Annotated in this window: 57 protein-coding genes and 1 tRNA gene (2 of these 58 cut by a window edge); 33 read left to right on the forward strand and 25 right to left on the reverse strand. The window is 68.7% G+C overall.

Going from position 1 to position 55,485, the window contains the following annotated elements; genetic code table 11:
- Positions 1-406, reverse strand: partial view of an Hsp20/alpha crystallin family protein gene (locus E5F05_RS16805; protein WP_164973520.1) — the 5' portion only. 158 nt of this gene lie to the left of the window's left edge; only the first 406 of its 564 coding nucleotides appear in the window; its start codon is at positions 404-406; its stop codon lies off the left edge, out of view.
- 351 nt (positions 407-757) lie between these two features.
- Here E5F05_RS16805 and pyrR point away from each other — a divergent pair, with 351 nt between their 5' ends.
- A complete protein-coding gene (pyrR, locus tag E5F05_RS16810) occupies positions 758-1,318 on the forward strand; it encodes a bifunctional pyr operon transcriptional regulator/uracil phosphoribosyltransferase PyrR (protein ID WP_129119783.1) in 561 nt (186 codons plus the stop codon).
- Positions 1,315-2,253, forward strand: coding sequence for an aspartate carbamoyltransferase catalytic subunit (locus E5F05_RS16815; protein WP_129119784.1), 939 nt, complete (start codon positions 1,315-1,317; stop codon positions 2,251-2,253). The genes pyrR and E5F05_RS16815 overlap by 4 nt, the downstream gene beginning before the upstream one ends.
- Before the next feature lie 12 nt (positions 2,254-2,265).
- On the opposite strand, the gene E5F05_RS16820 is transcribed toward E5F05_RS16815, so the two are convergent.
- Entirely contained in the window at positions 2,266-2,880 is a 615-nt protein-coding gene (locus tag E5F05_RS16820; protein ID WP_129119785.1) for a hypothetical protein, read from the reverse strand.
- 38 nt (positions 2,881-2,918) lie between these two features.
- On the opposite strand from E5F05_RS16820, the gene E5F05_RS16825 reads away from it, so the two are divergent.
- Positions 2,919-4,169, forward strand: a complete 1,251-nt coding sequence (locus E5F05_RS16825) for a dihydroorotase (RefSeq protein ID WP_129119786.1) — start codon at positions 2,919-2,921, stop codon at positions 4,167-4,169.
- A 55-nt stretch (positions 4,170-4,224) separates the two neighbouring features.
- Here E5F05_RS16825 and E5F05_RS16830 read toward each other — a convergent pair whose 3' ends face one another.
- The 3 genes from E5F05_RS16830 to E5F05_RS16840 form a co-directional block, all read right to left on the reverse strand.
- On the reverse strand, positions 4,225-4,788 hold the full coding sequence (locus E5F05_RS16830) for a dioxygenase family protein (protein ID WP_129119787.1): 564 nt from the start codon (positions 4,786-4,788) through the stop codon (positions 4,225-4,227).
- Positions 4,789-4,877: 89 nt separating this feature from the next.
- Positions 4,878-5,963, reverse strand: coding sequence for a quinone-dependent dihydroorotate dehydrogenase (locus E5F05_RS16835; RefSeq protein WP_129119788.1), 1,086 nt, complete (start codon positions 5,961-5,963; stop codon positions 4,878-4,880).
- Between the two features lie 213 nt (positions 5,964-6,176).
- Positions 6,177-6,638, reverse strand: coding sequence for an RrF2 family transcriptional regulator (locus tag E5F05_RS16840; RefSeq protein WP_129119789.1), 462 nt, complete (start codon positions 6,636-6,638; stop codon positions 6,177-6,179).
- 104 nt (positions 6,639-6,742) lie between these two features.
- Between E5F05_RS16840 and E5F05_RS16845 the strand changes: the two genes are divergently transcribed.
- Positions 6,743-8,692: a chorismate-binding protein gene (locus E5F05_RS16845; protein ID WP_241687206.1), complete on the forward strand. Its 1,950-nt coding sequence runs from the start codon at positions 6,743-6,745 to the stop codon at positions 8,690-8,692.
- A complete protein-coding gene (locus tag E5F05_RS16850) occupies positions 8,689-9,393 on the forward strand; it encodes an aminotransferase class IV (RefSeq protein WP_129119790.1) in 705 nt (234 codons plus the stop codon). Before E5F05_RS16845 ends, E5F05_RS16850 begins: the two co-directional genes overlap by 4 nt.
- A gap of 49 nt (positions 9,394-9,442) precedes the next feature.
- Here the strand turns inward: E5F05_RS16850 and E5F05_RS16855 are convergent, their stop codons facing one another.
- The gene (locus E5F05_RS16855) at positions 9,443-10,042 is read right to left on the reverse strand and encodes a hypothetical protein (RefSeq protein WP_129119791.1); all 600 of its coding nucleotides are present in this window, start codon (positions 10,040-10,042) and stop codon (positions 9,443-9,445) included.
- 126 nt (positions 10,043-10,168) lie between these two features.
- Here E5F05_RS16855 and E5F05_RS16860 point away from each other — a divergent pair, with 126 nt between their 5' ends.
- The 6 genes from E5F05_RS16860 (at position 10,169) to E5F05_RS16885 (ending at position 16,691) form a co-directional block, all read left to right on the forward strand.
- Positions 10,169-11,143, forward strand: a complete 975-nt coding sequence (locus E5F05_RS16860; RefSeq protein WP_129119792.1) for a polyprenyl synthetase family protein — start codon at positions 10,169-10,171, stop codon at positions 11,141-11,143.
- Between the two features lie 422 nt (positions 11,144-11,565).
- Complete coding sequence (locus E5F05_RS16865; RefSeq protein ID WP_129119793.1) at positions 11,566-12,810, forward strand: Glu/Leu/Phe/Val family dehydrogenase; 1,245 nt, start codon at positions 11,566-11,568, stop codon at positions 12,808-12,810.
- Between the two features lie 98 nt (positions 12,811-12,908).
- Positions 12,909-14,237 (forward strand): Glu/Leu/Phe/Val family dehydrogenase, encoded by a 1,329-nt coding sequence (locus tag E5F05_RS16870; protein ID WP_129119794.1) that lies wholly within the window; start codon positions 12,909-12,911, stop codon positions 14,235-14,237.
- A 121-nt stretch (positions 14,238-14,358) separates the two neighbouring features.
- Complete coding sequence (locus tag E5F05_RS16875; protein ID WP_164973521.1) at positions 14,359-15,294, forward strand: quinate 5-dehydrogenase; 936 nt, start codon at positions 14,359-14,361, stop codon at positions 15,292-15,294.
- A gap of 113 nt (positions 15,295-15,407) precedes the next feature.
- The gene (gene xpt, locus E5F05_RS16880) at positions 15,408-15,989 is read left to right on the forward strand and encodes a xanthine phosphoribosyltransferase (RefSeq protein WP_129119795.1); all 582 of its coding nucleotides are present in this window, start codon (positions 15,408-15,410) and stop codon (positions 15,987-15,989) included.
- Positions 15,990-16,202: 213 nt separating this feature from the next.
- Positions 16,203-16,691 carry a YflT domain-containing protein gene (locus E5F05_RS16885; protein WP_206733025.1) on the forward strand — a complete coding sequence of 163 codons (489 nt, stop codon included), beginning with the start codon at positions 16,203-16,205 and terminating at the stop codon, positions 16,689-16,691.
- A gap of 191 nt (positions 16,692-16,882) precedes the next feature.
- Here the strand turns inward: E5F05_RS16885 and E5F05_RS16890 are convergent, their stop codons facing one another.
- The 4 genes from E5F05_RS16890 to E5F05_RS21395 form a co-directional block, all read right to left on the reverse strand.
- Positions 16,883-17,458 (reverse strand): RES family NAD+ phosphorylase, encoded by a 576-nt coding sequence (locus E5F05_RS16890; RefSeq protein WP_164973522.1) that lies wholly within the window; start codon positions 17,456-17,458, stop codon positions 16,883-16,885.
- Positions 17,455-17,832 carry an antitoxin Xre/MbcA/ParS toxin-binding domain-containing protein gene (locus E5F05_RS16895; protein WP_129119797.1) on the reverse strand — a complete coding sequence of 126 codons (378 nt, stop codon included), beginning with the start codon at positions 17,830-17,832 and terminating at the stop codon, positions 17,455-17,457. Before E5F05_RS16895 ends, E5F05_RS16890 begins: the two co-directional genes overlap by 4 nt.
- 237 nt (positions 17,833-18,069) lie before the next feature.
- A complete protein-coding gene (locus tag E5F05_RS16900) occupies positions 18,070-18,372 on the reverse strand; it encodes a hypothetical protein (protein WP_129119798.1) in 303 nt (100 codons plus the stop codon).
- Positions 18,373-18,380: 8 nt separating this feature from the next.
- The gene (locus tag E5F05_RS21395; protein ID WP_184117634.1) at positions 18,381-19,136 is read right to left on the reverse strand and encodes a sunset domain-containing protein; all 756 of its coding nucleotides are present in this window, start codon (positions 19,134-19,136) and stop codon (positions 18,381-18,383) included.
- Positions 19,137-19,266: 130 nt separating this feature from the next.
- Here E5F05_RS21395 and E5F05_RS16910 point away from each other — a divergent pair, with 130 nt between their 5' ends.
- Genes E5F05_RS16910 through E5F05_RS16920 form a run of 3 tightly spaced genes read left to right on the forward strand, consistent with a single transcriptional unit; the run spans position 19,267 to position 21,547 of the window.
- Positions 19,267-20,829 (forward strand): acyl-CoA carboxylase subunit beta, encoded by a 1,563-nt coding sequence (locus E5F05_RS16910; protein ID WP_129119799.1) that lies wholly within the window; start codon positions 19,267-19,269, stop codon positions 20,827-20,829.
- A gap of 59 nt (positions 20,830-20,888) precedes the next feature.
- Positions 20,889-21,128: a type II toxin-antitoxin system MazE family antitoxin gene (gene mazE / locus E5F05_RS16915; RefSeq protein ID WP_129119800.1), complete on the forward strand. Its 240-nt coding sequence runs from the start codon at positions 20,889-20,891 to the stop codon at positions 21,126-21,128.
- The gene (locus tag E5F05_RS16920) at positions 21,125-21,547 is read left to right on the forward strand and encodes a type II toxin-antitoxin system VapC family toxin (protein ID WP_129119801.1); all 423 of its coding nucleotides are present in this window, start codon (positions 21,125-21,127) and stop codon (positions 21,545-21,547) included. The genes mazE and E5F05_RS16920 overlap by 4 nt, the downstream gene beginning before the upstream one ends.
- 22 nt (positions 21,548-21,569) lie before the next feature.
- Here E5F05_RS16920 and E5F05_RS16925 read toward each other — a convergent pair whose 3' ends face one another.
- From E5F05_RS16925 to E5F05_RS16950, 6 genes are all read right to left on the reverse strand, one after another.
- On the reverse strand, positions 21,570-22,250 hold the full coding sequence (locus E5F05_RS16925; protein ID WP_129119802.1) for a hypothetical protein: 681 nt from the start codon (positions 22,248-22,250) through the stop codon (positions 21,570-21,572).
- 59 nt (positions 22,251-22,309) lie between these two features.
- Positions 22,310-22,384, reverse strand: a tRNA-Glu gene (locus E5F05_RS16930).
- Between the two features lie 82 nt (positions 22,385-22,466).
- Positions 22,467-22,979, reverse strand: a complete 513-nt coding sequence (locus E5F05_RS16935) for an HD domain-containing protein (RefSeq protein ID WP_129119803.1) — start codon at positions 22,977-22,979, stop codon at positions 22,467-22,469.
- Between the two features lie 55 nt (positions 22,980-23,034).
- Positions 23,035-24,024 (reverse strand): thioredoxin-disulfide reductase, encoded by a 990-nt coding sequence (trxB, locus tag E5F05_RS16940; RefSeq protein WP_129119804.1) that lies wholly within the window; start codon positions 24,022-24,024, stop codon positions 23,035-23,037.
- Between the two features lie 289 nt (positions 24,025-24,313).
- The gene (locus E5F05_RS16945) at positions 24,314-24,886 is read right to left on the reverse strand and encodes a winged helix-turn-helix domain-containing protein (protein ID WP_164973523.1); all 573 of its coding nucleotides are present in this window, start codon (positions 24,884-24,886) and stop codon (positions 24,314-24,316) included.
- A gap of 106 nt (positions 24,887-24,992) precedes the next feature.
- Complete coding sequence (locus E5F05_RS16950; protein WP_164973524.1) at positions 24,993-27,296, reverse strand: putative bifunctional diguanylate cyclase/phosphodiesterase; 2,304 nt, start codon at positions 27,294-27,296, stop codon at positions 24,993-24,995.
- Between the two features lie 784 nt (positions 27,297-28,080).
- Between E5F05_RS16950 and E5F05_RS16955 the strand changes: the two genes are divergently transcribed.
- Positions 28,081-30,078, forward strand: a complete 1,998-nt coding sequence (locus E5F05_RS16955) for an ABC transporter permease (RefSeq protein ID WP_164973525.1) — start codon at positions 28,081-28,083, stop codon at positions 30,076-30,078.
- Positions 30,079-30,993, forward strand: coding sequence for an ABC transporter permease (locus E5F05_RS16960; protein WP_129119808.1), 915 nt, complete (start codon positions 30,079-30,081; stop codon positions 30,991-30,993).
- 192 nt (positions 30,994-31,185) lie between these two features.
- Here the strand turns inward: E5F05_RS16960 and E5F05_RS16965 are convergent, their stop codons facing one another.
- The gene (locus E5F05_RS16965; protein ID WP_129119809.1) at positions 31,186-32,166 is read right to left on the reverse strand and encodes a LysR family transcriptional regulator; all 981 of its coding nucleotides are present in this window, start codon (positions 32,164-32,166) and stop codon (positions 31,186-31,188) included.
- 130 nt (positions 32,167-32,296) lie between these two features.
- Between E5F05_RS16965 and E5F05_RS16970 the strand changes: the two genes are divergently transcribed.
- From E5F05_RS16970 to E5F05_RS17025, 12 genes are all read left to right on the forward strand, one after another.
- Positions 32,297-32,590 carry a hypothetical protein gene (locus E5F05_RS16970; RefSeq protein ID WP_129119810.1) on the forward strand — a complete coding sequence of 98 codons (294 nt, stop codon included), beginning with the start codon at positions 32,297-32,299 and terminating at the stop codon, positions 32,588-32,590.
- A 77-nt stretch (positions 32,591-32,667) separates the two neighbouring features.
- Positions 32,668-34,023 carry a LysM peptidoglycan-binding domain-containing protein gene (locus tag E5F05_RS16975; protein ID WP_129119811.1) on the forward strand — a complete coding sequence of 452 codons (1,356 nt, stop codon included), beginning with the start codon at positions 32,668-32,670 and terminating at the stop codon, positions 34,021-34,023.
- 80 nt (positions 34,024-34,103) lie between these two features.
- Positions 34,104-34,394: a ribosome-binding factor A gene (locus tag E5F05_RS16980; RefSeq protein WP_164973526.1), complete on the forward strand. Its 291-nt coding sequence runs from the start codon at positions 34,104-34,106 to the stop codon at positions 34,392-34,394.
- A gap of 56 nt (positions 34,395-34,450) precedes the next feature.
- Positions 34,451-34,807, forward strand: coding sequence for an acyl-CoA thioesterase (locus tag E5F05_RS16985; RefSeq protein ID WP_425322073.1), 357 nt, complete (start codon positions 34,451-34,453; stop codon positions 34,805-34,807).
- Positions 34,808-34,852: 45 nt separating this feature from the next.
- Positions 34,853-35,329, forward strand: coding sequence for an NUDIX hydrolase (locus tag E5F05_RS16990; RefSeq protein WP_129119814.1), 477 nt, complete (start codon positions 34,853-34,855; stop codon positions 35,327-35,329).
- Between the two features lie 136 nt (positions 35,330-35,465).
- Positions 35,466-36,923, forward strand: a complete 1,458-nt coding sequence (locus E5F05_RS16995; protein ID WP_241687207.1) for a M1 family metallopeptidase — start codon at positions 35,466-35,468, stop codon at positions 36,921-36,923.
- An 81-nt stretch (positions 36,924-37,004) separates the two neighbouring features.
- Positions 37,005-37,322, forward strand: coding sequence for a PadR family transcriptional regulator (locus E5F05_RS17000; RefSeq protein ID WP_129119815.1), 318 nt, complete (start codon positions 37,005-37,007; stop codon positions 37,320-37,322).
- Complete coding sequence (locus E5F05_RS17005; protein ID WP_129119816.1) at positions 37,319-37,657, forward strand: hypothetical protein; 339 nt, start codon at positions 37,319-37,321, stop codon at positions 37,655-37,657. Before E5F05_RS17000 ends, E5F05_RS17005 begins: the two co-directional genes overlap by 4 nt.
- On the forward strand, positions 37,654-38,400 hold the full coding sequence (gene lepB, locus E5F05_RS17010) for a signal peptidase I (protein WP_129119817.1): 747 nt from the start codon (positions 37,654-37,656) through the stop codon (positions 38,398-38,400). The genes E5F05_RS17005 and lepB overlap by 4 nt, the downstream gene beginning before the upstream one ends.
- Positions 38,401-38,458: 58 nt before the next feature.
- Positions 38,459-40,159: a sensor histidine kinase gene (locus E5F05_RS17015; RefSeq protein ID WP_129119818.1), complete on the forward strand. Its 1,701-nt coding sequence runs from the start codon at positions 38,459-38,461 to the stop codon at positions 40,157-40,159.
- The gene (locus E5F05_RS17020) at positions 40,156-41,211 is read left to right on the forward strand and encodes a DUF4097 family beta strand repeat-containing protein (protein ID WP_129119819.1); all 1,056 of its coding nucleotides are present in this window, start codon (positions 40,156-40,158) and stop codon (positions 41,209-41,211) included. The genes E5F05_RS17015 and E5F05_RS17020 overlap by 4 nt, the downstream gene beginning before the upstream one ends.
- Positions 41,208-41,864, forward strand: coding sequence for a response regulator (locus E5F05_RS17025; RefSeq protein ID WP_129119820.1), 657 nt, complete (start codon positions 41,208-41,210; stop codon positions 41,862-41,864). Before E5F05_RS17020 ends, E5F05_RS17025 begins: the two co-directional genes overlap by 4 nt.
- A gap of 40 nt (positions 41,865-41,904) precedes the next feature.
- On the opposite strand, the gene E5F05_RS17030 is transcribed toward E5F05_RS17025, so the two are convergent.
- The 4 genes from E5F05_RS17030 to E5F05_RS17045 all read right to left on the reverse strand — a co-directional run bounded on the left by E5F05_RS17030 (position 41,905) and on the right by E5F05_RS17045 (position 46,678).
- Positions 41,905-43,641, reverse strand: coding sequence for an ABC transporter ATP-binding protein (locus tag E5F05_RS17030; RefSeq protein ID WP_129119821.1), 1,737 nt, complete (start codon positions 43,639-43,641; stop codon positions 41,905-41,907).
- 359 nt (positions 43,642-44,000) lie between these two features.
- Entirely contained in the window at positions 44,001-44,747 is a 747-nt protein-coding gene (locus tag E5F05_RS17035; RefSeq protein ID WP_129119893.1) for a chlorite dismutase family protein, read from the reverse strand.
- A 77-nt stretch (positions 44,748-44,824) separates the two neighbouring features.
- Positions 44,825-45,844, reverse strand: coding sequence for an aldo/keto reductase (locus E5F05_RS17040; protein WP_129119822.1), 1,020 nt, complete (start codon positions 45,842-45,844; stop codon positions 44,825-44,827).
- Between the two features lie 249 nt (positions 45,845-46,093).
- A complete protein-coding gene (locus tag E5F05_RS17045; protein ID WP_241687208.1) occupies positions 46,094-46,678 on the reverse strand; it encodes a hypothetical protein in 585 nt (194 codons plus the stop codon).
- Between the two features lie 30 nt (positions 46,679-46,708).
- Here E5F05_RS17045 and E5F05_RS17050 point away from each other — a divergent pair, with 30 nt between their 5' ends.
- Complete coding sequence (locus tag E5F05_RS17050; RefSeq protein ID WP_129119823.1) at positions 46,709-47,092, forward strand: VOC family protein; 384 nt, start codon at positions 46,709-46,711, stop codon at positions 47,090-47,092.
- A 62-nt stretch (positions 47,093-47,154) separates the two neighbouring features.
- Here the strand turns inward: E5F05_RS17050 and E5F05_RS17055 are convergent, their stop codons facing one another.
- Positions 47,155-48,270: an AI-2E family transporter gene (locus E5F05_RS17055; protein ID WP_129119824.1), complete on the reverse strand. Its 1,116-nt coding sequence runs from the start codon at positions 48,268-48,270 to the stop codon at positions 47,155-47,157.
- Positions 48,271-48,922: 652 nt separating this feature from the next.
- Here E5F05_RS17055 and cysS point away from each other — a divergent pair.
- From cysS to E5F05_RS17075, 4 genes are all read left to right on the forward strand, one after another.
- Positions 48,923-50,401: a cysteine--tRNA ligase gene (gene cysS, locus E5F05_RS17060; protein ID WP_129119825.1), complete on the forward strand. Its 1,479-nt coding sequence runs from the start codon at positions 48,923-48,925 to the stop codon at positions 50,399-50,401.
- Between the two features lie 245 nt (positions 50,402-50,646).
- Complete coding sequence (locus tag E5F05_RS17065) at positions 50,647-51,225, forward strand: YcjF family protein (RefSeq protein WP_129119826.1); 579 nt, start codon at positions 50,647-50,649, stop codon at positions 51,223-51,225.
- A gap of 295 nt (positions 51,226-51,520) precedes the next feature.
- Positions 51,521-53,035, forward strand: a complete 1,515-nt coding sequence (locus E5F05_RS17070) for a glycine--tRNA ligase (RefSeq protein ID WP_129119827.1) — start codon at positions 51,521-51,523, stop codon at positions 53,033-53,035.
- Between the two features lie 254 nt (positions 53,036-53,289).
- The gene (locus tag E5F05_RS17075; RefSeq protein ID WP_129119828.1) at positions 53,290-53,508 is read left to right on the forward strand and encodes a DUF1272 domain-containing protein; all 219 of its coding nucleotides are present in this window, start codon (positions 53,290-53,292) and stop codon (positions 53,506-53,508) included.
- A 58-nt stretch (positions 53,509-53,566) separates the two neighbouring features.
- Here E5F05_RS17075 and E5F05_RS17080 read toward each other — a convergent pair whose 3' ends face one another.
- The 3 genes in view from E5F05_RS17080 to E5F05_RS17090 are tightly spaced (at most 40 nt apart) and all read right to left on the reverse strand, a layout consistent with a single transcriptional unit that may run on beyond the window.
- Positions 53,567-54,337, reverse strand: coding sequence for a hypothetical protein (locus E5F05_RS17080; RefSeq protein WP_129119829.1), 771 nt, complete (start codon positions 54,335-54,337; stop codon positions 53,567-53,569).
- Positions 54,338-54,341: 4 nt separating this feature from the next.
- A complete protein-coding gene (locus E5F05_RS17085; protein ID WP_241687209.1) occupies positions 54,342-54,881 on the reverse strand; it encodes a mismatch-specific DNA-glycosylase in 540 nt (179 codons plus the stop codon).
- A 40-nt stretch (positions 54,882-54,921) separates the two neighbouring features.
- Positions 54,922-55,485, reverse strand: the 3' portion of a protein-coding gene (locus E5F05_RS17090) for a sulfite oxidase-like oxidoreductase (RefSeq protein WP_129119831.1). 33 nt of this gene lie beyond the right edge of the window; the window shows 564 of its 597 coding nt (coding positions 34-597); its start codon lies beyond the right edge, outside the window — the gene reads right to left on this strand; its stop codon occupies positions 54,922-54,924.

The following is a 55,485-nucleotide window of genomic DNA, read 5'->3' on the forward strand; positions in this document are numbered from 1 at the left end:
GGACCTGGATGTTGCGCTTCTGTGCGGCCTCGCTGCGTGGCACGCGGATGGTCAGGGTGCCGTGGTTGAAGTCGGCCTCGACCTTGCTGAGGTCGTACTTGGCGGGCACGCTGAAGGTGCGGACAAAGCTTCCGTAGGCCCGTTCGACGCGGTGGGCGGTGCGGCCCTCCTGGCGGTTGTACTTGCGCTGCGCCTGCACGGTCAGCGTCTGGTTCTCGGCCTCGATCTGGATGTCGTCGGGGTTCACGCCGGGCAGGTCCAGGGTGAGTTCGAGGCCCTGCTCGTCCTCGTGCACATCCACCGGGGGCGCGAGGCGGGACATCTGGTTGTTTACCGCGCCGCCGAAGGCCCGGTCCATGCGCTGGGTCAGTTCCTCGATTTCACGAAAAGGGTCAAATCGCATCATCTGAAAACCTCCTGAGGCTGGAAGCGCCGCACCCATCGCCCGAGTGCCCGGCGCTCAACTGCCCGAAGTCTAGAACTTGAGTGCGGTCATGTCAAGTTCATTGAGCGTTAAGAGAGGTGGGGGCAAATGGTCGTCCTCCCCTTCACGCCCCGGCCCCAGCAGGTGTACACTCCCCCAGGTCTGGGGCGAGTCGCCCCGCCCAAATCGGAGACACCCTCTCTCGGCGGTCCTGTGAGGCCGCACCCGCCCCGTGAGGCAGGAGAAGGAGCAGAAAATGCAACAGCAACATGTTTTGACGAGCCGACAGCGCGCGCTGGACGGCGTTTTTTATGGGCAGAAGGCGGAACGCCCGTGACGCCCAAAGCCACCATTCTGACCGCCGACGAACTGCGCCGCGCCCTCACGCGCATCGCGCACGAGATCATCGAGCGGAACAAGGGAGCGGAGCAGCTCGCCCTGATCGGGATTCACACGCGCGGGATTCCGCTGGCGCGGCGGCTGGCCGAAAAACTCAGCGAACTGGAAGGCGTGAACGTGCCGACCGGGATGCTCGACATCACCCTGTACCGCGACGATCTGTCGGAAGTCGCGCACCAGCCGATCATCCGGGAGACGCACGTCCCCTTCGACCTGGGGCGCCGCCGGGTGGTGCTGGTGGACGACGTGCTGTTTACCGGACGCACCGTGCGCGCGGCCCTCGACGCCCTGATCGACCTGGGCCGCCCGGCCAGCATCCAGCTCGCCGTGCTGGTGGACCGGGGGCACCGCGAGCTGCCGATCCGCGCCGATTACGTCGGTAAGAATCTGCCCACCGCCCGGACGGAGCTCGTGAAGGTGAAATTGCAGGAGACGGACGGCGTGGACGTGGTGGAACTGCACGATCTGCCGGTGAATGGGGAGGCGCTGAAATGACCGTCCTCACCCCCTCCCGCCCCCGCAGTCTGCTGGACTTTCAGGGCTGGACCCCCGAACGCCTGAACGCGCTGCTGGACAACGCCGACACCATGAATCAGGTGCTCGACCGCCCGGTGAAGAAGGTCCCGGCGCTGCAAGGGCTGACGGTCTGTACCGCCTTTTTCGAGAACAGCACCCGGACCCGCATCTCCTTTGAACTCGCCGCCCGGCGCATGAGTGCCGACGTGGTGAGCTTCGCGGCGGGCGCGAGCAGCCTCAGCAAGGGCGAGAGCCTGCGCGACACGGTGGAAGTCCTGACCGCCTACAAGGTGGACGCCTACATCGTGCGGCACCCGGCCAGCGGCGCGGCGCATCTGGTGGCCCGCTACAGCGGCAAGCCCGTCATCAACGCGGGCGACGGGCGGCGGGCGCATCCCACCCAGGCCCTCCTCGACGCCTACACCATCCGGCAGGAATACGGCAGTCTGGAAGGCAAGAAGGTCGCCATCATCGGTGATATCCGCCACTCGCGGGTGGCGCGCAGCAATGCGGAACTGTTGCCGAAACTGGGCGCCGAGGTCGTGCTGTCCGGCCCCGCCACCCTCCTGCCCGCCGACCTCGCGGCCATGCCCGGCGTGACCGTCACCACCGACCCCCAGGAAGCCGTGCGCGGAGCGAACGCGGTCATGGCCCTGCGGCTCCAGCAGGAACGCATGAACGGCGGCTACCTCGCCAGCTTTCAGGAATACGCCGAGCGGTATCAGGTCAATGAGGCTCTGTTGCAGGAAGCCGAGAGCGGCGCGATTGTCCTGCACCCCGGTCCGATGAACCGCGACCTCGAAATCAGCAGCGAGGTAGCGGACGGCCCGCGCAGCCGCATTCTGAAGCAGGTCGAGAACGGGCAGGCCGTGCGGATGAGCGTGCTGTATCACCTGCTGGTGGGGCGGGATTGAAAAGTCCCGCATTCAATCAGTCAGTTCGTCTGGAAGTCTCCATTCCCAACCAATAAATCCGGTATCAAAAAAACTAATTGACTCAGCACTAGCAGGCTCAATTAGCTTTGGCGATATAGCTATCGGCAGTAATACCAAATCGAATTTCATCTTATAAAGGTGTAGCAATACTACCTGTAAGGAGGCTACGGAATTCAATGCTCTGATTAAACTAGCCGCTTTAGGATTATCGATACGCCTGTGCTTTATCTTATTATAGCCTTGTCCCCACCAGTCCGGGCTTTGTGTTGCACTCCAATCAGCAAGTGGTTGGATTTCAATTGAGTATCTGGGCATTATAAATTTCATAGTTCCAAAGTTTGGATGTGAAGACGCCATAAGATTATAGTATTCTAAGATATTATCATTGCAAGTATAATCTTTGTAAGCCTTGATCTCTTTCAATACATTTTCAAACTCACTTGAAGCAACAAGGATAATTTTTGAGAATTCATCAGAGTAAACATCAAATTGGTCAATATTTGGGGACACGTATTTGAAGCATTTCTCCAGATCATCTTCCAGAGACTGATAGAAACGCCAGTGAGGAAGATTATGGCCAATCGTATAATCGTATAAGCTTGTCATGCGCTGATGGTATCACTACCACCAAATAGGAGGACACCATGTTCACCATCACCAACATCAAACGCCCCGGCAGTGACCGGCTCGAATCCGTCACAGTCGAGAACGGCGTCATCAAGGGCTGGAACCTGCCCGCCGAGGGCGAAATCATTGACGGCAAAGGCGGCACCGTCGCCCCCGCCCTCATCGAACTCCACGCGCACCTGCGCGAGCCGGGGCAGACGGAAAAGGAAGACCTCGCCTCGGGCCTGGCGGCGGCGGCGGCGGGCGGGTACGGCACCGTCGTCTCAATGCCGAACACGACGCCGGTGGTGGACGATCCGGCCACCGTGCGTTCTCTTATCGAAAAGGCGGAGGGGCTGGGCCTGGCTCGGCTGAAGCCTGCCGCCGCCCTCACCAAGGGGCAGAAGGGTGAGCAGCTCGCGGAACTCGCCTTCCTGAAGGACGCGGGCGCGGCCATGTTCACCGACGACGGGCGCACGAACGAGAATGCCCGCGTGCTGTGCCTGGGGCTGGAATACGCCCGCAGCCTGGGCATGGTCGTGAGCGTCCACGCCGAGGACGCCGCTCTGCGCGCCGACGGCGTGATGAACGAAGGGCTGGTGTCGGAGGAGTTGGGCCTGCCCGGCAATCCCTGGGCGGCGGAAGCGGCCCGGGTGGCCCGCGATATGGAGATCGTGGCGCTGACGGGCGCGCGGCTGCACGTGCAGCACCTCAGCACCGCCCGCGCGCTCGATCTGGTGCGCGAGGCGAAGAAACGCGGCCTCCCCGTCACCTGTGAAGTCTGTCCCCACCACCTCACCCTGACCGACGAGGCGCTGCGAACCTTCGACGCGCTCTACAAGGTCGCGCCGCCTCTGCGGACCCAGGCGGACGCCGAATACCTGCTGGAAGGGCTGCTCGACGGCACGGTGGACTGCCTCGCCACCGATCACGCGCCGCATACTCGGGCCGAGAAGGAACGCGACCTGCTGGACGCGCCTTTCGGCATCGCCTATATCGAGCTGGCCTTCCCGCTGATGTGGACGCGCTTCGGGGAGCAGCTCGGCCTGGAAAAACTGCTCGACCTGATGACGGCCGCCCCCGCCCGCGTGATGGGCTGGCCGGAGCCGACGCTGGAAGCGGGCGCCCCCGCCGACCTCGTGGTACTGGACCTGGCGACCGAGCGGGAAGTGAACCCCGCTGAGTTCAGGAGCAAGGCGAAGTTTTCCCCCTGGACGGGCGAGCGGCTGAAGGGCTGGCCGCTGCTGACGGTGGTGGACGGGAAGATAGCGTTCCAGCGCGAGGACTGAAGGCCGGGCACGCGGGGGCGAGAACGGCAACGCGCCACGCTCGCCCCCCTTCCTCTTACTTCTGCACCACGAAGGTGTAATTCGCCGTCGCCTTCCCGCCGTTCACCTTGTAGTTCTGGAGTTGCATCTGGGGTTGGTAGATGCCGTCCCGCGCGTTGCTCGCCAAACCCGGAACGTAGAGCTGGGTGGTCAGCGTCCGGCCGCCGGGAGCCGTGACCTTGACGTGGATGTGGGGCGTGCGGCCCGGATACTCGCCGGGCACGACGGTCTGGAAGGTGTAGCGGCCCTGGGCGTCGGTGGTGACCTTGCCGCGCAGGGTGTACCCGCTGTTGTCGTACCGGCCCTGCGCGTCGGCCTGCCACACGTCCACCGCCGCGCCCTTCACCGGCTGGCAGTTCTGATCGAGCACCTGCCCGGACACGGTGAGAGGCGTCCCCGTCTTCACATCGGCAGCGAGGTTGCTCTTGGCGGGGGCGCCCGGCGTGTAGTAGGGGCCTTCCGTCTCGGCGGGCGTGAGGGTGCAGGTTCGGGCCGGGGCGCTGGCGGGGCCCGTCTGGGCAAACGCGGCGGGCCACAGGGCGGTGGTCAGGATCAGGGCGGTCAGGGCCAGTCTACGCATGGGAGCCTCCGTGGAAGGTCTATTCCTCACCTGGGGGCAGTGTGCGGGGAGGCCGTTAGGAAGCTGTTAAGCGCCTGTTTGGACCCTGCTCAGGCCTCCACGCCCACCGCCTCCGTCACGTGGTGGAAGCCGTCGCGCGTCAGCAGGCGGGCCAGGCCCCGGTTCAGGCGGGCGGGCAACCCCGGCCCCTCGTAGATCAGGGCGGTGTACACCTCGGTGAGGCTGGCCCCGGCGCGAATCTTGGCGTAGGCGTCGTTGGCGGTGAAAATGCCGCCCACCCCGACGATGGGCACCCGACCGCGCGTGAGTCGGTAAGCGGCGCGGACCAGTTCGGTGCTGCGCGCGGTGAGAGGCCGTCCGCTGAGGCCGCCCGCCTCCTCCCGGTGCGCGTGGGTCAGGCCGTCCCGGCTGAGCGTGGTGTTGCTGACGATCAGGCCGTCCGCGCCCGCCTCCAGCACGGCATTCACGCTCGCCTCGAAGCCTGCGGGGGGCAGGTCGGGGGCCAGCTTGACCAGGACGGGCGGGCGGTTCAGCGTGCGGACGCGGCCCGCCTCCACCTCGTCCAGCACGGCGCGCACCAGGGCGGCGAGGTCGCCCGCCGCTTGCAGCGCGCGCAGGCCCGGCGTGTTGGGGCTGCTGACGTTCACCACGAAGGCGTCGGCCACGTCTTGCAGGGCACGGACACACTTCAGGTAATCCTGCACGGCCTCCTCGTTCGGCGTGACCTTGTTCTTGCCGATGTTGACCCAGACGGGGGCGGGGCGGGCCGGGAGCGCCGCGAGCCGGGCGTGCATGGCCTCCACCCCCACGTTGTTGAAGCCCATGCGGTTGATCAGCGCCTCGTCGGGCGGGAGGCGGAACAGGCGCGGACGTTCGTTGCCGGGCTGGGCCAGCGGCGTGACGGTCCCGACCTCCACGAAGCCGAAGCCCAGCGCGCTGAAGGCCGGGACAGCCTCGGCGTTCTTGTCCAGGCCCGCCGCCAGGCCCACCGGAGAGGCGAAGGCCCGCCCCCACAGCGTTTGCGAGAGGCGCGGATCGGCGGGCGCCGTCAGGGTGCGTGCGAGGCTCGGCCAGGCAGGCAGATGTGAGGCCGCCGCCAGCGCGCGCAGGGTCAGGTGGTGGGCCTCCTCCGGGTCCAGACGGAACAGGGCGGGCTTGAGCAAGCGGCGGTACATCACCTCAGGATACGTGCCTCAAGTGCGTCCCCTCAGCCAGAGCCCCCATCTCTTCAAACTGGGTCAGCCAGCGGCCTCGGCCCGTCTCCCCTGTTTCAGGCCGCGAGAACTGTTCGGCCCACCCGTGCCGGGACTTGCCGACCGGACAAAGGCCCAGGTCGAGGCCGGAACTCCAACAGAGCGGCTGGCCCCTCCAGCAGGCCTCAAGGTCCCTCAGATGCTGAGCGCGGGAACGTTCGGTTCCAGTTGCATCAGCCGCGCGTGGTCCTGCCGCTCACTGTCCGCGATCAGGTCGGCCAGGGTGGTGCTGCCCAGCACGTCGCGCAGCGCCGCGTCCACCCGGTGCCACAGGTCCAGCGTGCCGCAGACGTTGCCCTTGTCGCACACGTGGTCTTCCTCCACGCAGGAAACCGGCGCGATGCTGCCCTCCATCGCCGTGACAACTTCATAGGCGTTGATGGCGGACGCGGGCCGGGCCAGGCGGTACCCGCCGTGCGCGCCCCGCACGCTCCTGATGAAGCCCGCCCGGCGCAGGTTGCTGGCGATCTGCTCCAGGTAATGCTGGCTGATGCCCTGCCGCTCGGACACGTCCTTGAGCGGGACTGCGTCCCCACCCCGCCGCCCGATCTCGATCAAGGCGCGCAGGCCGTACTGTGCTTTGGTCGAAACCCACATGCTCCCAGTCTACTCCCCAAATCCGGGTAAAGAGTAGGGATTTGGGCGGGATTGAGAGGAATGGACCACGCTCCCTGCCCGGCCCCTCCCCTAGAATCCGGCGCGTGACGGCTGTCTCTCCCCTGCCCCCACCTCTGGCCCAGCTCTCCCCGGCCGACGTGCTCCTGCGGCTGCGGGCGGCGGGAGCGCCGGGCGTGGTGCTGCTGGAATCGCTGGGGCCGGTCGTGGCCTACGGACGCTTCAGCTTCCTGAGTGCCTGGCCGGTGCGGGTGCAGGCAGAGGTCCCCGCCAGGCCGGAGGGCGAGGCCCTCTTTCCCGCCTGGCTGGGCGGCCTGAAGTACGAGGCGGCGCGTACCCTCGACGAAAGGACAGGTGGTCTGGACACGCACGCCCCGGACGGCCCGGCGGGCTGGTGGGGCCTCTATCCCAGCGGGCTGGTCTGGGACCGGGAGGCGGGCACGCTGGAGAGCGTGGGCGAGGCGGGGCACGTGGACTGGCAGGAGGTGCTGTCGGGTCCTCCGGCCCCCACTCCCACGCTTCAGGTGGGCGAGTTCGGCGCGGATGACGTGGACTACCCGGCGGGCGTGGGGGCCGTGCAGGAACTGATCCGGGCGGGCGAGGTCTATCAGGTGAACCTCTCGCGCGGCGTGCGGGCGCGGGCGACGGGCGATCCCCTGGCCGCCTATCTGCGGCTGCGCGAGGTGAACCCCAGCCCCTTCATGGCCTTTCTCGATCTGCCAATAGCCGGGAGGGAGGAGGTCGTCGTGTCGTGCAGCCCGGAGCGGCTGGTGCTCTGGCAGGGGGACACCCTCGCGGCCCGCCCCATCGCGGGCACCCGGCGGCGCGGGGACACCCCGCAGGAGGACGCGGCGCTGGAGGCCGAACTGCGCGTGAGTCCCAAGGAGGTCAGCGAACACACCATGCTGGTGGACCTGGTGCGGCACGACCTGGGTCAGGTGGCGGCGGCAGGGACGGTGACGGTGCCGGACCTCGGTCTGGTCGAGCGCTACAGCCACGTGATGCACCTCGTCTCGGAGGTCACGGCGAGGGCCAGACCCGGCCTGACGGTGCGTGACCTGCTGGCCGCCACCTTCCCCGGCGGCACGATCACGGGGGCGCCCAAGGCGCGCGTGATGACCGCCATCCGCGACCTGGAACCGGGGCCGCGCGGCTGGTACACGGGCGGCGTGGGGATCGTGAGCGGCGCGCGGGTGGACGTGAATATCCTGATCCGCACGGCGGGATTCCGGCGCAGCGGGGCAGAGTGGACCGTCCAGGTCCGCGCCGGGGGCGGCACGGTCATCGACGCCGACCCGCTCCGCGAGGCGCAGGAGACGGTCCACAAGGCCCAGGCCCTGCTGGCCGTGCTGTCGGGCAGGCCGGGGAGGCCCGCGCGGCCCCCCGCGCCCCCGGTGCCGGGCCGGGCGTGGTCACCGCCACCCGCGCCTTCACGGACGGGCCTGCGGGTGCTGCTGCTGGACAACCGGGATTCGTTCACCATGAACCTCGCGCATGACCTGCTGAGCCTCGGGGCGGCGGTGGACCTCCGTTCGCAGGACGAGGACGCGGCGGACCTGCTGGCCTCCCATCCGGACGCCGTGCTGGTCGGGCCGGGGCCGGGGACGCCGGGCACCAGCGGCTCCACGCTCGCGCTCACGCGGGCCTGTCTGAAGCGGGGCGTGCCGCTGCTGGGCGTGTGCCTGGGGCATCAGGCGCTGGGGGAGGTGCTGGGGGGCCGGGTGGAGCGGGCCGCACCCGTTCACGGTCGCCCGGAAGCCGTGCGGCACGGCGGGGAGGGCCTGTTCGCGGGTATCGTGGACGGCACGCCGTTCGGGCGTTACCACTCGCTGGTCGTGCGCGGCCTGCCGGAGGGGCTGGTCACGGCCCGCAGCGCGGACGGCGAGGTGATGGCCCTGCATGTGCCGGGGCGGCCCGCCTGGGGCGTGCAGTTCCACCCCGAAAGCGTGCTGAGTCCGGCGGGGCGGGTCCTGCTGGGCAACTGGCTGAGGTTGAGCCTTCAGCCTTCAGCGCTCAGCGGTCAGGAAAGAACGTGAAGCCCCTGCCTGCCGGATTGAATCAGAGCGCCTGGCTGCACGGCGAGGCGGCCTTCACCACCCTCCGCACGCGCCGGGGCGTGCCCCTGCTCTGGGAAATGCACCTTGCGCGGCTGGCGGGCACCTGTGCGTTCCTCGGGCTGCCCGCGCCGGAAGGCGAACCGCCCGCCCTCGATCCCCTCCCCTGGGGCCTGCTGCGCCTGACCGCCACCACGGACGGCCTGTTCTGGTCGCACCGCCCCCTTCAGCCCGGTCCCCGTCCGGCAGACGGCGTGAGCGTGCGTGTCACGGGCGTGCAGCTTCACCCACAGCTCGCGGCGCACAAGACCGGCAACCACCTCCCTTCCCTGCTCGCGGGGCGGGAGGCCGCGCGGGCGGGCGCTTTCGAGGGCTGGCTGACGGACGGCGCCGGGAACGTGGTGGACGGGGCACGCACCTCGCCGCTGCTGGAGCTGGACGGTCGGCTGGTGGTCCCGGCGGGCGGACTGCCCGGCCTCACCCGCGCCGCCTTTCTGCGTGGGAAAGCCTTTGAGGAGCGGCCCGTCCGCGCAGAGGAACTCCCGCACGTCGCCCGGGCCTGGCTCTGCGGGAGTGGCGTGGGGGTCGTGCCGGTGCGCGAGATCGTGGCGGACGGCTGGCGCGTCACCCTGCCTGCCGTGTGGCCCGACCTCAGCGACCCGGCGCTGATCTGGCCGGGATAAAGGAAGGGGCGGCGAGGTTTCCCCCGCCGCCTCTTCGGCACTCAGCCGTTCAATGCCCGCCCTGGCCCCTGCGCTCACTGTCCAGGCGACCACCACCCGACGCCCCTTCCAGACTCAGGGCGCCGTACTGCCGCATCACGCGGAGGGCCTCGTCCGCCTTCACGCTGTCGGGGTCGCGGGCGATCACCAGGATGTTCCCGGCCTTGATGCCGTCGTAAAAGCGTTCGGCCTGGGCAGCGGGTACGCCCATCCGGCGCAGCAGCTTCACGTAGTCGCCCAGATCACTGCCGGTCAGGGCGCCGAAGAGGCCCCCCAGGCCCGCCCCGCCCAGCGCGCCGAACAGCATGGCGAGCAGGCCCCCTTCCTGGTAGATACGGGTGCTGGGGATGATCAGGAGCAGCAACCAGACCGGCACGGTCAACGCGAGGCCCGCCAGCCCGCCCGCCAGCAGGCCGCGAATCACGTTGCCGGAGCCGCCGGGTGCGCCCATTTCCGGGCTGATGCCCGTCGCCTGCGCGAGGGTATCCTCGGCCACCACGTCGGTCATGGCAAACGCCAAGTGGTCACGGGCAAACCCGCGATTCTGGAGGGCGACCAGGACAGCCTGGGCCTGCTGGGCTTCGCGGAAAAGGGCAACGACGCTTTCCATTGCCCCGGTTTTACCATGCCCGCCAAGGGTGAGGCGAGGGACAAAGCGGGCGCGCGGGGCGGGTCCGGAACGCCCACCCCCACCAGCAGGTACGTTCCGCCCACCGGTCTTTTCTATACTGACGGCATGACTGGTGTGGCGGCCCTGACCCTTCCCGGCGCAGCCTTCGAGGCGCGGCTGCGTGAGGTGCTGCGCTCCAAGGTGGAATTCATCGAGCTGATCGGGGAAGACCTCGTCGCGGCGGGCGGCAAGCGGGCGCGGCCCACCGTGACCTTTCTGGCGGCGCAGGCCCTCGGCCTGGGCACCCAGGACCCGCGCTGGCCAGCCGTCACCGACCTCGCCGCCTGCGTCGAGCTGCTGCACTCGGCCTCCCTGCTGCACGACGACCTGATCGACGACGCCGACACCCGCCGGGGCCAGCAGGCCGCCTTCCGGCGCTTCGGCAACGTGGTCAGCGTGATGAGCGGCGACTTCATGCTCTCGCGGCTGCTGACGCTGCTGGCGGGTATGCCCCAGGGGGCCGCCCTCACGCGGGCCTTTGGCGAGACGGCCTCGCTGATCTGTGAGGGCGAGGTGCTGCAATTCCAGGTGGCGGCCTACGCGGAATACAGCCTTCAGCCGTATCTGGCCGTCATTCACGGCAAGACCGCCGCGCTGCTGGAACTCGCCGCCAGCGCCCCCGCCCTCCTGCTGGACGCCCCCGAGACGCAGCGAGAAGCCCTGGTCACCTTCGGACGGGAGTACGGCCTGGCTTTTCAGATGCAGGACGACCTGCTGGACCTCGCGGGCGACGAGGCGGCGCTGGGCAAGCCGGTGGGCGGCGACCTGCGCGAAGGCAAGGCGACCCTGCCCGTCCTGTACCTGCTCGAAGGCCCCCACGCTGCCGAGGTCCGCGAGGTGCTGGAGCGCCGCGCCGCCGCGCCCAGGGACGTTGGGCGGGTGCGCGAACTGGCGCTGACCCAGGGGGCCGCCGAACGTACCCGCCAGGAGATTCGCCGCCGTTCCCACCTGGCGGTGGACGCCCTGGCAGCGTTGCCACCCTCCGCCGCGCGCGAGGCCCTGGCCGCCCTCCCCCGCCGCGAGATCGGCCGCACCTGCTGACCCCCGGCACGGAAACCCGCCGCGCGGCCAGGGCCTGTAGAGCTTGGGGCAAAAAGACCCCCACACCCCTTGCTTTACAGCTTTGCAAGTCCCGTTTGCAAGTCCCGCCAGGAGAGAGGGTCAAAAACAAAGTCACCTTTTTGATAAATGCTTTAAGACCGGACAAACTGAATGTTTCTGTTCCCGGCCCACCCCGGGGCGACTGCCATTTGAAAGGCGAGCCGCTTCCCCATCCCACCGGCACGGGGGTGGAAGCGGTTCAGGTTTTGCGCGTGCCTGCCGTACCGGGCAGGGGTTGACGCCCTCGGGCGGGGGGGGCGTATCCTGCCCCGGGCAGCGGCCTATCCAGGCGTGTATGCTCGGAAGGCCACCCCCTTTCCCACCCCGACTGTCTCACCCGTACCGCCCCAAAGGAGAACGCGATGAGGGCATCAGGACTCAACTGGCAGGGCCTCATGGAGCAACTCCAGCAGGCGCTGCCGTACAGCGAGGTCAGCGACCAGTCGCTCGCCTACTTCAAATATCCCAAACGCACCCTGAGCGTGAACCTGCCCGTCCGCATGGACGATGGCACGGTGCGCGTCTTCAGGGGCTACCGCACCGTCCACTCGACGGCGCGCGGTCCCAGCATGGGCGGCGTCCGCTTCAAGCCCGGCCTGAATGCCCACGAGTGCGAGGTGCTGGCCGCGATCATGACCCTCAAGGCCGCCGTCGCGGACCTGCCGCTGGGCGGCGCGAAGGGCGGGGTGGACGTGGACCCGGCGGCGCTCAGCCCGCACGAGCTGGAGGGCCTCACCCGGCGCTACACCAGCGAACTGGTGGAACTGGTCGGCCCCACCGAGGACATCCTCGCGCCGGATGTCGGCACGGACCAGCAGATCATGGCCTGGATTCTGGACGCCTACGGCGAGAACACCGGCTCCACGGCGGGCGGCATGGTCGTGGGCAAGCCGCTGCAACTGGGCGGCAGCTACGGCAGCAAGGACGCCCGGGGCCGCAGCGCCGCGCTGGTGACGGCGCGGGTGCTGGAAGAACAGGGCGAGAGCCTGCAAAACGCCCGCGTCGCCGTGTACGGCTTCGGGGACGTGGGCCGCAAGGCCGCGCAGACCCTCGCCGCGCAGGGTGCGCTGGTGGTCGCCGTTTCGGACCAGAACGGCGCGACCTTCGCCAGCGGCGGCCTGGACCTGACCGCCCTCTCCGCCTACCGCGAGGCGCACGGCAGCGTGCAGGGTTTCGCCACCGACATCACCCCCGAAGAGGTGATCGAACTCGACGTGGACGTGCTGATGCTCGCCTACGACTACGGCAGCGTGAATGCCGGGAACGCCCACGCCGTCCGCGCCCGCTACGTGGTGGAGGCCGCCAACCGCGCCGTGCTGCCCGAGGCCGAACGCTTCCTGCAAGGGCAGGGGATCGCGGTTCTGCCCGATCTGGTCGCCAGCATCGGCGGGCTGGTCGTGAATTATCTGGAGTGGGTGCAGGACGCCAGCAACTTCTTCTGGACCGAAACCGAGATCGAGCGGGCCATCGACCTGCGCGTGGACGCCGCCGTGAATACCGTGATGGCCTTTATGCGGACCCGCGACGTCGATATACGGACCGCCGCCTACGCCATCGCCCTGACGCGACTGCACGAGGCCGCGGTGATGCGCGGCGTGTATCCGTGAAGCTGTCAGCCGTCAGCTTTCAGCAGGCAGGCAACGAACGCTTTTGCTGAGAGCTGAACGCTGACCCCTCCTCTTCTTCCCCCACCGGAGGCCCCACCATGACCACCACCCAGGACCCCAAGAATCAGACACCGGAGCAGAAGAAGCTCAGACCGCACGACCTGCCCAGTTACCTCGACCCGAACAACATCGGGCCGTACGAGATCTTTCTGGAGCAGGTGGACCGGGTAACGCCGTACCTGGGCAAGCTGGCGTACTGGGTCGAAACTCTCAAGCGCCCCAAGCGTATCCTGATCGTCGACGTCCCGATTCACCTCGACGACGGCTCCGTCGCCCATTTCGAGGGCTACCGCGTCCAGCACAACACCAGCCGTGGTCCGGCCAAAGGCGGCGTGCGCTACCACCAGGACGTGACCCTCTCGGAAGTGATGGCGCTGTCGGCCTGGATGACCATCAAGAACGCCGCCGTCAACCTCCCGTATGGGGGCGGCAAGGGCGGCATCCGGATTGATCCGCGCAAGTACAGCACCGGGGAACTCGAACGGCTGACCCGGCGCTATACCTCGGAGATCGGGTTGATCATCGGGCCGGAAAAGGATATTCCGGCGCCCGACGTGAACACCAACCCGCAGACGATGGCCTGGATGATGGACACCTACAGCATGAACGTCGGCCGCACCGCGACTGGCGTGGTGACCGGCAAGCCCGTCTCGCTGGGGGGCAGCCTGGGGCGCAGCGACGCGACGGGGCGCGGTGTGTTCGTGACCGGCGCGGAGGCCATGAAGAAACTCGGCCTCCCCCTCGAAGGGGCCCGCATCGCCGTCCAGGGCTTCGGCAACGTCGGCAACGCCGCTGCCCGCATCTTCTTCGACCACGGCGCCAAGATCGTCGCCATTCAGGACGTGACCGGCACCATCCACAGCGACGCGGGGATCAATCCCTACCAGGCCGCCGAACACCTCGCCCAGACTGGCAAGATCACTGGCCTCCCCGGCACTGAGGAACTCCAGCGCGAGGAATTCTGGACGGTGGACTGCGACGTGCTGATTCCCGCCGCGCTGGAAAAGCAGATCACCGAAGCCAATGCCGGGCAGATCAAGGCGAAGCTGATCGTCGAAGGCGCCAACGGCCCCACCACGCCGCAAGCCGACGACATCCTGCGGGAACGGGGGATCACGCTGGTGCCGGATGTGCTGGCGAATGCGGGCGGCGTGACGGTGAGTTATTTCGAGTGGGTGCAGGACTTCTCCTCGTTCTTCTGGACGGAGGAGGAGATCAACAGCCGACTGGACCGGATCATGACCGAGGCGTTCCTGAGCCTGTGGGAGGTCAAGGAACGGCATGACGTGACCCTCCGGACGGCCGCCTATATCGTCGCCTGCACCCGCGTCCTCGAAGCCCGCGCCCTGCGTGGCCTCTATCCGTGAAGCTTTCAGCGGTCAGCCGTTAGCCGTCAGCAAGAAGGAAGCCTCAGCCCATGCTGGGGCTTTTCGCTTTTTGCTGACCGCTGAAAGCTGACGGCTGACCGCTCCCTATACAATGCCCTCCATGACCGATCTTCTGAGCGGCTGGCAGCCCGCCCCCGCAGGCTTCAAGCACGTCGTGAGCGTGTCGCTGGGAGCGAGCAAGCGCAATGCCCGCGAAGAAATCAACGTGCTGGGCCAGCCCTTCGTGCTGGAGCGCCTCGGCACCGACGGGGACGCGAAAAAGGCCGCGCAGCTCTTTCAGGCGCTCGACGGGCGGGTGGACGCTTTCGGGCTGGGGGGCGCGGACCTGTACGTGATCGCGGCGGGGCGGCGCTACACCTTCAGCAATGTCCGCAAGCTGGTCGCCAACGCCAAGCTCACCCCCGTACTGGACGGCAGCGGCCTGAAGAACACGCTGGAGCGCGAGGCCATCGCCCAGCTTGGTCCGCTGCTGAACTGGCGGACGCAGAAGGTGCTGATGGTGAGCGCGGTGGACCGCTTCGGCATGGCGGAGGCGCTGGCGAAGGCGGGGGCCGACGTGGTGTACGGCGACATCGTGTTCGGCCTGAACCTGGACATTCCGTTGCGGAGCCTCGCGGCGCTGCGCCGGGTCGCGCACCTCGCGCTGCCGGTGATCACCAAGCTGCCGCAGGACTGGTTCTACCCGACCGGTGCCAAGCAGGAGTCCAGCGTCCAGGGCAAGGGAACCCGCTACTACGCCTGGGCGGACGTGATCGCCGGAGACACCCACTACGCCAAACGCTACGCCCCGCGCGACCTGAGCGGCAAGACCATCCTCACCCAGACGATCACGGAGGCCGACCGAGTCTGGATGAAGGAACACGGGGTTGCCCGTCTGATCACCACCACGCCCCGCATCGGCAGCCGCAACTTCGCGACCAACGTGCTGGAGGCCCTGTTCGTGGCCCTGAGCGGCAAACGCGAGGCGCTGAGCGAGGAGGAATACCTGCGCTATATCCGCGAGGTGGGGTTCCGGCCGGAGGTGAATGAGCTGTAGGCGCTGCGCGCCGGGAGTGGGAAGTGGGGCAAGGGCGAACGCCCAGGCTCAAGTTTCCACCCCCACTTCCTACTGATCACTTACCGCACCCAGCGCCCGCTACACTCCCTCCCATGCAGGCATTGGTCGAGGCAATTCGGGAACAGGGCGTGATTCTGCCCGGCGGCATTCTCAAGGTGGACGGGCTGGTCAACCACCAGCTTCTCCCCCACCTGACGCGCGAGATGGGGGAGCGGTTCGCGGCGGGGTTCGCGCCCCTGAAGCCCAACAAGGTGGTGACCATCGAGGTGAGCGGCATCGCGCCCGCCCTCGCCACCGCGCTGGTGCTGAACGTGCCGCTGGTGTACGCCCGCAAGAAAAAGCCCATCACCATGCAGGAACCGACCTTCACGGCGCAGTCCCTCAGCCGCACCAAGGGCGGCGCCGTGGACCTGTTCGTGAGCAGCGAGTACCTGGGGCCAGGGGACCGGGTGGTCGTGATCGACGATTTTCTGGCCTCGGGCGGCACGCTGCGGGCACTGGCGGGCATCATCGCGCTGAGCGGGGCCGAACTCCTGGGCCTGGGCTGCGTGATCGAGAAAGGCTTCGAGGAGGGGCGCGCCAGGCTCGCGGACCTGAACGTCCCGATCCTGACGCTGGCGAACATCGTCCGCATGAACGAGGCCGAGGGGGTCGTGGTGGAGGCGGGCCGCTGAAGAAGCGTCAAACCGTCTGACGGTCTAACGGTCTGACCGCGCAGCGCCTGGCGTCAGGCGAGTTCCTGGGCCGTTCGGCGGTTCGACCTTTTGACCGCTAGACCCTCCTCCTTCAGGAAAGGCCAAGCTCCAGCGTGAGCATTTCTGAACCTGACGCTCAGAGGAGAGGCAGGGAGGCTGTCTAGGCTGGGGACAGGAAGGATGTGACCTGACGTGACCCAGCCTGATCCCCGCTCCGCCCTGATCCCGGACCAGAGCGCCCGCGTGAACGTCGCGACCTATGCCACCTATCCCGAAGCGCAGCGCGCGGTGGATTACCTGAGTGACCAGCGTTTTCCGGTGGAACGCACCGCGATTGTCGGGGAGGGCCTCAAGACCGTCGAGCAGGTGACGGGCCGCCTGGACTGGGGCCGCGCGGCGGGCCTGGGCTTCGGCCAGGGCCTCTTCATCGGCCTCTTTATCGGCCTGCTGTTCGGGCTGCTGGGGCTGGCGGGGGGGAACATCCTGTTTGCCGTCGCCTACGGCATGGTGATGGGCGCGATCACCGGCCTGGTCTGGGGCCTGGTCAGCTACGCGATGACGGGCGGGCGGCGCGACTTTACCTCCATCGGCGGAATGCGCGCCGACCGCTACGTGATCGTGGCCGACGCCGAGGTGGCCGAGCAGGCGCGGGCGCTGCTGGCGAATCTGCCAGCGCGCTGAGCACCCCTTCTCCAGCAAGGCGGGGCCTGACGATGGAAAACGCCCCAAACCCGTCGGCCACGAGGACCTGGGCAAGAACTGGGTCGGCGTCGGGCACCTCAAGATTGGGGATAAGATCAAGCAGGCGGACGGCACCACCGGCGTCGTCGCCAACGTGGTCACCCTCGGGCAGACGCGGGAGATGTTCAACCTCACAGCGGGTCTTGGTCTGGGAAACTGGCAGGTAAACCGGCCGGGAAGAGTGCGAACGGGAGACGGTCCTTGAACAGCAGCACATTGCCCCGCTGCGGTTGAATCTTACTGGGGTAGCGGATGGCCTCAATGCGGCCCGACTCAAACGCGAGGCGTCCCAGGCGCTGGGTCGGTGCCTCCCGGCCCGCCGCGTTCATGGCTTTCCACTCGCCCGTCAACTCTTGCAAGTTCGTGCCGAGCCGTTCCTGAACCTGGGCGTCCATCAGGTCCAGCAAGGCCGTGAGATGGACCCGCACGCTGAAGGTGATATGCAGGGCAGGGGTCGCTCCGGGAAAGGCCTCGCTGAAGGCGCTGCCCTGCATGACTTCGAGCAGCGCCAACTCCGGGTAGTGAGAGGTGTAGAGGGCGGCGCAGACGCCTGCTTGGGTATAGCGGTTATTCGCCAGCAGGCTCCCCCGCACAGAGGCCAGGCTCTTGATGTACCGACCTGCCACGACGCGGTGGAGGGGACCACTCCACGAAGTAAGCGGCACGCCCCCGAGGGCGTGCCGCAACTCGGCATCATCGGCGATCAAGCGTATTGCCCTTTCTCCAGGTCCTCTTCGACATGGTCAAGCAGAACCTTGAGGTCATCCGCCCCGCCGTCTTCGAGCGCCTTGAGGGGCGTCTTGCCGTTCAGTCCTGGATTGGGCGTGTGGAACCACATCCGGGTATAGCCCTCATCACCCGTCAGTTGGCGAACACGTACTGCGAGCTGTTCAATCTCGGTCATAGGAGCCTGGAGAGTGTCACTGTCGGGGCGCTTGCGGAGCCCACTGGGGTCGCGGTGGAGGATGCGGGCGAGTTCGGCGACGTTGAGGCCCAGGAAATCACCGAGACGCTTGGCGTCGAGCCGACCACTCTGGGGGTTGCGAGCCGGAGTGAGAGCATGGCTAAGCAATCTGGTCACGAGAAGGTCCCTCCTTGCAGCCCAATTATGTCCCGTTTTTGTCCCGAATGGATGAGCAGGAGTGCCGAGAGCGTGCGCAACTTGTGCAGCGATGAGGTAACTGCGGCAACGCTAGAGGGATAGCCCGGCAGCCGCACTCCGACTGTCAGCGCGTAACCCGCCTTGCACACTCCCTCTACGTCAAGGCGTGGTCTGACGACGAATGGGCCGGGCCACCAGTCTCTCCAGCCCGCACACTCAAGCCTGTTTAACCGTCACCTGGCCGCTCTTCCAGGCCACGTGGTTCTGGCTCCCGTAGTGCGCCCAGAACTCCTGGGGAACCGCGCCAGGCACGTCGTAGCGCAGATACAGGTAACCGGGGTCGGTCGGCACCAAGCCGCCATTCACCTCTACCCGGCTGAGGGTGGGCCGCTGAAGCTGCTGAAACTGCGGGTCGGCCTGGAGTTGGGCCTGGGCCGCTTGCAGGAGGGCCTGTTGCTGCGGCGTGAGGGTTCCCGCCCGTCCGTCGGGACCGATCATGGTGAGGTTCGTCTCCGGCATGGCTGACCTTACCTCCCGGGCGCCCGGTCCCCGGCGGCCTGCGCTGCGGTGGCACTCACAAAGCAGCCCACGGCATGGGTGCGGGCGTAACTGCTGTCCCCGCTGGGCAGATGGTAGATGTGCGATTTGCTGACCTTGACCGGTGCGCTCGCCGGACAGCTTCCATCCGCGTTGGGCGAAGCCGCGCCGCCTGCTCCCCGCGCGCTGCCGGGCACCGGGAGGGTGGTGGGGTTCGGCAACGTGGACACGGGAGGAGGCGTGGGCGTTCCCTCCTCGGCGGGGGCGACTCCACCCGGCAGGGGGCCAAGGTACTGCACATAGGCCGTCTCCCAGTCGTGGGCGATGGCCTGCTGGGCCTGCTGGAAGGTGATCTTCCCGGAGCACGCCAGGTCATGCAGGCGGTTCTCGACCTGGTCCTTGACATGGGCGTTGAGCGGCTCGGTCCTGTACGACTCCGGCCAGAGGTTCCTGACGCTGTTGCTGCCGCCCAGTTCCAGGCTGATCAGGTGGTCGATCTCGTACTCGCCTTTGCCCCGACTGGTGATGCCGTACGAGCGGTAGACCTGCTCCTTGACGGCCTGCGGCACGTCACGGACGGTGCGGGCATAGCCCGGCTGGCAGATGACGGCGGGATCGCTGGTCAGCACGTCCCCCGGCGTCTTGACCGGGTCGGGCCGCAGAGGCGCTTGCAGGTTGTAGGGAGCGGCCAGCCCCGGCGACACCAGCCCCACGGCGAGCAGGAGAACCGTGATTCGGCAGTCCATAGCCAAGGGTGCGCGCCCCAGTTAACGCGGAGATGAAGTGGGGCAGCGAGCAGGCGCGTGTCCCCGCCCGGGGGTGTTCCCCTTTCAGGAACGCGGGCCGCCCAAACGCCCGCCCAGGTAGCATGGCGCCATGACGCAACCGGGGGTAGAACTTCAGGAACTGATCGCCGCGATGGAGCAGCGCCGCGCGAAGGTCGAGGCGGGCGGCGGCCAGGAGCGCCAGCAGAAGCAGCGCGAGGGCGGCAAGCTCACCGCCCGCGAACGCATCGAGAGGTTGCTCGACCCCGGCTCCTTTCTGGAACTCTCCACCTTCGTCGAACACGGCCACAACCGGCTGATGCAGGGCGTCGAGGCCCCCGGCGAGGGCGTGGTGACCGGGCGCGGGACGATAGGCGGGCGGCAGGTCTTCGTCTTCAGCCAGGATTTCACGGTGTTGGGCGGCTCTCTGGGCAAGATGAACGCCTCCAAGGTGACGAAGGTGATGGACCTGGCCGCCAAGACCGGCTGCCCGGTGATCGGCCTGAACGATTCGGCGGGGGCGCGGATTCAGGAGGGCGTGGACAGCCTCAGCGGCTACGGCGAGATTTTCTACCGCAACGCGATCTACTCGGGCAGCGTGCCGCAGATCAGCGCCATCCTGGGACCGTGCGCGGGCGGCGCGGTGTATTCCCCCGCCCTCACCGACTTCATCCTGATGAGCCGGGGCAGCAGCTACATGTTCATCACCGGGCCGGAGGTGATCAAGTCCGTCACGCGCGAGGACGTGACTTTCGACCAGCTCGGCGGCGCCGACGTGCATACGCGCAAAAGCGGCGTGGCCCATCTGGAATACGACGGCGACGAGGCCGTGCTGGACGGCATTCGCGACTTGCTCGCCTACCTGCCGCAGAACGCCCGCGAGCAGCCGCCGGTGCGCGAATGCACCGACCCGGTGGACCGCCCGAACACTCGGCTCCTCGACATCGTCACGCCCGACCAGCGCAAGCCCTACGCGATGCATGACGTGATCCATGAACTGGTGGATGACGGCACCTTTCTGGAAATCCAGCCCGGCTGGGCCAAGAACATCCTTGTCGGCTTCGCGCGGCTGAACGGCGCCCCGGTGGGCATCGTGGCGAACAACCCGAAGGTGATGGCGGGCACGCTCAACATCGACGCTTCGGACAAGGCGGCCCGCTTTATCCGCACCTGCGACTGCTACAACATCCCGATTCTGACGCTGGTGGACGTGACGGGCTTCCTGCCGGGGGTGGCGCAGGAACACGCCGGGATCATCCGCCACGGCGCGAAGATGCTCTACGCCTACGCCGAGGCGACCGTCCCCAAGATCACGCTGATCACGCGCAAGAGCTACGGCGGCGCGTACCTCGCCATGAACAGCCGCGACATGGGCGCGGACGTGGTGTACGCCTGGCCGACCGCCGCCGTCGCCGTGATGGGCGCGGAGGGCGCCGCCAACATCGTCTACCGCCGCGACATCCAGAACTCAGAGAACCCCGAAGCCACCCGCGCCGAGAAGATCAAGCAGTACAAGGACACCTTCGACAATCCCTACGTGGCCGCCAGCAAGGGCTACATCGACGACGTGATTCCCATGGAAGATACCCGCCGCATCCTGATCCAGACCTTCGGGATGCTGCGGGACAAGGAGGAGCAGCGGCCCTTCAAGAAGCACGGGAATATGCCGCTGTAAGGGCACGCACACTCCCAGTTCTCCTTACCACTTAACCTTTCGGGTAAGGAGAACAGCCCATGCGGACAACGCTCACCAGTAAAGGCCAACTGACGCTGCCGGTTGAGGTTCGGAAAAGACTCGGCCTGGAGCAGGGGACCCAGTTCGAGGTCTCGGTCAACGACGCGGGGCAGGTGGTGATGACGCCGATCACCGAGGTGAATGACCCCTTCGCTGCCTGGGTGGGCGTGCTGGCACCTCTGCCGGACGGGATGACTTCGGCCCAGTTCGTCCGCGACCTGCGAACCGAGGATGAATGATCACGGCGGTGGATTCCAATGTCCTCAGCGCCCTGCTGCGCGGTGAGGCCACCCAGACAGCCATCCGCCGCATTCTCAACCGCGCCCGCCGGGAGGGGCCGCTCCTGATCTGCGGCCCGGTGTACGCCGAACTTCAGGCGGGGCCGGGCATGACATCAGAATTGCTGGATCACTTTCTGACGGCAACGGGAATTGAGGTGGACTGGCGGCTGGACGAGGCTGTCTGGCGTTCCACTGGGACCGCCTTCGCCACCTGCGCGGCCAGATGGCGGGCGTCCGGTGGAGGCTCTCCCCGGCGGGTACTGGCCGATTTCGTGATCGGTGCACACGCGCGCTCTCGTGGGGCACAACTGGTCACGCTGGACGCGCAACATTACGCGGCGTGTTTTCCAGAGTTGCAGGTCGTGCTTCCTGCCTGAACCGCAGACCCCGCCTTCCGCTTCAGCCTTCCTGCTCCCCTTCGGAGGGCGGGCCCAGCAGGCTGAAAGTCACCCCAGTTTCATCTGCCACGCTCAGCGGGCTGCTGTCCGGCAAGCTGGCGCGCAGGCCGACCCCCAGCTCAAACGCCCCATTGAGCAGCGGCGCGTCGGCGGCGGGGTCGAGGGTGCCCCACAGGTGGGCGGCCCCTTTACCCTCGGCCCCGGCCCGCCACAGCAGCGCCCCGACCGCCTCTCCCCCCGCGTAGGCCGTCAGCAGGGTCCAGGCGGGGTCCCCCTCCAGCCGGGCGGCGAGGTGACGGGCGAGGGGTCCGGCCCATTCCGGCGTCCCGTGCGCTTCCGCAAGGACGGCGGCCCAGGCGGGGAGAGACAGGCGCGACACCTGCTCCACGTCGATCCGCCCCGCGTCCGGCAAGGGGTGATAGGTGCCGACCCGCACCGCGCTCACCTCCTCACCGGGCAGCGGCACAGTGGCGGCCACCAGGGCGGGCATCTCCTGCGCATGGTGCCAGGCGGCCACCAGCGGCAGGCGGTCGGGATCGGCGTCCGGCAGATAGGTTGCGTTCAGGGCCAGCACGTTGACGCCGGGGGTGTGCAACGTGACCGCTCCCCGGAAGTCACGCCGCACGGTTGAGAGCGGCTCGAAGTAGGCGATCAGTTCCGTCAGGGCCGGGGGAAGGGACATGCAGGCAGCCTAGCGGAGCCAGCAAAACGCCGCCCCCGGTGCGGGAAGGCGGCGCGCAGTGGTGACCCCAACGGGACTTGAACCCGTGTCTGCGCCTTGAGAGGGCGCTGTCCTGACCGCTAGACGATGGGGCCGTCCGGAAATCGTTCCGCTGGCAGGGGCGGCGTCAGGCAAGGGAGGATTGTAGGTGGGCCGGACCGGGGAAGTCAAGCGCCCTCATTCCAGATCGTCGTAGTGGTGCAGCAGGGCCGCGTCGGGGTCGCCGCCCGGGTGGTGGTGCCGCGCGACCAGGCGGGCCACCCGGGGCCGGGCACCGGCACGGGCCAGCAGTTCCGCGCCCAGTTCCGGGTGATACGCCCGCACCGAGAGCGGCCCGAACGGCAGCAGCCGCGAGAGCCGGTTGGGCACCAGGCCGACCAGCACGCGCTCCGCGACCCGGTAGGGGCGGATGCTCTTGCCGCAGTCATGCAGCAGGGCGGCGGCCACCACCTCCGGCGCGGCGTGGGGATGCTCGCGCAGCAGGTGCCGGGTCACGCGGCAGGCGTGCTCGCGGTCACGGGCGTCCATTCCCAGGTACACGCGGGCCTCCGCCGGGGTGAGCCGCGCGGTCGCCCAGGCATCGTCCGGACGGGCCAGGCGGGCGCTCAGGCTGCGGGTGAGCCGCCGCACCTTGCCCAGGTAGCCGCGCCCTTTGCGGGCCAGCCGGGCGGAGGGGGTCAGGGGACGCATAGGGAAAGAATACGGGAAGGGCCGACCTGCTCCCCTTCCCGCCCGCCTGGCCGGTTCAGTCGGCAGCGGCGTCGCTGTCGCTTTCGAGTTCCAGCGCCGCCAGCGCACGCTCGGCGCTCATGGCGGCCCGGGTCCCCGCGCCCACGCTGGTGGCCAGCTGGCGGTACACGTAGTCGCTGACGTCACCCGCCGCGAACAGCAACGGCACGCTGGTGTAGATCTCGTCCGTCACCTCCACATAGCCGTCCGGGCGCAGCTTCACCGTGTCCCGCACGAAATCGGTGTTCGGCACGTGTCCGATGAAGATAAAGACGCCGTCGGTGGGCATCTCCGTCGTCTCGCCGGTCTTGAGGTTCTTCAGACGCACACCCGTGACGTGCTCCTCGCCCTGAATCTCCTCGACTGCCGTGTCCCAGATGAACTTCATCTTGGGGTTGGCAAAGGCGCGGGCCTGGGCAACTTTGTTGGCGCGCAGGGTGTCGCGGCGGTGGATCAGCGTGACCTCCTCCGCGAACTTGGTCAGGAACATCCCTTCCTCGACGGCCGCGTCGCCCCCGCCGATCACGACTACCTTCTTGCCACGGTAGAAGAAGCCGTCGCAGGTGGCGCAGGTCGAGACGCCCTTGCCCCAGAAGTGTTCCTCGCCGGGGATGTCGAGGCGCTTGGGGTTGGCACCCGTCGCCAGAATCACGCTCTTGGCGCGGTAGGTGCCGCCGTAGCCGGTGACCGTGAAGGGGTAGGCATGCTCGCGGTCGTCCTCCGCGTGCAAGATGGCCTCCACCTCCTCCATCTCGATCCGGGCGCCGAACTTCTCGGCCTGCTGCACCATGCGCTGCGCGAGTTCCATCCCGTGAATCGGCTCGGGGAAGCCGGGGTAGTTCTCGACCTCCTCCGTCTGCGCGATCTGGCCGCCCGGCAGGCCCTTTTCCAGCACCAGGGTGCTGAGGCTGGCGCGGCCCGTGTAGATGGCCGCGGTCAGCCCGGCTGGGCCGCCACCGACGATCACCACATCGTAATCCTGGGGATGCTGAGAGGCGCTGGTCATGCACGAAGCGTACCACCGGGCACATTCGGGGATGGTCAGGCAGGCACACTTTGTTTTTTAAAGCATCACGGGGCCAGCCCTGGCTTTTGAATGGCAGGGCATACTGGGCATAAGGAGGCACTATGCGCAGGAGAACAGGCACCAGGTTGGTGGCAATCTTCGCGCTTCTATTGGGTGGGGCGTTCACCGCCTGCCGCGGCCCTGCCCAACTCGACACCTCCAGTCTGCCCGTCATTCATGACGAGAGCCAGACCACCGAAAGCTTCCCGCCTGCCTGCCCCAACAAGATTCAGGGCCCATTCACCCTGCACTGTGACGGACAGCAGGTGACATTGACCGGCGCGAGCGGACAATGGACGGAAAGCTTTGACGGCCAGGACTCCCTGACGGCTCTGAACGCCTCCTTGGCCGCCTTGTCGCTCTTGACGTGTCGGGGACGCGGTTGTTGTAGCGAGAAGCCTGCGGCTCGCATGAGCTCGTAGGTCCGGGCGATGTGCACCGTTTTCCCTAAGCGCTCCTTCAGCCACGCCTGTACCTTCGGGCCGTCCCAGGGACGACCCTGGTCCAACGCCTCGCGCAACTGGGCTGCCAACTCCTGTTGCTCAGCCGCAGTCAGCAACGTCGGGGCACCTTGATTCAGGGGGCGTCCGTCACGCAACCCCGCCAGGCCCAGCTTGTGGTAACGCTGGATGATCAGCCGCGCCGCGCTGGCCGAGTACTTGGTCAGCTCCAGGGTGTCTGCCTCAGACTTGCCCTCATAGCGGAGGGCAAAAAACTGAGCACGACGGCGTTCAACCGCACAGGTGCTGGCTCGGTAGATCGCCCAGAACTCGGCAGCGGAGTGCTGAAACTGGATCGGCAAGTGGAACTTTTGGATACCACCATTCTACAGGAACTAATCGGAATCCGTATGAGGGGTTGACCGGGTCAGGGCTTCCAAAACCGGACGTTGCACTTGCCCTGCTGGGTCAGCGGTCCAGTCCCGTTTCCCGCGCCAGCCGCGCGCCCTGGGAGCGGCCCAGCCAGGCGCGGACCTCGGCGGCGGGGAGCGGGGCGGCGAAGAAGTAGCCTTGGGCGGTCGGGCAGCCCAGGTCGCGCAGGGCTTCCCACTGCCGCGCGTTCTCGACGCCCTCCGCGATCAGGTCGAGGCCCAGGGTCTGCGCGAGGGCGATCACCACCCGGATCACGGCCACGCTCTCCCCTTCCGCCTCCAGGCTGGCCACGAACGAGCGGTCGATCTTCAGGACATCCACGGGCATCCGCCGCAGCAGGCTCAGGGACGACTGCCCGGTGCCGAAGTCGTCCAGCGCCACCCGCACACCCAGGGCGCGGAGCTGCGCCAGTTGTCGTGTGGCGCCCGGCACGTCGCGCACCACCGCGCTCTCGGTCAGCTCCAGTTCGAGGCAGTGCGGGGGAAGGCCCGCCGTCCTCAGCGCCCCCAGCACCACCTCGGGAAAGTCCGGCTCGCCCAGCTGGCGCGCGGACACGTTGACCGCCACCCGCTCCAGCTCCAGCCCATCCGCCCGCCAGGCCGCGAACTGCGCGCATGCCTCGCGCAGCACCCAGGCCCCGATGGGCACGATCAGGCCGGTGTCCTCGGCCAGCGCGATAAAGGGCCCCGGGGGATGCAGTTCCCCGCCCCGCCGCCAGCGCAGCAGCGCCTCGACGCCGACTGCCCCCCGCCCGGCCCGGATCTGCGGCTGGTAGTGCAGCTCGAATTCCCCACGGGCCAGGGCCGCGCGCAGCGCCTGTTCGAGGTCCAGTTCGCGTGCCGCCGCCAGCATCTCGGGGCTGAAGGTCTGGTAGCCGCTCCGCCCACCTGCCTTGACGCGGTACATCGCCACGTCGGCATGCTTTTGCAGGGTGACGCTGTCCGCGCCGTCGCGGGGAAAGACCGCCATGCCCACGCTGGCGGTCACGACCAGCGGGCGGCCCGCGACCTGAAAAGGCGTGTCCAGCACCTCCAGCAACTTCCGGGCGTGCTGGCCCGCGTCCCCGGCCCGGGCGAGGCAGGGCAGCACCACCAGAAACTCGTCGCCGCCCTGCCGCGCCAGGGTGTCTACCGGCCGCAGCGCCTGCCGGAGCCGCTGTGCGACCGCCACCAGCAACTGGTCCCCCACGTCGTGCCCCAGGGAATCGTTCACCGCCTTGAAGCGGTCGAGGTCGAGAAACAGCAGCGCGACGTGCTCGCCCGCTGCCCGCGCCCGCCCGATGGCCTCGGCCAGCCGGGTTTCGAGCAGGGCGCGGTTGGCGAGGCCGGTCAGCGGGTCCTGGGAAGCGCGGCGCGCGAGTTCGGCGGTCAGGCGGCGGTTCTCGTGAAAGGCCAGGTTCTGCCGCAGCACCACCGCCAGCGTCACCAGCGCCGTGCCGAAGAGGTCCCCGTAGGTGCGGAGCGTGAAGGTGCCGCTCTGCCCCAGCAGCAGCGAGAAACACAGGACGATGGCGACGTAGGGACTCAGCGTCGTGGTCTGCTGCGGGAACGCCGCGCCGCTCACGCCCGGCCGCGCGACCCCCAGCAGCGCGGCGAGGCCCAGCCCGCTCAGGCACAGCGCGAACGTGAGGTCGGTGGCCTGGGCCGCCGGGGACCCCGGCGCGGGCAGCAGCGCCGCGTAGCCCACATCGCCCACCAGATTGGCGAGAAAGGCCAGATAGAAGCAGGTGATGGCCGCGCGGGCCAGCGGCACCCGCGCCTGAAAGGCGATCAGCAGCACCAGGCTGATCAGCAGGGCGTCTTGCAGCGGGTAGGCGAGATTGACCAGCACCTCGCCCAGCCGCGCACTGGATGCCGCGACCGTCCCGGCGTACACGAAATGCCACAGCCCCACGAAGACCGTGATCACCACCGTGCCGATATCCAGCAGCAACCGGACGAGCTGCGGTCCCCGGGGGGGCCGGAGCAGGCCGAACATCGCCCACGCCATCAGCGGCGCGAACAGGATGTAGAAGCCGTCCGCCCAGGAGAGCACGGGCGGCTCGGCCTCCGGCAGGAAGAACCCGTACAGCGCAATCACCGCGTCGCCGAGTGCCCAGGTGCTCAGGGCCAGCGCATACCGCTGCCAGGACCTTCTGGCCTTCCCCGGCGCGTGACGGGCGGCCCACCACGCACAGGCCGCACTGGTGGCACTGACGGGCAGCGTTTGCAGCTCCCCCAACCCGGCAGGCAGCGGAAAACCCGCCAGGCGCAGCCATGCCGTGAACACGAAGAGTCCACCCGCTGCCCCCAGCAGCACCAGCAGGGCAACCGGGAGGCGTGGCGGCGGAGGCGGCGACATGGAGTTCACCCCCATCCTACTTCTCCCCGCTCCGTCCTCATGCCGCTCCTGGCATGGACTGTCCCCGTCCCCGGGCCAGAGCACGGAGCTGGACATGGACAAAGGGGGGAGCCGTCTCCGGGCGGAAGAATAATCTTCAGGCTACCGCAGTCGGTGCGACGCGCCGAGCTGTGTTCTAGAACGGTGCAGGGCCACCGCAACGTCCGGTTTTGGGTAGGCTTGCCCTGGTCAACCCCTCAGTCAGCGTTGCTGACAGCTCCCCGGGGGGGAGCCAGGGACGCCGTTTGCCCTCCAGGAGGCCAAGTCTGTCGCCTCCCTTTAAACACCTGATGTGAAATGCGGGACGGGTGGGTAGGGCGCGCAAAACCGTTTTTCTCGTCTGGAATGAGGGCGAGCTTCGCCCGCCACCCCCTCCCCGGCCCTCTGCAAGCAGCTCTACGAGTCCCCCGCAAGGGGGGAGGGAGTAAAAAGCCCATCCCAGACAACAGGTTTCTATTGCGCATCAAGCGTTTTACGGGGAGGTAGCCCACAGAGCCGGAGGGGTAAGGGCCGGACTCGCAGAGCTGCGCAGCAGAGCGGTTAAACCGGGGCTGTGCGAACTCGGCGACTTTGCAGTGACCCTGTAGAACGCCGGGCCAACAGAACCGGGGCGGGCCGAACACGGCGGGCGAAGTGGGTCGCTGGGCCGAACTTGCCTAGACAATGGAGAGCCCCAATTCCGGGAACCATGCCGTCTGGGATCAGGCCCTTCAGACCTGTCCAGTCCGGCCCGTACAATGGCGACGTGACGCATGTTTCTGACTCTCGCCCCTCGCCGGTGGCGGCCAAGATCGCCCTGACCGCGAGCGCCATCGCGGCGGCGGGGCTGCTGCTGTTCCCGCTGGCGACGCTGGGCCGCGACTTCAACGCGGGTGGGGTGCTGCTGCATCTGACCGGCTCGGTGCTCAATCTCAGCACGCAGCGGGAGTTGCCCCTGCCCCCCACCGGCGCGGTGCTGGCCCTGGGCTGGGTGACGCTCGCCCTGCTGGTCGCCAGCGTGATCGGGGCGCTGCGCCGCGCCCGCTGGTTCTGGCTGACGGGCCTGCTGGCCCTGCTCACGGCGGCCCTCGCGGTGCTGCTGCTCGCCTCGGGCCTGAGCGCCGAGACGGCCCGCGTGGTGACCGACACGACGCTGCGCCCCGGCTTCAAGCGGCAACTGCGGAACTTCTATGCCGGGGGCGGCATGAACCTGGGCCTCTTCCTGCCGATCCTGGCGGGGCTGATCACGGCGGGCGCGGGGCTGAGTGCGCGCCCGGTGTGGTGGGAACGCCTCAACCGCCTGCGCGGCCTGCTGGTGCCCGTCGTCGCCATCTCGCTGGCGGTGCTGGTGGGGGCGGTGGTGGTGCTGATCGTGCAGCCCGCCGTGAACGGCAGCGGGGCGCCCCTCTCGCTGTGGGGCGGCTGGCTGGCCAAGAGCGACCTGGTGTACTTCGTGTACTCCACGCTGTTCGCGCCCATCACCGCGCTGAATCCCTTTCTGGACAGCCTGAAGCTCGCCACGCCGCTGATCTTCACCGGCCTCTCGGTGGCGTTTGCCTTCCGCACCGGCCTCTTCAACGTGGGGGCGGCGGGCCAACTGACCATGGGGGCCATCGCGGCGATGCTGGTCGGCGTGTACGGCCCGCCCGCTCTCGGCTGGCTGCTGCTGCCGCTCTCGCTGATCGCGGCGGGGCTGGGCGGCGCGCTGTGGGGCGCGATCCCGGGGGTGCTGAAGGCCCGCTTCGGCTCCAGCGAGGTCATCAACACCATCATGCTGAACTACGTCGCGTCGTCGGTCTTTCTGTTCATGATCGGCAACGACACCTTCCCGTTCCTGGGACGCGAATACCACCTGCCCTTCAAGGCGCCGGGCAACGCCCCCCAGAGCGAGGAACTGCAACAGGCCGCCCGGCTGCCCACGCTGCTGGACCTCTTCAACGTGGGGCAGGGCGGGGCCACGGCCCTGACGATTGCGCCGCTGGTGGCGCTGGCCGCCTTTTTCATCCTCCGGTTCGCGCTGCGGCGGGTGCGCCGCGGCAGTCTCATCGCCTTGGCCGCCGCCGTGGTGCTGGGGGCGCTCACGTGGCGGATCGGTGTTCCCGTCCCCGGGGTCAGCAGCCAGCTCAATGCGAGCTTCCTGGTCGCGCTGGTGTGTGTGTGGGTCTTCGGCGTGCTGATGTGGCGCACGGCGACGGGATACGCGCTGCGGGCGGTGGGCCTCTCGCCCCGGGCTGCCCAGTACGGCGGGATCAGCGTCGCGCGGAACACCGTCCTGGCGATGACGCTGGCGGGGATGTTCGCGGGCCTGGCCGGAACCCATTACGTGAACGGCGGGGCGCTGGACGCCTACCGCCTGCAAGGCAACATCCCGGTGAACGTCGGCTTCGACGGCATCGCGGTGGCGCTGATGGGCCAGAGCACCCCGGTGGGCGTGGTGGCCGCCAGCGTGCTGTTCGGCACCATCGACACCGGCGGCCTGGAAGCCGACCAGCAGCTCGACAAGGTCAACAAGGACATCGTGACGATTCTCAAGGCCCTGATCGTGCTGTTCATCGCCGCGGGCGGGTTCCTCAGCCGCCGCGTGACCGACCCGCCGCCCCCGCAACTGGTGGCCGCCGCCGACCGGACCGGCACCGCCGAAACCGGCCACCTCAGCCCCGCCGGAGCCGCCGAGGAACGCGCCACGCCCGTGCCGAACGTCGGCCGCAGCAGCGAAGTGAATGCCCAGGTGGAGATCCACCGGGAACGCGAGGAGAGCAAGTAAATGGAAGGTCTATTCGCCCAACTCCTGACGACCGCCTTCCTGGCAACCTTTATCCGCAGCGTGGTGCCGCTGCTGCTGACCGCGCTGGGGGGCTTATTTAGCGAGCGCAGCGGCGTGGTAAATATCGCTCTGGACGGCCTGATCATCTTCGGGGCGCTGGCGGGCGCCATCGTGACCTACACCCTCGACCCCACGCTGGGCGCGCTGGCCCCCTGGGTCGGCTGGCTGGCGGGGGCGCTGGTGGGCGGCCTGATCGCCTGGATTCACGCGGTGGTCAGCATCAAGTACCGCGCCGATCAGGTGATCAGCGGCACGGCCATCAACCTGCTCGCCACCGGGGTCCCGTCGGTGATCCTGCAAGCTCTGTACGGCACCAGCACCGAAAGCCCCAAGGTCGCGCACCCGCTGCCGCTGTGGGGCGTGGGCGAGCTGCGCTTCAGCCCACCCGTGTACTTCGCGTTTCTGGCGGTCGCCGTCACCTGGTATGTGCTGTACCGCACGCCCTACGGCCTGCGCCTGCGCGCGACCGGCGAGCATCCCGGCGCGGCGGCCAGCATGGGCGTGAACGTGCGCCGGATGCGCTACAGCGGCGTGATCCTGTCCGGTCTGCTGGCGGGCACGGCGGGCGTGTTCCTCTCGGTCGGGAACCTGGACGCCTTTGTCCGCAACATCAGCGCGGGCCTGGGCTTCATCGCGCTGGCCGCGCTGATCTTCGGGCAGTGGAAGCCGCTGGGTGTGCTGGGCGCCACGGTGCTGTTCGGATTCCTGCAGGCCATCAGCATCACGCTGGGCGGCACCGACCTGCTGCCCCCCACGCTGGTCGCGGCGCTGCCGTACCTGATCACCATCATCGCCCTGATCTTCACCGGCCGCAGCGCCGCGCCCCGGGCACTGGGCAAGCCTTTTGAGGGCTGAGCGAGGAGGTCTTCAGGCAGGCTGGCCGCGCGGCTGGCCTGCTTTTGCGTTGAACGAGGCCGGAAGTCATACGAACTTCAGGTGAGTCGAAGACGAACCTGAGCGGAGCGAGTATAAGAAAATACCGACTTGCGGCGATGGAAGAACATCCGGTGCTTTGTACGGATGTTCTGGAATCAGAGCAAGTTGGTATCAGTTGGGAGCGGCGCTGGGGGCAGGTTCGGCGGCCCGTTCCCGGACCTGCCCGGTCCCCTCCGACATCCGGGGTGTCCCGGCGCTCTGCATCACCGCCTGCATAAAGGCGCGGATGACGGGGAGGGCGGCGCGGTGCGGCAGCACGGCCAGCGCGAGGGGCCGCCGCAGGGGGTCCGGGAGCGGCAGGGCGACCAGGCCGGGGGGCAGCGGCAGCAGCGCCAGTTGCGGCATCACGGTGATGCCCAGGCCGTGCCCGACCATTGAGAGCGTCACGCTGTCCTGCTCGATCTCGGTCACCTCGTTCACCGGCACGCCGTGCGCGGTCAGGGCCGCGCGGACGATCTGGTGACAGGGGTCACGCTGGGGGGGCAGGATCAGCGGCCCGGCCAGCTCGGCCCAGGTGACCGGGTGCTGGCCGCGTGACGCGGGCGCCACGAACAGGTACTCGTCGGAGGGGAGGGGCAGGAGGCGCAGCCCCGGCGCGTCCTCGCCCACGATCAGCCCCACATCCACCTGGCCGGAGCGGATCGCCTGCTCGCCGCAGCACAGCTCCGCATCGAGCACCGTCACGGTCACGCGCGGGTGCCGGACACGAAACGCGGCCAGGGCCGGGGGCAGCAGGTGGGTGGCGGTGGACCGCATGGACGCGACACGCAGCGTGCCCGAGAGCGTCCCTTCCTCCTGCGCGGCCAGCAGGGCGTCGGTCGCGGCCTGCACCGCGCTGCGCGCGTGGATCAGCGCCCGCGCCCCGGCCTCGGTCGGGACCGTCCCGGCGGACGTGCGGCGCAGCAGGGGGCGGCCTGCCAGCGCCTCCAGCCGCGCGACCGCCTCGCTCAGCGTGGACTGCGACACGCCCAGTTCCGCCGCCGCCTCCCCGAAGCCGCCCGCGTCGGCGACGGCGATCAGCGCCCGGAGCTGCGCCAGCGAAGGGGCCAGCGGGGGGGCCTGGACCGGGGACAGCGGGGAGCGGTCAGCCATACCTCCGATTGTAGTCCTGCGCCGGGGCCACTCCATCGGCTGACCCGATGCCCCGCCCCGCCCACGCCTCCCGCGCCCGATGTCCTGTGAGGCCCCCCCAGGCGCACCCTGTGGGCAGAGGAGGTTGACCATGACCCGTCTCCCATTTGCCCCCCTCCCCCCTTTCCCTCAGCCCACCCCGCGCGGCCCCGAGGTCTTCGGCACCCTGATGCTGGAGGTCATCACGCCGGACGGCGCGGTCACCGCCCCCCTCCTGGCCGACTGGGAGGTGCGCGCCTGGCCGGTGGCCCGGCTGGGTGACGCGACGCTGGAAGCCCGCCCGCGCCGCCCAAATCTGGACGCCGCCGACCTCGACCGCGACCTGCGCCGCGCCGGGTACACGCCGCTCGGCCCCTGGCGTGCTGGCCGCCGGAGCGCCCCATAGGCAGGCGGCACCGGGTAAACCCGTGCGTCAGCTTCAGCTCATCTTCAGGTCGGGCGGCCATGCTCCCCTGAACCGTGATGCTCCGCCGCGCCACCCTCCTGTCCCTGCTCCTTGTCCCGCTGCTCACCTTTCCTCAGGCTCTCGCGGCCAGCGGCACAGTCAAGGTCAAAAAGGGTGACACCCTCTACGGCATCGCCCGGCGCACCGGCGTCAGCGTGGAGCGGTTGCGGGCGCTCAACGGCCTGAAGAACAACACCATCCGGCCCGGAGAGACGCTGCGGGTGCAGGGGCCGGTGCCTGCCATTCCCGCCCGACCTGCCCGCAAAGCCACCTCTGCCCCGTCGGGCGGCCTGTACACTGTCCGCCCCGGCGACACGCTGGGCCACATCGCGGAACGCGCCGGGGTGAGCGTGGCCGCCCTGCGCGCCGCCAACGGGCTGAGCGGCAGCCTGATCAAGCCCGGCCAGCGCCTGCGGGTGCCGCCGCGCGGGACGGTTGCCGTGAAGCGGGCTGCTCCCCGTCCCACCACCGAGGTGCGGGTGATTCACGGCTACGTGCGGGTCCGGCCGGGGGAAACGCTGGCGTCTCTGGCCCGCACCTACCGCACCACCGCCGATCACCTGGCCCGGCTCAACCACCTCAGCCGGGCGCAGCGCCAGTTGTATCCCGGCCAGCGGGTGCTGGTGCCCCGGCGCATTCCGGTGCCCATTCCGCCCCGGCCGACCGGCTCGCCCCTCAGCGTCAAGCGGCTGACGCCGCTGCACGTCCCGGTGCAGGTGCTGCGGGTGGACCTGCGCTGGCGCGACGTGCTGGTGGCACCCGTGCTGCCCCGGGCAGGCCTGGGCGTCGGGGTGGGCGCGCGGGTCAGCAGCCTCGCGCGGACGAGCGGCGCGCGGGCGGTCGTGAACGGCAGCTACTTTCACCCGCGCAGCTACGTGCCCGCCGGGGACCTGGTGATGCAGGGCCGCCTGCTCGCCTGGGGCCGCATTCCCGCCGCCCTGGCGATCACGCCCGACAACCGCGCGGCGATCCTGCCCAGCACCACGCCGCTGCTCGGACGGCCGCTGGAGGCCACCTGGCACGGCATGGAAACCGTGATCGCCACTGGCCCCCGCATCCTGACCGGCGGGACCGTGGTCCGCCAGTACGGCAACATCTTCCGTGATCCGGCGCTGTTCGGCCGGGCCGCCCGCAGCGCCGTCGGGCTGAGGAGCAACCGCGACCTGGTCTTCGTGACCACCCACGCCAGGCTCACCACCACCGAGATGGGCAAGGTGATGGCCCACCTGGGCCTGCGGGACGCCCTGCTGCTCGACGGGGGCAGCAGCGCGGGCCTCGCCTGGAACGGCCAGGCCACGCTGGACAGCGTCCGCAAGGTCGCCTACGGGATCGGGGTCTTCACGGGGTACACGGGGCGGCGGTATGCGCGCTGAGGCTGGACTGGCCCCCGCTTCCCGTACCATGCCTCCATGCCGGATGTTCTTTCCGAATGCCGTCCGCCCCGGGGGAGCGCGTGAAACCCGCACAGGTGGAGGCGCAGCTCTCGCGGGTGCTGAGTGAGGCCATCGCGGGATTGCGTGACCCGCGCGTGCCACTGATCGTGACGGTCGAGCGTGTGGCGGTCACGCCCGACTACGGGCTGGCCAGGGTGTACGTGAGCGCGATGGGTGCGGACATGCCCGCCCTGCTGGACGCCCTGACTCATGCGCGCGGGCACCTGCAACGCGAGATCGCGGCGCACGTGCGGATGCGGCGCACGCCTACCCTGGAATTCCGCTCGGCCAGCGAGGGGGGCCTCCCGTGACGGTCCCCCTGGAAAGCCGCAGTGACCTGCGCGTACGCTACGCCGAGACGGACGCGATGGGCGTCGCCCACCATGCCAATTACCCGGTCTGGTTCGAAGTGGGCCGTGGCGACCTGATGCACCGCCTCGGCCTTCCCTACGCCGAGGTCGAGGCGCGCGGCTACTACCTGATGCTGTCGGGCCTGAACGTCGAGTACCGCCGCGCCGCCCGCTACGACGACCACCTGACGCTGATCACGCGCGTGGGCAGCGTCCGCTCGCGCACCCTGACCTTCAGCTATGAGCTGTGGCGCGGTGAGGAACTGCTGGCGACCGGCGAGACGCGCCATATCGCCACCGACAAGAGCTACCGTCCCGCCCGGCTGCCGGAAGACGTGCTGACGCTGCTGGCGGGCGGGGCAGCCGGGGGCTGAATTCCACACCCACCTCCTCCCCCTTCCCGCTAGACTGCCCCCCACATGAGCCACCTGTCGCGCACCCTGCCGATCAAGCGCGCCGCGCACGTCTATCTCGTCCGGGAGAATGAACTGCTGCTCGTCGAGGAACGCATGGACGACGGCAGCATCTTTTACGGCCTGCCCGGCGGCAAGGCCAACCCCGGGGAGAGCCTCGCGGACGCCGCCGTGCGCCAGGTCGCGGTCGAGACGGGGCTGACCGTCACCGACCTGCGCTTTGTCAGCCTGCTCGAAGGCGAGATGCTGACCGGCACCCGCAACGAGTGCTACGCCAACTTCGGGCGCTTCACCGCCACCTTTCACGGCGACCTCGACCCCACCGACCCGGAGGTCGTCGGCGTGAAATGGGTGCCCTTCGCGCAGGTCGAGGGCCTGATCCGCTACGGACCGCCCCCCGAAGTCGAGGAACGCAATCCCCTCATCTGGGTGCCCACCCGCGACTTCCTACGCGGCGAGGCCCGGACGTACTACCCGATCTGAAGCGGCGGGCGACCAGCATCCAGCCACCAGGGAAAACATGCGGGAGCTTCGGCGTCTTTTTGAAGGCTCCGGGTCGGGCTGTTCTGATTGAGGCTGTTCTCATCGAGGCTGTTCTCATTGAGGAAAGGGGGACAAGGTGCCACGCTCCACCGTTCTGCCGGGCCTGCTGATCCTCGCGGGCGTGCTCGCTGGCGGGCCGCCCGCCCCCGCGCAGCCGCTCCCGACGCCCCCACCCGTTTCTGCCGGGGCCGCCCGGACGCTGAACGACCCGATCTTTCCCGGTCTGGGCCAACTGGGGCTGGACGTGCGGCACTACGACGTGGCGCTGACGGTGGCGGAACCCGGCACCCCGGAACTGAGCGGCGCAGTGACCCTCACGCTGGTGGCCACGCGCCCACTGGCCGAGGTGCGGCTGGACTTCTTCGGGCCGACGGTCACAGCCGTGCGCTGGAACGGTCAGGCCGCGCCCTTCCGGATGGAACCGGACACGCAGAAGCTGGTCGTCACGCCGCCCGCGCCACTGCTGCCCGGGCAGGAGGCGCGGCTCACGGTGGAGTACCAGGGCACGCCCGGCGTGATCCTCGATCCCGACTTCAGCACCCCGTTGCGGCTGGGCTGGCAGGCCGTGCCCGCCGGGGAGGGCGGGGCCGGGGCGAACTTCACCCTGAGTGAGCCGCAGGGCACCCATACCTTCCTGCCCACCAACGACCACCCCAGCGACAAGGCGACCTTTACCACGCGCGTGACGGTGCCCCCCGGGTTCACGGCGGCGGCGAGCGGGCTGGAGGGCGCGGTGGTCGAGGGAAGCGGCACCCGGACCTTCGTGTTCACCCAGGCCGAGCCCATCCCGACCTATGCCCTGGCCGTCCACGTGAACCGCTTCGAACGGGTGACGGCTCCGCCCGTCCCGGTGGGCGCGAACGGGGCGCCCGTCGTGCGGCGCGACTACTTCCCGGTGGGGACACCGGACAGCACCCGGAGCGCCTACGCCCTCACGGACGAGATGCTGCGCGTGCTGTCGGGCTGGTTCGGGCCGTATCCCTTCGGGGCCTACGGCGTGGCGGTGGTCACGCCCCCGCTGCCCGCGCTCGAAACGGCGACCCTCTCCACCATGCCCGTCCGCTCCAGCAATGAGCGGGTGGCCGTCCACGAACTGGCCCACCAGTGGTTCGGTGACGCCGTGACCCCCGCCACCTGGGCCGACGTGTGGCTGAACGAGGGCTTCGCCACCTACGCCGAACTGCTGTGGACCGAGGCGCAGGGCGGTGACGGGCAGGCGGTCGCCGCCCACTGGTACGCCATCCTGGCCCAGGGTGGAACGCGGTCCCTGGTCGCCACCCAGGCCGGGCAACTGTTCGACCGCAGCGCCTACCAGCGCGGCGCCCTGGCCCTGCACGCCCTGCGCGCGGCTGTCGGGGACGCGGCTTTCCGGGCCTTTTTGCACGCCTACACGGCCCGCTTTTCGGGGAAGGCCCTGACCACAGCGGACCTGCTGGCCTTCGCGCACGCCCAGGTGGGAGGTGCGGGCGAGGCGGCCCTGCGAACCTGGGTCGAGTCGCCGGGGTTGCCGCCTTTGCCTGTTCCGTCCCACTGAGCGGCGCGCCCACCACCGAACTTCTGCCTCGCCACACCACACTCACACTCTGATATCGAATGCCGATAGTGGAGGCCGGGGATGGACGTGAATCTGTTCAAGGGCAACCTGGACCTGATCCTGCTGAGCGTGCTGGAGCGGGAGGAAGGGTACGGGCTGGAAATCACCAAGCGGGTGGAGGCGCTGACGGAGGGGCACATCACCCTGAACGCGGGGAGCCTCTATCCGGCGCTGCACCGGCTGGAACGCGCGAGGTACCTCGCCGCGACGCTGACCACGCCGGGCCGGGGCGGGCCGCCGGTCAAGACCTACCGGCTGACGGAAGCGGGCCGGGCGGAGCTGCACCGCCGCCGCGAAGGGTATGCAGCCTTTGACCGCGCGCTGCGGAGCCTGTGGTGACCCCGGACCTTCCCCCTGCCGTGACGGCGTACCTGCGGGCCGCGACCCGCCTGCTGCCGCCCGGCACACGGCGCCCAGCGCAGGCCGAACTCCACGCGAACCTGCATCAGGCCATGCTGGACCACCTGACCGCCGGAAAGGCTGAGCCGGACGCCTGGGCTGCCGCGCTGCGCGAGTTCGGCCCGGCCTGGGTGACGGCCCTGGGGCTGGCGCGCACGCACACGCTGCCGCTGCTGTTGCGCTTGTTCCTGACGGCCGGGGTACTGGGCGGGGCCGCCTCCGCCTTGTGGACGCACAACCTCGCCGCGCCCCCAGCCCACGAGGTCCGCCCGTGAAGACCAGGTTGCGCCAGCTCTGGCGCGAGTGGGGCTCCCCGGTCGTCTTCGCGCTGCTGGTCACGCAGTTTGGGGCGACCGCTGTCAAGGTGGACGGGGCCAGCATGATGCCCGCGCTGCGAAACGGCGAGTGGCTGGCGGTGCCCAAAGTGGAGGGCTGGGCGCACCGGGCGGGCCTCGGCACGTACCAGCGGGGAGATGTGGTGGTGTTCAAGCCGCCCCGCGCCGCCGCCTCCGAATGGACGCACGACTACCGGGGCTTCCCCCTGCCCTGGGCCTACCGGCCATACCTCGTCAAACGGGTGGTGGCGCTGCCGGGTGACCGCGTGCGGATGAACCGGGGCGAGCTGTACGTCAATGGGCGGCGGGTGGATCAGGACTGGACCCTTCCCTTCTGGCAAGGGCTGTGCCTGGACCGGAACAGCGTTCTGGCGAACAGCGTGGCCTCGTCCCCAGTGCAGATGGAACAAGCGGAAATCACCGTCCCTGCCGAACACTACTTCGTGCTGGGCGACAACCGCAGTCCCGGCGGCAGTCTGGACAGCCGGGTGTTCGGCCCGGTCGGTGTGGGGGACATTGCCGGGCGGGCGCTGGCGAGCGTGTGGCCGCTGGCCGTGCCCGGGCAGGCCACCCCACCCTGCGACGGGCAGGCGCACCCGGAGCGGCGCGTGACCTTCGGGGGCAAGACTCGCTGGAATCCGAGGATGCTCACGCCGCCTGCGGGGTTAAACGAGCTGCCGTAAGAACCGCTCCCCCTTTCGGCGGACGCTCGGCCCCGCCCCAAGCGCCTACCCTGCGGGCATGATGGACGCGATGAGCACCTCGCTGCCAGGACAGGGACGCCGGGAAGGGCCGCTGACCGATCTGCTGGCCAGCCGCACCTACCGCACGGCGCTGTATGTGGCGCTGGCGCTCCCGCTGGGCGGGCTGGTGTTCGGCCTGCTGGTGGGGGGGGCGCTGGCGGGCGTGCTGACGCTGCCGCTGCTGGTGGGCGCGGCGTTCCTGCTGGGGACGCTCTGGCTGGTGCCGGGGCTGGCGGACGTGCAGAGGTGGCTGGCGGGGCTGCTGGGCCTGCGCTTCTCACGGGTGACGCCGCCCCCGGTCTACGCGGGCGTGCTGCCCTGGCTGCGCGCGACCCTGGCCGACGCCGCGACCTACCGGGCGCTGATGTTTCACCTGCTGCAACTGCCGCTGGCCGCCGTGTGCTGGATCGTCCTGGGCACGCTGCTGGGCGCGTCGCTGGCCGCCCTGGCCGCACCGTGGTGGGCCGCCCGGCCGGAGGTCTTTCCCCTGACCTGGAACGGCGGGCAGGTCACGCTGACGGCGCTGGGGGCCGCGGGCCTGCTGCTGGCGGGGCTGGGCGGGCTGCTGGTCACGGCGGGGGTGCTGAACCTGCTCGGCCGGGTGTGGGCCTGGCTGGCCTACGCGCTGCTCTCGGCCCCGCTGGACGAGGGCGGCGCGCGCCGGGAGGTCGCGGCGCTGCGCCGGGCGGCGGGCCGGGTAGCCCTGGGCGACGACCTGGGCGCGACCCTGGCGGACCTGGCGGGACAGGCGCGGGCGGCGAGTACCGCGCGGGCGGTGGCGCTGACCGCCCCGGACGGCACGCTGCGCGCGGCAAGCGGTCCGGATCATCCCGCCCTGCACGGTCCCGGCGCGTCTCCCCCGGCGGGCGGTGCGGACGTGCGGTACGCGGCGGGGGGCGTCACGCTGGCGACCCTGCCGGTCGTGGCGGGCGGCGCGGACGGCGGCACGCTGCGCGCCCTCTACGCGCCCGGCACGCAGCCGGGGCCGGAGGAGCTGGCTTTCCTCCTGAGCATCGCGGACCACGCGGGGACGGCGCTGCACGCCGCCGAACTGATCCGGCGCGCCAGCGAGCGGGCCGAGGAGCAGGAACGCGCGCGGCTGGCCCGCGAACTGCACGACAGCGTGGCGCAGGCCCTCTACGGCATCACGCTGGGGGCCAAGACCGCGCGGGCGACCCTGGGCCGCGACCCCGAAAAGACCCGCGCCAGCCTGGACTACACCATCCGGCTCGCGGAGGGCGGCGTCAGCGAGATGAAGGCCCTGCTCTTCAGCCTGCGCCCCGACGCCCTGGAGGAAGGCGGACTGATCGCCGCCCTCACGCAGAACGCCCACGCGCTGGGGGCCAGGCACGGCCTGACGCTCCACGCCGACCTGGGGCGCGAGCCATCCCTCTCCCCCGCCGCGCAGGCCGCCGCCTACCGCGTGGCGCAGGAGGCGCTGCACAACGTCGTCAAGCACGCCCGCGCCTCCCAGGTGTGGCTGAGCGTGCGCGAGGAGGCGGGCCTGGTCACGGTCGAGGTCCGCGACGACGGGCGCGGCTTTGACCCGGCGGCCCTGCCCGGCGGCACCCTGGGGCAACGCTCCATGCGCGAGCGGGCGCAGGGCGCGGGCGGCACGCTGGACGTGCAGAGCAGGCCGGGGACGGGCACCACCGTGACCCTCACCCTCCCGGCGGACCGCGGGGAGGGGGGCGCGTGACGGTCGCGGAACGCACGCCGCCCCGCCCGCTGGCCCCTGTGCTGGCGCGGATCGCGCTGGGGCTGGCGCTGGTGGGGGGGGGAGCCTGGCTGGGCTGGCACGGCAAGGACATCCGGCCCACGCCCGGCCTGAACGCGGTGCAGACGCCGCTGAACCTCCCCCTGAACGGTGCGGAGGCCCTGACCCTCCGGCTGGAGGGGGACCGCACCGACCTCACCGTCGGGGGGCTGGCATGGCCGGGGCGGGCGGCGCTGACGGGAAGCGCCACCCACCGCGAACGTAATCCCCTCCGGGTGCAGGTCATGCGCGACGGCGCCACCCTGAACGCCGACCTGCGCCTGAATGTCAAGCCGCTGGACGAGGGGGTGATCCGCGTGGGCACGCCGTCCCTCCAGCACAAGCTGGAAGTGCGGCTCACGCGGGCGGTGCCGGTCACCCTCACGACCGACACCTACAGCGGCGAGACGCGGCTGGACCTGCACGCGCTGCGCGTCCGGACCCTGAACGTCCGCAGCGGCTTCGGGCGGGTGGTGGCGACCCTGCCGGAGCGGCAGAGCGGACCGCTGACCTTCGTGACGCTGGGGGGGGACGTGACGCTGCACGCGCGTCCGGCCTGGCGCGCCCCCGCGCTGCGCGTGAACACCGAGAGCGGCGACGTGCGGCTCGACCTCGCCGCCGCGCGGGTGGAATCCCTCAGCGTGGGCGTGCTGAGCGGGGACGTGACGGGCTACCTGCCCCGCACCGACCGCATCAGCGTCGCGTCCGGACACGGCAACGTGGCCCTGGACCTCCCCGACGGCGCGGCGGGGACCCTCGACCTGCGTTCGGAGGGGGGCCGCGTGGCGCTGACCGTCCCGCGCGACGTGTCCCTGCGGGTGCGCTTCACCGACCGCACCGCCCTGCACCTGCCCCCCGGCCTGCGGCGCCAGGGCAACACCGCCGCCACGGACGCCCACGCGCTGAACGACCCCGACCTCGACCTCTTCATCGACGCGCAGAGCGCCGACCTCTCGCTGCGTGACCCCGGCCCCGAAGGAGACGCCCCCTCATGACCGACCCCACCTCCCCCCCACCCGTCCGCGTGCTGCTGGTGGACGACCACGCCGTCGTGCGCCAGGGCCTGCGCCTCTTCCTGGGCCTCGATCCCCAAATCGAGGTCGTGGGCGAGGCCGCCAACGGCGAGGAAGCCCTGGCCGAAGCGGACCGCCTGAACCCCGACGTGGTGGTGATGGACCTGATGATGCCGGTGATGGACGGTATCCAGGCCACGCGCCTGCTGCGCCGCGCGCACCCCGATATGGAGGTCATCGCGCTCACCAGCACACTGGAAGAACACAAGGTCAACGGCGCCATCGAGGCCGGGGCCATCAGCTACATGCTCAAGGACGCCTCCTCGGACACGCTTGCCGACGCCATCCACGCCGCCGCGCGGGGAGAAGTGCGGCTGCACCCCGAAGCCGCCCGCCGTCTGGTGCGCGACTTCCGCACACCCGATATGCGCGAGACACTGACCCCCAAGGAAGTCATCGTGCTGCAACTGATCGCGCGCGGCTGCTCCAACCGCGACATCGCCCGCGACCAGGGCGTGACCGAGGCCACCGTGAAAACGCATGTCAGCCGCCTGCTGGGCAAGCTGGGGCTGGAAAGCCGCACCCAGGCGGCACTGTACGCGCTGCGGCACGGGCTGGCGACGTTGGAGGAATAGACCTTTCGCTCAGGCCCAGATGTAAGCCGAGTTCGTAGAGCTAGAGCCGCGCCCCCACCGCCTGAAGCTCCGCATACACGCCCCCGCGCCGCATCAGCTCGTCGTGCGTGCCCTGCTCGGAAATCCCGTCCTCCGTCATTACGACAATGCGCCCCGCATTCCGCACGGTGCTGAGGCGGTGGGCGATCACCAGGGTGGTGCGGCGCTGGGCGAGGCGTTCCAGCGACTGCTGCACCAGCCGCTCGGAGTCGTTGTCCAAGGCGCTCGTCGCCTCGTCGAAGATCAGGATGGGTGGGTCTTTCAGAAACACCCGCGCGATGCTTAGGCGCTGCTTCTGCCCGCCAGAAAGCTTGACGCCGCGCTGGCCGATGTCCGTACCGTACCCCTGCGGCAGGGCCATGATGAAGTCGTGTGCCCCGGCCTGCCGCGCGGCCTCGATCACCTCGCCGGTGCTGGCGTCAGGCCTCCCGTACAGGATATTTTCCAGGACCGTGCCGGAAAACAGGTACACGTCCTGCTGCACCACGCCGATGTTGCGCCGCAATGAGGTGAGCGTGACCTCATCGACCGGCACACCGTCCACCAGAAGTTGGCCGCTCGTGACCTCGTAAAAACGGGGGATCAGCGCACAGAGGGTGCTTTTGCCCACGCCCGACGCGCCGACGAGGGCCACGAACTCTCCCGCCGCGATGGTCAGGTTGATGTTCCGCAGCACGGGCACGGGGCTGGACGGGTACTGAAAGCGGACCTGCCGAAACTCCACGTCCCCGCGCACCCCCTTCAATTCCAGCGCACCCGGGGCGTCCGTGATATCCGGCTGCACCGCCATCAATTCCTGGAACCGCTGGAAGCCAGTCACGCCCTCCTGAAGCAGCCGCGCGATGTTCACGAAGCGGCGAATGGGTTCCATCAGAATGCCCACGCACAGCAGGTACGTGACGAGTTCGTCCAGCCGCAACTGGCCGCGCAGGATGGTCAGGCCGCCGAACACCAGCACGGCGACCGTCATCAGTTGTGTGAAGGCCACCATGCCCTGATAGAAGTACGCCTCGGCGTGATAGCCCGCGCGACGGCTGTCCACGAAACGCCCGTTCTCGGCATCGAAGCGCCGCTGCTCGGTCCCCTCGCCCGTGAACGACTGCACCACGCGGATGCCCGCCAGGGTATCCTCGACCTGCGCGTTCACGTCGCCTATGCGCCGCCGACTCTGCAACATCGCCCGGTTGAGGCGCATGTTGAAAAACACGGTGTACGCTGCCATGAACGGCAGAAAACAGAACAGCAGCAGCGTGAGCCGGGGATTCAGGTTCAGCAGGACCCCGAACACGCCCCCGAACAGCAACAGCGCGATGAACAGGTCCTCGGGGCCGTGGTGGGCCAGTTCGCCTACGTCGTACAGGTCGTTCGTGACCCGGCTCATCAGTTGCCCGGTCCGGTGCGAGTCGTAGAACCCGAATGGCAACCTTTGCAGGTGCGCGAACAGGTCCCGCCGCATATCCCGCTCGATGTAGGTGCCCATCATGTGGCCCTGGTAGTCCACATAGGTGTTGGCGGCGATCTGCACAGCGAGCAGCACCAGCATGAACGCGCCGACGCGCATCAGCTCAGGCAGCGCCTCGGGGCTGGACCCGTGCAGCACCGTGCGCGTGACGTATCCGGCGCACAGTGGATAAATGAGGGTAATGCCCGCCACGACCAGCGCGCAGAGCAGGTCCAGAATCAGGGTACGGCGATAGGGGCGGTAGTAGGACAGAAAAAGGCGCAGGGAAAACTTCAAAACGGGTGTCTCCGGGTGGGACAGAAGGCCGACGCCCAGTGCTGCCCAGCCGGAAAGACCTGCAATGCTGCCCGCTTACGGGAACAGCAAGTGCCTCCAGGAAAACTGGCCGCATACAACGTCGACACCTCCGTGGAAGGGCGCGGGGTGGGGCTGGACAGTGCGGCGAGCTTGAGGCATGGGAAAACTCCTTGGGAAATCTGGGATGTTGCCCGCAGGGTAAGCGAACGGCGGCGGGGTTGCCCATAGGCGGGGTGGCCTAGCGGAGCAGGTCAGAAGGCTTAGGTCTGCTCCTGCCCCTTGATCCAGAGGAAAGGGCAGAAAGCCACTCCCGGCCCCCCACCCTTTTCTCTTCGCCCTCACCCCAAATCCTCCAGTACCCCCGCCAGCTCCTTCTTCACACACGTGAACATCGGCGTATCCCGCGACGTGTACATGCTCGCCTCGGTGTAGCGCAGGCGGTGGACCAAATCCACGAACTCCTGGGGGTAGTCGCTGTCGAAGCTGACCACGAACTCCTGGTCGTCAATACCGTAGGAGTAACTGGTGTTGATCCGCACGCCCTTGAAGGGGCCGGAGGCGTAGATATGCTCGTCCATCATGCCCTGGCGGCTGTGCGGCGTCAGGTCGTACCAGGGGCGGGTCTTGATGAAGGGGTAGATGAAGAGGTATTTGCCCTGCCCCGGCAGGATTTCCAGCCCGTGCCCGCTGCCCTCGACGCGGTTCACGTACTGGCTGCGCTTCTGCATGGAAACGAAGTTGTAGGGCTGCGTGAGGTAGCCCATCAGCCGCGTGCGGTTCAGCCGGGCCTGCGCCTCCTGAAAGTCGCGCACGTCGAAGGCGATGCGCCACAGCATGAAGTCCACGTCGCCGCGCACGCCAACGAGGCTGTAACTCCGCTGGATCAGACCCTTCTCGGCGGGCGCGTCCGCGACCCAGCCTTCCGCCGCCGCGAGAAACTCGGCCTTGATCTCGCCCCGTTCGGCCTGCGGTAGACGCCGGAACGCCGGATCGAGCTTGTAGAAGGCGTAGTCCAGAAACTGCCGCTGCGCGCGGTCGGGTTCCCGCTGCGTGACCTGCCCGCTGGGGTCGAGGTCCACCATCATCTTCGGGCGCCCGGCGGGACGGCCTCCCCCGGCAGCGGGCGGCGTTTCCGCGGCCTGCGTCGGCTTCTGCTCGTCACTCATCGGACGGCCTCCCCGCGCAGGTCGGTGCTCAGCCCGAAGTTCGCCTGGTAGAGCCGCTGAATGTCGTGGTATTCGGCGTCCGTCAGGGGCGCGGCGCCGAAGGTGGAGGCGTATTCCTCCAGCCCCTTCTGGTCGTAGATGTTGGGAATGACGCTCGCCATCGCGGGGGAACGCAGCGCGAACTGGAGGGCGAGCTGGCCGATAGTGCGGCCCTCAAGGAACTGGGCTTCCAGTTGCTCCACCTTCTTCAGCCCGTCTTCCATCCAGGCCTTGCGGCGGGCGTTCGTGGTCAGGCGCCAGTTGCGGTGGTCGCCCGGCTCGAACTGGGTGTCCACTGTCATGTAGCCTTCCAGCAGCCCCGAAGCGTGGGGCACGCGGGCCATCACGCCGACGCCCTCCGCTTCGGCCACCGGCAGAATGGCTTCGCCCAGCACCTGTTCCAGCAGGTTGTAGATGATCTGGGTGGGCGCGTGGCGCAGGCGGATGGTTTCTATGCCTTCTTCAATCTGCCGCTCGTTCAGCGCCGGACCGAGGGCGGTGCCGTAGGCGCGGATCAGGCCCTCAGCCTTGAGCCGCTCCAGTTCGGCCCAGAGGTCGTCTTTCTGGATGGCGTCCACGCGGGGGTTGTGAAGCTGGTAGTAGTCGATGTAATCGGTGCCGAGGCGCTTCAGGCTGCCTTCCAGGGCCTTGCGGAGATATTCGGGCGTCCAGTCGTGCGGGCGCTCCTGCTGGCCGGGGCGCTCGGGGTGGTTGTAGATGTCGTAGCCGAACTTGGTGCCGATCACGATCTGATCGCGCACGTCCCCCAGCACCCGGCGCTGGATTTCCTCCGCGCGGCCCGAAGCGTAGGTGTCCGCGTTGTCAAAGAAGGTGATGCCCAGGTCGAAGGCGCGGCGCAGCAGCCGCTCGGCCATCTGGTCGTCCTTGACGCCCCACCACGTCGTGCCGACCGTCCACACGCCGAAGCCCAACGCGCTGACGGTCAGGTCGGTGCCCAGCAGTTTGCGGTATTCCATGCCCGTACTATTTCACCGGCCCCGGGGGACAATGCACCCCGAACGAGCGGTCAGGGGCGGGGGCCGGACAGCACGCTCCGGAAGGTGTCCCTATGCATTCCCCGACAAGGTCCGGCTTTTCGGGAAGCTGCGCGAGGTTCGTCCAGCCGGGCTTTTCCGAATTTTCTCCCAGTTGTCGAATGCATCATTTGACTTCGGCTGTATTCCACGCTATCTTTTTCTTATCACCGCCCGAGGAGGCGGCTTTTTTTATGCCCGTTTCGGCACGGGAAACACCAGGCGGAAGTCCGGCACGCCCAGCGTCAGGCGCGGACGGAGATGACTCAGGGCCGGATAGAGCCCGTCCGCGTGCAGAACCGTCAGGTGGGCCAGGGTGACATGTCCGCTCGCGCCCACCCGTGTGAGCTTCCAGGCCTCCTCCTCCTCCAGCGGCGGCTGCGCCAGCGTTCGCAGGGCGGTGGGAATCAGGGCCGTCGTGACCGGGAGGCGCAGGCCGCCCGGGCGGAAGGTCAGGTGAGCCACCTCCCGCCCGTCCTCCCCGGTCACGCGCACCTCGTCTCCCCTCCACTCGAAGTGCGCGAGCCGCTTGGGCAGGCCCCAGTTACGCCGTCCCCACACCACGCTCTCCGGCGTACTCACCACGATGGAACGGACACGCGGGCGCCGCCCGGCGGGACTGGCCCGGCCCGCCTCCACCCACAGCAGTTCGTCGTAGGGACCGACGGGCGACGTGGCGTACCGGAGCAGCATCAGCGCGCCCAGGAGGGCGGCGGGAGCGGGGACGTAAACGGCGATCAGGCCCTGTCCGGTGAGCGTCCAGGGGGGCGGGGGCATAGGCCCAGGCTACGCGCTACCCTCGCCCTGATGCTGAAGCACGTGTCCTTCCTGACGGGCGACCTGCGGGCCGCTCTCGACTTTTACACCCGGCTGGGCGGCGTGGTCGAAAAGGAGTTGACGACCGCCGAGGGCTTCCGGAGGGGCGTGATCCGCCTGGGCGAAGGCCGCCTGCAATTCTTCGAGATTCCCGGCGAGGGGCCCACTCCGCACTCCCACTGGGCCGAACACGTCGCCCTGCACGTCCCCGACCTCCGCGCCCTCCTCCCCGAGCTGCGCGCGGCGGGCGTGGCCGTCACCCGCGACCTCCAGACCAGCCCCGGCGGACGCGACATGGCCTTCGTGCTGGACCCGGACGGACGGCAGGTGGAATTGCTGGAGAGAGTCTTGTCGCTTGTCGCTTGTGGCATGTAGAGGCGGAAGCTCTGGCCAGAGCTTCCGCCTCTCTACGTGCTACAGGCCAAACGCCACAAGCCCTACGGCCCTTCGGTATACACCCGGCTGGGAAAGTAATACTTGTCCAGCACCAGCTTGCCCAGGGCCACGGCGGGCACCGCGAGGAGCGCCCCCGCGAAGCCGAACAGCGAGGCGCCGACCAGGATGGCGAGCAGCACCGCGACCGGGTGCAGGTTGGTGGTCTTGCTGAGGATGTAGGGACTCAGGAAGTTGCCCTCGATCTGGTTGGCGGCGACAAAGATCACCACGACCAGCAGCATCTTGACCCAGCCGAAGGGCAGGGCCAGCAGCAGGGCGGGCGTGGCGCCGATCACCGGTCCCAGGTACGGCACGATGTTGAAGGCCCCGGCGAGGAAGCCGATGGCGGCGGCGCTGGGCACCCCGATCAGGGTCAGGCCCAGCCACACGAACACGCCGATAAAGGCGGCGATCACCAGTTGCCCCCGCACGTAGCCGCCCACCGAGGTGCCGACCAGCCCGGTGAACTCCAGCACGCGCGGCTGCCAGGGGCGCGGAAAGGCCTTGAGCAGCGCGGCATTCACCCGGCTGTAGTCGAGCATCAGGTAGATGCTCAGCAGCAGGATCAGCACCACCTGCCCCAGCACGCCGCCGATGGACACGATGCTGCTGAAAATCGTGCCGGTGGAACTCAGCAGGTTTTGCAGCAGGGGAACGATGTTGCGGCCCAGGTTCTGCACGTAGGTCTGCACGGCCTCGGTGAGCCGGGTGCGGACGTTGTCGGTGCCGGGCACACCGTGGGTGCCGAGCCAGCCGAACAGCCGGTCGAGCAGATCATTCAACCGGCCGATCTGGTCGGGGAGGCTTTGCAGCAGCGTGATGAGCTGCGCCGACACCGTGACGACCAGCGCGGCGGCCAGCGCGAGAATGCCGATAAAGACCAGCAGCACGAAGAACACGCCCAGCCCGCGCTTGACCCGCCCCCGCTCCAGCCAGTTGAGCATCGGGTTGGCCAGGTAGGCGATCAGGTAGGCCACCGCGAACACCACCACCACCGTCTGAATCTGACCCAGCAGGCGATACGCGAGGTAAAAGAGCAGCAGGAACACGGCCGCGCGCACCCAGGGGCTGCGCCACACGTACTGGAAGGCATTGGGAGCTTTGGGAGACGAGATCACCCGTGCATCATACGGAGCCAGCAGAAGGCGCGGTCCTCCCGCAGGCGCGTTCAACCAGGAACACAAAGGAAATCGCAAGGAAGGGACGGCCGCTCTGGACGCCACCCGCTCTGGGGCAGGGCAACCGCAAAGTCGCTAGCTCTGCGAGTCCTGCCCTGGGGGCCACCTCCCCTCAAGACGCTTGATGTGCATTACAGGGCTGGCGGATAGGAGGAGCAGGAGGGTTTTCCTCGTCTGGCACGAGGGTGAGCTTCGCACGCCACCCCCCTCCCCAGCCTTCTGCAAGCAGCTCTACGAGTCCCCCGCAAGGGGGAGGGAGAAAAAACCCCGCCAAACCAACAATTTCTATTGCACGTCAAGCGTTGAGAGAGGAGGCAACAGTTGGAGGGCAAATGCCGTCCCTGGCTCCCCTTGAGGGGAGCTGTCAGCGCATCTGACTGAGGGGTTAACCGGGACGAGCAATTCCAAAACCAGCCTTGGCGGTTGCCCTGCACTCTGCGGCCACAGCACCGTTCCTCACGCCCCGGCTCTGCTACAGTGAGGCCATGTCTGCCCTGTGTTGCCTCCCCCCGCGGTAAGCAGCGCATCCCGCCCTGCCGCCGCGCCCTCTCCCTGTGGCGCGGCGGCTTTCTTGTTTCCCCCAGGAGTCCCGATGACCCAACCCGATCCGTCCACCCGCCAACCCGACCCCGGCATCGTCCTCTATGACACCATGCAGCGCCAGAAGGTCCCCTTCGTGCCCCAGGTGCCGGGCCGCGTGGGCATGTACCTGTGCGGACCGACCGTGTACAGCGACGCGCACCTCGGCCACGCCAAGAAGGAAGTCGCCTTCGACGTGATCCGCCGCGCGCTGATGCACTTCGGGTATCAGGTGCGCTACGTCACCAACGTGACCGACGTGGGCCACCTCCAGAACGACGCCGACGAGGGCGAGGACAAGTTGCAGGCCCGCGCCCGGCTGGAACAGCTCGAACCGATGGAAGTCGCCGACAAGTATTTCTGGTCCTTCGTCAGCGACATGGACGCCCTGAATGTCCTGAAGCCCAGCATCAACCCGCGCGCGACCGGGCACATCCCCGAGCAGATCGAGCTGATTCAGGAACTGATCGCCCGGGGCCACGCCTACGAGTCGGACGGCAGCGTGTACTTCGACGTGCGGAGCTGGCCCGAGTACGGCAAGCTGTCGGGCCGCAGGCTGGACGAGCAGGAGGAGGGCACCCGTGAGGCGGTGCGCGAGGAAAAACGCGACCCCCGCGACTTCGCCCTCTGGAAACGGGCGGAACCCGGCCACCTGATGCGCTGGGAATCGCCCTGGAGCGTGGGCTTTCCCGGCTGGCACATCGAGTGCAGCGCGATGAGCCTCAAGTACCTGGGCGAGGGCTTCGACATCCACGGCGGCGGCCTCGACCTCGAATTCCCGCACCACGAGGCCGAGATCGCGCAGGCGGAGGCCGCCGGGCACCCCTTCGCCCGCTACTGGCTGCACAACAACATGCTGACCATCAACGGCGAGAAGATGAGCAAGAGCAAGGGCAACTTCACCACGCTCAAGGACCTCTTCGCCGTCCACGACCCGATGGTGATCCGCTTCCTGCTGGTGAGCAGCCACTACCGCTCCATCACCGAGTTCAGTGACGCGGCCTTCGAGAGCGCCCGCAGCGGCTACCGCCGTCTGACCGACGCGCTGAACGAGGTCGAGCGGCGCCTGCCGACCGCCCCAGACCAGGACGACCCGGCCCTGCGGGAAAAGGTCGCCGGGCATGTCCAGGCCTTCGAGGACGCGCTGCGCGACGACTTCAACACGCCCCGCGCGGTCGCCGCGCTGTTCAATCTCACCACCGACGTGAACGCCGCGCTGAACGCGGGGGAGGTCGGGCGCCGGGCGCTGGAGGTCGCCCGTGACGCCTACCGGACGCTGGGCGGGGACGTGCTGGGGCTGTTCGCGGAAAGTCAGGCGGAACGCCAGGACGACAGCCACGTCATGAACGCGCTGATGGACCTGGTGCTTCAGGCGCGGCAGCATTACCGCCTGAACAAGCAGTACGCGCAGGCCGACGAACTGCGGGGCACCCTCGCGGCGGTCGGCGTGACCGTGGAGGACACCAAGGAAGGCCCCCGCTGGCGGCGCTGAGGCTGACCCGGGGAGGCTCTTAAGGCCTGCCCAGGATTCCTTCTGAGGTTACAACCCGGCTTCACGGCCATGTCAGAAAGCTGTCATTCGGGCTGACTACTCTGGAAGGGAGCGGTGACCTCCACCCCTCATCCTTCCCTCCAACCGGACGCGCCACCCCCCTGGGCGCGTCCCCTTTTTCTTGCCCCGTTTATGGCTCTTTATGGCTCTCACGTGCCGGGCGGGGCCAGCGGTACACTCGCGTCATGTTGCCCCTCGTCAAGCAGGTGCTTGATAACTTCAATTTCGATGTGGACCCCGACCTCACGCGCGAGGAGAATGTCGAGGAGGTCATCCGGAGCGCGGCGCTGCTGTCGGGCGCAATCGCGGTGGAACCCGTCCCCTTCGCGGACATCCTGCTGATCACGCCGGTGCAGGCCAAGATGGTGCTGCACATCGGCAAGATCTACGGCTTCGACATCACGCCCGACCGCGCGAAGGAAATCGTGCAGGAACTCGGCGCGACGGTCGCCTACGGCATGGTGGCCCGGCAGGTGATGCGCGGGGTGGCCAAGCTGGCCTTGCCCATCATCGGCGGCCTGATCACCGCGCCCGCCGTCTACGGCTGGACCTTCGCCCTGGGGCGCGTCGCGCAGAATTACTTCGAGCGCAAACGGCAGGGCCTGCCCGCCAGCAAGCGCGAACAGGTCAAAGTGATTCAGGAGGCCAAGGGCCAGGCCCGCCGCGTGCTGCCCAGCGCCCAGGACTTCAGCGACCTCGCCGCCGAGCTGCGCCGCCGCGCCGACGAGAAGCAGAAAGGACAGGGCCGGGGCGACCTGAACTGAGGGTCCCGCCCGCTTGACCCCCTCCCCTCCTCTGCGGCACACTCTCTTCAGCGTTGATCCGCAGGAGTAGCGGCGCATGTGCCCATGAGCGAGCCTGTGGCGGTGAGAGTCAGGCGGGCGGCGGGCCGTGAAGGGCGGCGGGGAGCTGCACAACTTCTACAAAAGTGCCGCTGTGGGTGGAGTACCCCTGCGGAACTGGGGTGGAACCGCGCACAAGGTCTGACTTCTGCGTCCCCAGGCGAGCCATCGCCGGGGCGTTTTTCTTTTCCCTGGCGGTGGCGGGAAAGGAGAAGACATGCCCGCACAATCGATGGAAGAACTCGTCAGCCTGTGCAAGCGCCGCGGCTTCATTTTCCAGGGGTCGGAGATTTACGGCGGCCTGCAAGGCTTCTGGGACTACGGTCCGCTCGGCGTGGAGCTGAAGAACAACATCAAGGCGTCGTGGTGGCGCACCAACATCTACGAGCGCGACGATATGGAGGGGCTGGACGCCTCGATCATCATGCACCGCCTGGTGCTGAGGCACTCCGGCCACGAGGCCACCTTCAGCGACCCGATGGTGGACAACCGCAAGACCAAGAAGCGGTACCGCCTCGACCATCTGGTGAAGGACCAGAAGGCGGACGTGGTGGCCCTGGTGGCGGAAGGCATCGGGGAGAGCGTGGAGAACTTCCCGGCGGTGGTGGCGGCGCTGGTGGCGAATCCGGCGCGGGCGTCCGAGGTGCTGGTCGCGGCGGGCGTGCGGGACCCCTTCAGCGGCGAGGTGGGCGACTGGACCGAGCCGCGCCCCTTCAACATGATGTTCAAGACGAGCATCGGCCCCGTCGCGGACGAGGACAGCTTCGGCTACCTGCGGCCCGAGACGGCTCAGGGCATCTTCACCAACTTCAAGAACGTGGTGGATTCGACCAGCCGCCGCCTCCCCTTCGGTATCGCGCAGATCGGGAAGGCCTTCCGCAACGAGATCACGCCGCGCAATTTCATCTTCCGGGTGCGCGAGCTGGAGCAGATGGAAATCGAGTTCTTCTGCGCGCCCGGCACCGACGAGGACTGGCACGAGAAGTGGCTCCGGGCCCGCCTCGCGTGGTGGGAGGCGCAGGGCGTACCGCGCGAGAAGATTCAGATTCTGGACGTGCCGAAAGAAGACCTCGCGCACTACTCCAAGCGCACCTACGACCTGATGTACGACTACCCCACCCTTGGGCACGAGGAAATCGAGGGCATCGCCAACCGCACCGACTTCGACCTCGGCTCGCACACCAAGGCGCAGGCGGAACTGGGCATCCAGGCGCGCGTGGACGAGAACCTGGACTCGGTCGCCAAGCTGACGATCCCCCACCCGGAGACGAACAAGCCGGTGGTGCCGTTCGTGATCGAACCCTCGGCGGGCGTGGACCGCGCGATGCTGGCGGTGCTGAGCGAGGCGTTCACGAAGGAGACGCTGGAAAACGGCTCCGAGCGCATCGTGCTGAAGCTGAAGCCCCACCTGGCGCCGATCAAGGTGGCCGTGATTCCGCTGGCGCGCAACCGCGAGGAAATTACGAGCGTGGCGAAGGCGATCAAGGCCGACCTCCAGAGCCTCGGCCTGGGCCGCGTGCTGTACGAGGACAGCGGCAACATCGGCAAGTCCTACCGCCGCCACGACGAGGTGGGCACGCCCTACTGTGTGACGGTGGACTTCGACACGGTGGGCAAGGGCGAGGACCCGGCCCTCACCGACACCGTGACCGTCCGCGACCGCGACACCTTGCAGCAGGAGCGGGTGAAGATCAGCGAGCTGGCGGGGTGGATTCAGGCGCGGCTGCGGTAGAGCGGTCAGCTTAGGACTTACGCGAAATGAGTTCCTCTCTGGGAGAGGTAAACAGAGATTCCTTGTGCTGGGACGGCGGCGCCGTCTACCCCCCTCTCCTGCGGAGCTGTACCAGTCCCAGCCTCCCCCGGAGTAAAAAGCGGCGCTACACGCGCGCTCTTTCGCGTGAGTCCTAACCTTTCAGCCGTCAGCAGTCAGCCAGAGAAGCAAAAGCTTCCGCCGAGACGCGGAGGTTTTTTTCGTATGCTCCAGCCATGTTGAAGATGAAGCCCGCCTGCGAGCGTTGCCGCACTTCCCTGACCGCAGACGGCGAGGCTGCCATCTGTTCCTTCGAATGCACTTTCTGCCTGGCCTGCGCCGCAGCGATGAACCACACCTGTCCCAACTGTGACGGCGAACTTGTCCGGCGACCCCGGCGCACCCGCTCGGTCGCCTCGGCCGCAGTGGGCCGCCTCCTGCGCCGAACCACCTGACGCAACAGGCCCCGCCCCTGTTCACTCATGAGGGGTCGGGTTGCAGAACCGGGGCTTCTCAGCTCCCCTCTTCCCCATACTTGCTCTCCAGGTAACGCCGCTGGGCCTCCAGGGCGCGGGCCTGCTGTTGCTGCCGTTCCCGCGTGATGCCCTGCATGCGGCGCCCGATCAGGCCGAGCTGCCCGAGGAGCAGGCGGTCGGTCTCCGGGGAACGCGGCGCGGCGCGGTAGGACCGCAACAACTCGGGAAGGTCCTCGCGGGCCGCTTGCCGGACGTCGTAGGCGTCGCGGCCCAGGGAGAGGTCGCCCGCCGTGGCGCGCAGAGCGTCGCGGGTGGCGATCACCGTGGCGTGCAGGGCCGACCGTGCGGAAGCAGGCAACGCCCGTTCACCGGCCCGCAAGAGCGCGAGCAGACCTGTCTCGTCGTCGCCCGTCGCGGCGTCAAGGGGGCCCGGCACGGCCTCCTCCGGCGCCGTGATCAGGCGGGAGGCCCGGCGGAACGTCCAGATGGCGCCGAGGGCGGCGAGCAGCAGCGTGAAGCCGAGCAGCCACCCGGCCGCGGCGTACCCGGACGCCGTCCCGATCCCCAGCAGGACGAGCAGCGGCACCAGCAGCACCGCCCCGAGCACGCTCAGCACCAGCAGCACCACGAGGCCCAGGGCCCGCCGGGCCAGGCTGGCGCCGCGCCGGACCGGAAGGTGCGGCCTGCCCGGCAGTGACCAGGGGTCACGGCTGACGCCCGCATGGTGTGCGGCGGGCCGGATCAGGTACCGCACCACCCGCGAGCCGGTGCGGGCGGCCATGTACAGGGTGGTGACACGCGAAGCCATATCTTCAGGGTACGCGGCCCGGCTCTTCCGGGTTCCCCTTCGCCTCACGGTTCCCGGCCCCCCGCCACTCCCGCACCCGGTCCGCGAGCGCCTGCCACGGCCCGAGCTGGAAGTGGTTGTGCCCGAGGGGACTGGTGGAGGGCAGCACCCAGACCTCCGCCCCCTCCAGCCGCTCAGCCTGCGGGCCGTAGGGCAGGCGTCCGGTGGGCACCCCCAGCGTCTCCGAAGCCCCGCGCTTGCTGGTGAAGGCGACGATGGCCGGGCGGTACCGCCGAATCTTCTCCCGCAGTTCGTGCGGCGCCCAGGCCTCTCCGGGCAGGGCGGCGTCCACCCCGCTGTGGCGTTTGGCCACGTCCGTCAGGCCGATACCGTACTGCGGGAGGGTCGGGTACTCGCGCGGGGCGAGTTGCCGGGGCGTCAGGCCCGTCTCGGCCAGCACCCACCAGAACTTGTTGTGGGGGTTGGCGTAATAAGCCTTCGCCCGCGCGCTGATGCGGCTGGGGGCGGTGCCGACCAGCACCAGCGTCAGGCCCTCTTGCAGCACATCGGGGACGAGGTAGCCCTCGCCCAGCCGGGAGGCAGGCTCAGTCGTCGTCGTAACGCTCCTCCTTGAAGGGGTCGCCGCGCATGTGGTAGCCGTTACGCTCCCAGAAGCCGGGCTTGTCGGTGGCCATGAACTCCAGCCCGTCCAGCCACTTCGCGCTCTTCCAGAAGTAGAGGTGCGGCACGACCAGGCGCAGCGGTCCGCCGTGTTCCGGGGCGAGCGGCTCGCCGCCGAAGGTGTGGGCCAGCAGGTTCTCGGGCCGGGTGAAGTCCTCCAGGCTGAGGTTGGTGGTGTAGCCGCCCACGCTGTGCTCCATCACGTAGCGGGCGGCCGGGTCGAGCTGGATGTGCTTCATCAGGTCCACGACGCGCACGCCGGTCCAGGTGGTGTCCAGCTTGCTCCAGTGGGTGACGCAGTGGATGTCGTAGGTCAGCGTAGTCTGCGGCAGCGCCAGCAGATCGTCCCAGGTGAAGGTCTTCTCTTCCGCCAGCCCGAACACGCGCACAACCACATCCTGCGGGGCGTAGTGCTGCGAGGGGCCGTAGGTCAGGACCGGAAAGCGGGTGGTAAGGGTCTGACCGGGGGGCACGCGCCCGCCCATGTC

It is taken from the genome of Deinococcus metallilatus (genome assembly GCF_004758605.1).
Lineage (GTDB): Bacteria > Deinococcota > Deinococci > Deinococcales > Deinococcaceae > Deinococcus > Deinococcus metallilatus.

Coding starts and splice junctions, on each gene's coding strand:
- E5F05_RS17015 (WP_129119818.1), top strand. CDS start 38,459: ATGATGGACGCGATGAGCACCTCGCTGCCAGGACAGGGACGCCGGGAA.
- E5F05_RS16820 (WP_129119785.1), bottom strand. CDS start 2,880: ATGACAAGCTTATACGATTATACGATTGGCCATAATCTTCCTCACTGG.
- E5F05_RS17025 (WP_129119820.1), top strand. CDS start 41,208: ATGACCGACCCCACCTCCCCCCCACCCGTCCGCGTGCTGCTGGTGGAC.
- E5F05_RS16875 (WP_164973521.1), top strand. CDS start 14,359: ATGACCGATCTTCTGAGCGGCTGGCAGCCCGCCCCCGCAGGCTTCAAG.
- E5F05_RS16910 (WP_129119799.1), top strand. CDS start 19,267: ATGACGCAACCGGGGGTAGAACTTCAGGAACTGATCGCCGCGATGGAG.
- E5F05_RS16950 (WP_164973524.1), bottom strand. CDS start 27,296: ATGTCGCCGCCTCCGCCGCCACGCCTCCCGGTTGCCCTGCTGGTGCTG.
- E5F05_RS16825 (WP_129119786.1), top strand. CDS start 2,919: ATGTTCACCATCACCAACATCAAACGCCCCGGCAGTGACCGGCTCGAA.
- E5F05_RS17075 (WP_129119828.1), top strand. CDS start 53,290: ATGTTGAAGATGAAGCCCGCCTGCGAGCGTTGCCGCACTTCCCTGACC.
- E5F05_RS16870 (WP_129119794.1), top strand. CDS start 12,909: ATGACCACCACCCAGGACCCCAAGAATCAGACACCGGAGCAGAAGAAG.
- E5F05_RS17040 (WP_129119822.1), bottom strand. CDS start 45,844: ATGGAATACCGCAAACTGCTGGGCACCGACCTGACCGTCAGCGCGTTG.
- E5F05_RS16920 (WP_129119801.1), top strand. CDS start 21,125: ATGATCACGGCGGTGGATTCCAATGTCCTCAGCGCCCTGCTGCGCGGT.
- E5F05_RS17050 (WP_129119823.1), top strand. CDS start 46,709: ATGCTGAAGCACGTGTCCTTCCTGACGGGCGACCTGCGGGCCGCTCTC.
- E5F05_RS16970 (WP_129119810.1), top strand. CDS start 32,297: ATGACCCGTCTCCCATTTGCCCCCCTCCCCCCTTTCCCTCAGCCCACC.
- E5F05_RS16855 (WP_129119791.1), bottom strand. CDS start 10,042: ATGGAAAGCGTCGTTGCCCTTTTCCGCGAAGCCCAGCAGGCCCAGGCT.
- E5F05_RS16990 (WP_129119814.1), top strand. CDS start 34,853: ATGAGCCACCTGTCGCGCACCCTGCCGATCAAGCGCGCCGCGCACGTC.
- E5F05_RS17045 (WP_241687208.1), bottom strand. CDS start 46,678: ATGCCCCCGCCCCCCTGGACGCTCACCGGACAGGGCCTGATCGCCGTT.
- E5F05_RS21395 (WP_184117634.1), bottom strand. CDS start 19,136: ATGGACTGCCGAATCACGGTTCTCCTGCTCGCCGTGGGGCTGGTGTCG.
- E5F05_RS16840 (WP_129119789.1), bottom strand. CDS start 6,638: ATGTGGGTTTCGACCAAAGCACAGTACGGCCTGCGCGCCTTGATCGAG.
- E5F05_RS16935 (WP_129119803.1), bottom strand. CDS start 22,979: ATGCGTCCCCTGACCCCCTCCGCCCGGCTGGCCCGCAAAGGGCGCGGC.
- E5F05_RS16830 (WP_129119787.1), bottom strand. CDS start 4,788: ATGCGTAGACTGGCCCTGACCGCCCTGATCCTGACCACCGCCCTGTGG.
- E5F05_RS17000 (WP_129119815.1), top strand. CDS start 37,005: ATGGACGTGAATCTGTTCAAGGGCAACCTGGACCTGATCCTGCTGAGC.
- mazE (WP_129119800.1), top strand. CDS start 20,889: ATGCGGACAACGCTCACCAGTAAAGGCCAACTGACGCTGCCGGTTGAG.
- E5F05_RS17065 (WP_129119826.1), top strand. CDS start 50,647: ATGTTGCCCCTCGTCAAGCAGGTGCTTGATAACTTCAATTTCGATGTG.
- trxB (WP_129119804.1), bottom strand. CDS start 24,024: ATGACCAGCGCCTCTCAGCATCCCCAGGATTACGATGTGGTGATCGTC.
- E5F05_RS16860 (WP_129119792.1), top strand. CDS start 10,169: ATGACTGGTGTGGCGGCCCTGACCCTTCCCGGCGCAGCCTTCGAGGCG.
- E5F05_RS16815 (WP_129119784.1), top strand. CDS start 1,315: ATGACCGTCCTCACCCCCTCCCGCCCCCGCAGTCTGCTGGACTTTCAG.
- E5F05_RS16865 (WP_129119793.1), top strand. CDS start 11,566: ATGAGGGCATCAGGACTCAACTGGCAGGGCCTCATGGAGCAACTCCAG.
- E5F05_RS16900 (WP_129119798.1), bottom strand. CDS start 18,372: ATGCCGGAGACGAACCTCACCATGATCGGTCCCGACGGACGGGCGGGA.
- E5F05_RS17080 (WP_129119829.1), bottom strand. CDS start 54,337: ATGGCTTCGCGTGTCACCACCCTGTACATGGCCGCCCGCACCGGCTCG.
- E5F05_RS17035 (WP_129119893.1), bottom strand. CDS start 44,747: ATGATGGTGGACCTCGACCCCAGCGGGCAGGTCACGCAGCGGGAACCC.
- E5F05_RS16835 (WP_129119788.1), bottom strand. CDS start 5,963: ATGTACCGCCGCTTGCTCAAGCCCGCCCTGTTCCGTCTGGACCCGGAG.
- E5F05_RS16965 (WP_129119809.1), bottom strand. CDS start 32,166: ATGGCTGACCGCTCCCCGCTGTCCCCGGTCCAGGCCCCCCCGCTGGCC.
- E5F05_RS16975 (WP_129119811.1), top strand. CDS start 32,668: ATGCTCCGCCGCGCCACCCTCCTGTCCCTGCTCCTTGTCCCGCTGCTC.
- E5F05_RS16985 (WP_425322073.1), top strand. CDS start 34,451: ATGGGCGTCGCCCACCATGCCAATTACCCGGTCTGGTTCGAAGTGGGC.
- E5F05_RS16925 (WP_129119802.1), bottom strand. CDS start 22,250: ATGTCCCTTCCCCCGGCCCTGACGGAACTGATCGCCTACTTCGAGCCG.
- cysS (WP_129119825.1), top strand. CDS start 48,923: ATGACCCAACCCGATCCGTCCACCCGCCAACCCGACCCCGGCATCGTC.
- E5F05_RS17070 (WP_129119827.1), top strand. CDS start 51,521: ATGCCCGCACAATCGATGGAAGAACTCGTCAGCCTGTGCAAGCGCCGC.
- E5F05_RS16960 (WP_129119808.1), top strand. CDS start 30,079: ATGGAAGGTCTATTCGCCCAACTCCTGACGACCGCCTTCCTGGCAACC.
- xpt (WP_129119795.1), top strand. CDS start 15,408: ATGCAGGCATTGGTCGAGGCAATTCGGGAACAGGGCGTGATTCTGCCC.